At 70.1% G+C, this 55,375-nt stretch carries 51 protein-coding genes, 3 tRNA genes and 1 riboswitch; of the genes, 33 read left to right on the top strand and 21 right to left on the bottom strand.

Annotated features, from left to right (window positions below; translation table 11 throughout):
• The first annotated feature begins 102 nt into the window (after positions 1–102).
• From ACIBI9_RS43000 to ACIBI9_RS42985, 4 genes are read left to right on the top strand one after another with little or no spacing between them, the layout of a single operon-like run.
• Positions 103–1,149, top strand: a complete 1,047-nt coding sequence (locus tag ACIBI9_RS43000; protein ID WP_397231416.1) for an ABC transporter substrate-binding protein — start codon at positions 103–105, stop codon at positions 1,147–1,149.
• Positions 1,146–1,898 (top strand): ABC transporter ATP-binding protein, encoded by a 753-nt coding sequence (locus ACIBI9_RS42995; protein ID WP_397231414.1) that lies wholly within the window; start codon positions 1,146–1,148, stop codon positions 1,896–1,898. The genes ACIBI9_RS43000 and ACIBI9_RS42995 overlap by 4 nt, the downstream gene beginning before the upstream one ends.
• Positions 1,895–2,644 carry an ABC transporter permease gene (locus ACIBI9_RS42990; protein WP_397231412.1) on the top strand — a complete coding sequence of 250 codons (750 nt, stop codon included), beginning with the start codon at positions 1,895–1,897 and terminating at the stop codon, positions 2,642–2,644. The genes ACIBI9_RS42995 and ACIBI9_RS42990 overlap by 4 nt, the downstream gene beginning before the upstream one ends.
• Positions 2,641–3,414 carry an ABC transporter permease subunit gene (locus ACIBI9_RS42985; protein ID WP_318787075.1) on the top strand — a complete coding sequence of 258 codons (774 nt, stop codon included), beginning with the start codon at positions 2,641–2,643 and terminating at the stop codon, positions 3,412–3,414. Before ACIBI9_RS42990 ends, ACIBI9_RS42985 begins: the two co-directional genes overlap by 4 nt.
• Before the next feature lie 152 nt (positions 3,415–3,566).
• Here ACIBI9_RS42985 and ACIBI9_RS42980 read toward each other — a convergent pair whose 3' ends face one another.
• From ACIBI9_RS42980 to ACIBI9_RS42970, 3 genes are all read right to left on the bottom strand, one after another.
• Positions 3,567–4,340: a CAP domain-containing protein gene (locus ACIBI9_RS42980; RefSeq protein ID WP_397231410.1), complete on the bottom strand. Its 774-nt coding sequence runs from the start codon at positions 4,338–4,340 to the stop codon at positions 3,567–3,569.
• Positions 4,341–4,528: 188 nt separating this feature from the next.
• Positions 4,529–6,085: a D-alanyl-D-alanine carboxypeptidase/D-alanyl-D-alanine-endopeptidase gene (gene dacB, locus ACIBI9_RS42975; RefSeq protein WP_397231408.1), complete on the bottom strand. Its 1,557-nt coding sequence runs from the start codon at positions 6,083–6,085 to the stop codon at positions 4,529–4,531.
• 95 nt (positions 6,086–6,180) lie between these two features.
• Entirely contained in the window at positions 6,181–6,732 is a 552-nt protein-coding gene (locus ACIBI9_RS42970; protein ID WP_397231406.1) for an FHA domain-containing protein, read from the bottom strand.
• An 88-nt stretch (positions 6,733–6,820) separates the two neighbouring features.
• Here ACIBI9_RS42970 and ACIBI9_RS42965 point away from each other — a divergent pair, with 88 nt between their 5' ends.
• From ACIBI9_RS42965 to ACIBI9_RS42955, 3 genes are read left to right on the top strand one after another with little or no spacing between them, the layout of a single operon-like run.
• A complete protein-coding gene (locus ACIBI9_RS42965; protein WP_397231405.1) occupies positions 6,821–7,342 on the top strand; it encodes a PadR family transcriptional regulator in 522 nt (173 codons plus the stop codon).
• Positions 7,339–8,019, top strand: a complete 681-nt coding sequence (locus ACIBI9_RS42960; RefSeq protein ID WP_397231403.1) for an ABC transporter ATP-binding protein — start codon at positions 7,339–7,341, stop codon at positions 8,017–8,019. The genes ACIBI9_RS42965 and ACIBI9_RS42960 overlap by 4 nt, the downstream gene beginning before the upstream one ends.
• The gene (locus ACIBI9_RS42955) at positions 8,016–10,574 is read left to right on the top strand and encodes an FtsX-like permease family protein (protein ID WP_397231401.1); all 2,559 of its coding nucleotides are present in this window, start codon (positions 8,016–8,018) and stop codon (positions 10,572–10,574) included. The genes ACIBI9_RS42960 and ACIBI9_RS42955 overlap by 4 nt, the downstream gene beginning before the upstream one ends.
• Here ACIBI9_RS42955 and ACIBI9_RS42950 read toward each other — a convergent pair.
• Together ACIBI9_RS42950 and ACIBI9_RS42945 are read right to left on the bottom strand one after the other, a co-directional pair.
• On the bottom strand, positions 10,534–11,895 hold the full coding sequence (locus ACIBI9_RS42950) for an MFS transporter (protein WP_397231399.1): 1,362 nt from the start codon (positions 11,893–11,895) through the stop codon (positions 10,534–10,536). The two genes, ACIBI9_RS42955 and ACIBI9_RS42950, sit on opposite strands and share 41 nt — an antisense overlap.
• A 96-nt stretch (positions 11,896–11,991) precedes the next feature.
• Positions 11,992–12,846 carry a hypothetical protein gene (locus ACIBI9_RS42945; RefSeq protein ID WP_397231397.1) on the bottom strand — a complete coding sequence of 285 codons (855 nt, stop codon included), beginning with the start codon at positions 12,844–12,846 and terminating at the stop codon, positions 11,992–11,994.
• 241 nt (positions 12,847–13,087) lie between these two features.
• Between ACIBI9_RS42945 and serA the strand changes: the two genes are divergently transcribed.
• Complete coding sequence (gene serA, locus ACIBI9_RS42940; RefSeq protein WP_397231396.1) at positions 13,088–14,677, top strand: phosphoglycerate dehydrogenase; 1,590 nt, start codon at positions 13,088–13,090, stop codon at positions 14,675–14,677.
• Between the two features lie 489 nt (positions 14,678–15,166).
• On the opposite strand, the gene ACIBI9_RS42935 is transcribed toward serA, so the two are convergent.
• Genes ACIBI9_RS42935 through ACIBI9_RS42915 form a run of 5 tightly spaced genes read right to left on the bottom strand, consistent with a single transcriptional unit; the run spans position 15,167 to position 19,839 of the window.
• Positions 15,167–15,982 carry a class I SAM-dependent methyltransferase gene (locus ACIBI9_RS42935; protein ID WP_397231394.1) on the bottom strand — a complete coding sequence of 272 codons (816 nt, stop codon included), beginning with the start codon at positions 15,980–15,982 and terminating at the stop codon, positions 15,167–15,169.
• A gap of 4 nt (positions 15,983–15,986) precedes the next feature.
• A complete protein-coding gene (locus ACIBI9_RS42930; RefSeq protein ID WP_397231392.1) occupies positions 15,987–16,838 on the bottom strand; it encodes an ROK family protein in 852 nt (283 codons plus the stop codon).
• Positions 16,835–18,019 carry a sugar ABC transporter permease gene (locus ACIBI9_RS42925; RefSeq protein ID WP_397231390.1) on the bottom strand — a complete coding sequence of 395 codons (1,185 nt, stop codon included), beginning with the start codon at positions 18,017–18,019 and terminating at the stop codon, positions 16,835–16,837. The genes ACIBI9_RS42930 and ACIBI9_RS42925 overlap by 4 nt, the downstream gene beginning before the upstream one ends.
• Positions 18,016–18,735, bottom strand: coding sequence for an ATP-binding cassette domain-containing protein (locus tag ACIBI9_RS42920; protein WP_397231388.1), 720 nt, complete (start codon positions 18,733–18,735; stop codon positions 18,016–18,018). Before ACIBI9_RS42920 ends, ACIBI9_RS42925 begins: the two co-directional genes overlap by 4 nt.
• Entirely contained in the window at positions 18,736–19,839 is a 1,104-nt protein-coding gene (locus tag ACIBI9_RS42915; protein ID WP_397231386.1) for a sugar ABC transporter substrate-binding protein, read from the bottom strand.
• Between the two features lie 101 nt (positions 19,840–19,940).
• Between ACIBI9_RS42915 and ACIBI9_RS42910 the strand changes: the two genes are divergently transcribed.
• Positions 19,941–21,107 carry an ROK family protein gene (locus ACIBI9_RS42910; RefSeq protein WP_397231384.1) on the top strand — a complete coding sequence of 389 codons (1,167 nt, stop codon included), beginning with the start codon at positions 19,941–19,943 and terminating at the stop codon, positions 21,105–21,107.
• A 31-nt stretch (positions 21,108–21,138) separates the two neighbouring features.
• Here ACIBI9_RS42910 and ACIBI9_RS42905 read toward each other — a convergent pair whose 3' ends face one another.
• Positions 21,139–21,540, bottom strand: coding sequence for a C40 family peptidase (locus ACIBI9_RS42905; RefSeq protein WP_397231382.1), 402 nt, complete (start codon positions 21,538–21,540; stop codon positions 21,139–21,141).
• Between the two features lie 177 nt (positions 21,541–21,717).
• Positions 21,718–21,862, bottom strand: a riboswitch (cyclic di-AMP (ydaO/yuaA leader).
• Between the two features lie 100 nt (positions 21,863–21,962).
• Here ACIBI9_RS42905 and ACIBI9_RS42900 point away from each other — a divergent pair.
• Together ACIBI9_RS42900 and ACIBI9_RS42895 are read left to right on the top strand one after the other, a co-directional pair.
• On the top strand, positions 21,963–23,009 hold the full coding sequence (locus ACIBI9_RS42900; protein WP_397231380.1) for a 3-isopropylmalate dehydrogenase: 1,047 nt from the start codon (positions 21,963–21,965) through the stop codon (positions 23,007–23,009).
• Positions 23,010–23,224: 215 nt separating this feature from the next.
• Positions 23,225–24,322: a branched-chain amino acid aminotransferase gene (locus ACIBI9_RS42895; protein WP_397231378.1), complete on the top strand. Its 1,098-nt coding sequence runs from the start codon at positions 23,225–23,227 to the stop codon at positions 24,320–24,322.
• A 38-nt stretch (positions 24,323–24,360) separates the two neighbouring features.
• Here the strand turns inward: ACIBI9_RS42895 and ACIBI9_RS42890 are convergent, their stop codons facing one another.
• The gene (locus ACIBI9_RS42890; protein ID WP_397231376.1) at positions 24,361–25,005 is read right to left on the bottom strand and encodes an O-methyltransferase; all 645 of its coding nucleotides are present in this window, start codon (positions 25,003–25,005) and stop codon (positions 24,361–24,363) included.
• 59 nt (positions 25,006–25,064) lie between these two features.
• Here ACIBI9_RS42890 and ACIBI9_RS42885 point away from each other — a divergent pair, with 59 nt between their 5' ends.
• The 5 genes from ACIBI9_RS42885 to ACIBI9_RS42865 all read left to right on the top strand — a co-directional run bounded on the left by ACIBI9_RS42885 (position 25,065) and on the right by ACIBI9_RS42865 (position 30,202).
• Complete coding sequence (locus ACIBI9_RS42885) at positions 25,065–25,709, top strand: DsbA family protein (protein ID WP_397231374.1); 645 nt, start codon at positions 25,065–25,067, stop codon at positions 25,707–25,709.
• A gap of 193 nt (positions 25,710–25,902) precedes the next feature.
• Positions 25,903–27,480, top strand: a complete 1,578-nt coding sequence (gene cimA / locus ACIBI9_RS42880; RefSeq protein ID WP_397231372.1) for a citramalate synthase — start codon at positions 25,903–25,905, stop codon at positions 27,478–27,480.
• A 697-nt stretch (positions 27,481–28,177) separates the two neighbouring features.
• Positions 28,178–28,609 (top strand): IS200/IS605 family transposase, encoded by a 432-nt coding sequence (tnpA, locus tag ACIBI9_RS42875; protein ID WP_397231370.1) that lies wholly within the window; start codon positions 28,178–28,180, stop codon positions 28,607–28,609.
• Positions 28,602–29,822 (top strand): RNA-guided endonuclease InsQ/TnpB family protein, encoded by a 1,221-nt coding sequence (locus ACIBI9_RS42870; protein ID WP_397231368.1) that lies wholly within the window; start codon positions 28,602–28,604, stop codon positions 29,820–29,822. Before tnpA ends, ACIBI9_RS42870 begins: the two co-directional genes overlap by 8 nt.
• A gap of 62 nt (positions 29,823–29,884) precedes the next feature.
• Positions 29,885–30,202, top strand: a complete 318-nt coding sequence (locus ACIBI9_RS42865) for a hypothetical protein (protein WP_397231367.1) — start codon at positions 29,885–29,887, stop codon at positions 30,200–30,202.
• Between the two features lie 263 nt (positions 30,203–30,465).
• Here the strand turns inward: ACIBI9_RS42865 and ACIBI9_RS42860 are convergent, their stop codons facing one another.
• The gene (locus ACIBI9_RS42860) at positions 30,466–31,611 is read right to left on the bottom strand and encodes an acyltransferase family protein (RefSeq protein ID WP_397231365.1); all 1,146 of its coding nucleotides are present in this window, start codon (positions 31,609–31,611) and stop codon (positions 30,466–30,468) included.
• Between the two features lie 366 nt (positions 31,612–31,977).
• On the opposite strand from ACIBI9_RS42860, the gene ACIBI9_RS42855 reads away from it, so the two are divergent.
• The 4 genes from ACIBI9_RS42855 to ACIBI9_RS42840 are packed head-to-tail and all read left to right on the top strand — an operon-like array spanning position 31,978 to position 35,910.
• Positions 31,978–33,579, top strand: a complete 1,602-nt coding sequence (locus ACIBI9_RS42855; protein WP_397231363.1) for a DHA2 family efflux MFS transporter permease subunit — start codon at positions 31,978–31,980, stop codon at positions 33,577–33,579.
• Between the two features lie 49 nt (positions 33,580–33,628).
• A complete protein-coding gene (locus ACIBI9_RS42850) occupies positions 33,629–34,867 on the top strand; it encodes a sensor histidine kinase (protein WP_397231361.1) in 1,239 nt (412 codons plus the stop codon).
• Positions 34,864–35,559 (top strand): response regulator, encoded by a 696-nt coding sequence (locus tag ACIBI9_RS42845; RefSeq protein WP_397231359.1) that lies wholly within the window; start codon positions 34,864–34,866, stop codon positions 35,557–35,559. Before ACIBI9_RS42850 ends, ACIBI9_RS42845 begins: the two co-directional genes overlap by 4 nt.
• A 42-nt stretch (positions 35,560–35,601) precedes the next feature.
• Positions 35,602–35,910: a hypothetical protein gene (locus ACIBI9_RS42840; protein WP_397231357.1), complete on the top strand. Its 309-nt coding sequence runs from the start codon at positions 35,602–35,604 to the stop codon at positions 35,908–35,910.
• Here ACIBI9_RS42840 and ACIBI9_RS42835 read toward each other — a convergent pair.
• Positions 35,871–36,665, bottom strand: coding sequence for a helix-turn-helix domain-containing protein (locus ACIBI9_RS42835; protein WP_397231355.1), 795 nt, complete (start codon positions 36,663–36,665; stop codon positions 35,871–35,873). The two genes, ACIBI9_RS42840 and ACIBI9_RS42835, sit on opposite strands and share 40 nt — an antisense overlap.
• Before the next feature lie 89 nt (positions 36,666–36,754).
• Here ACIBI9_RS42835 and ACIBI9_RS42830 point away from each other — a divergent pair, with 89 nt between their 5' ends.
• Positions 36,755–37,579, top strand: a complete 825-nt coding sequence (locus tag ACIBI9_RS42830) for an SDR family oxidoreductase (RefSeq protein ID WP_397231353.1) — start codon at positions 36,755–36,757, stop codon at positions 37,577–37,579.
• Positions 37,580–37,611: 32 nt separating this feature from the next.
• Here the strand turns inward: ACIBI9_RS42830 and ACIBI9_RS42825 are convergent, their stop codons facing one another.
• Positions 37,612–38,442: a helix-turn-helix domain-containing protein gene (locus ACIBI9_RS42825; RefSeq protein ID WP_397231351.1), complete on the bottom strand. Its 831-nt coding sequence runs from the start codon at positions 38,440–38,442 to the stop codon at positions 37,612–37,614.
• 77 nt (positions 38,443–38,519) lie between these two features.
• Between ACIBI9_RS42825 and ACIBI9_RS42820 the strand changes: the two genes are divergently transcribed.
• Entirely contained in the window at positions 38,520–39,359 is an 840-nt protein-coding gene (locus tag ACIBI9_RS42820; protein WP_397231349.1) for an alpha/beta fold hydrolase, read from the top strand.
• Positions 39,360–39,420: 61 nt separating this feature from the next.
• Positions 39,421–39,801 carry a nuclear transport factor 2 family protein gene (locus ACIBI9_RS42815; protein WP_397231347.1) on the top strand — a complete coding sequence of 127 codons (381 nt, stop codon included), beginning with the start codon at positions 39,421–39,423 and terminating at the stop codon, positions 39,799–39,801.
• Positions 39,802–40,064: 263 nt separating this feature from the next.
• Here the strand turns inward: ACIBI9_RS42815 and ACIBI9_RS42810 are convergent, their stop codons facing one another.
• Positions 40,065–41,696 carry a heparinase II/III family protein gene (locus tag ACIBI9_RS42810; protein WP_397231345.1) on the bottom strand — a complete coding sequence of 544 codons (1,632 nt, stop codon included), beginning with the start codon at positions 41,694–41,696 and terminating at the stop codon, positions 40,065–40,067.
• Positions 41,697–41,847: 151 nt separating this feature from the next.
• Here ACIBI9_RS42810 and ACIBI9_RS42805 point away from each other — a divergent pair, with 151 nt between their 5' ends.
• The gene (locus ACIBI9_RS42805; RefSeq protein WP_397231343.1) at positions 41,848–42,444 is read left to right on the top strand and encodes an HD domain-containing protein; all 597 of its coding nucleotides are present in this window, start codon (positions 41,848–41,850) and stop codon (positions 42,442–42,444) included.
• A 44-nt stretch (positions 42,445–42,488) separates the two neighbouring features.
• Here ACIBI9_RS42805 and ACIBI9_RS42800 read toward each other — a convergent pair whose 3' ends face one another.
• A complete protein-coding gene (locus ACIBI9_RS42800) occupies positions 42,489–42,848 on the bottom strand; it encodes an antibiotic biosynthesis monooxygenase family protein (RefSeq protein WP_397231341.1) in 360 nt (119 codons plus the stop codon).
• A 139-nt stretch (positions 42,849–42,987) separates the two neighbouring features.
• Here ACIBI9_RS42800 and ACIBI9_RS42795 point away from each other — a divergent pair, with 139 nt between their 5' ends.
• Positions 42,988–43,764, top strand: coding sequence for a fumarylacetoacetate hydrolase family protein (locus tag ACIBI9_RS42795; protein ID WP_397231339.1), 777 nt, complete (start codon positions 42,988–42,990; stop codon positions 43,762–43,764).
• The gene (gltX, locus tag ACIBI9_RS42790; protein WP_397231337.1) at positions 43,757–45,130 is read left to right on the top strand and encodes a glutamate--tRNA ligase; all 1,374 of its coding nucleotides are present in this window, start codon (positions 43,757–43,759) and stop codon (positions 45,128–45,130) included. The genes ACIBI9_RS42795 and gltX overlap by 8 nt, the downstream gene beginning before the upstream one ends.
• Before the next feature lie 44 nt (positions 45,131–45,174).
• Here gltX and ACIBI9_RS42785 read toward each other — a convergent pair whose 3' ends face one another.
• Positions 45,175–47,142 carry a M3 family metallopeptidase gene (locus ACIBI9_RS42785; protein WP_397231335.1) on the bottom strand — a complete coding sequence of 656 codons (1,968 nt, stop codon included), beginning with the start codon at positions 47,140–47,142 and terminating at the stop codon, positions 45,175–45,177.
• 165 nt (positions 47,143–47,307) lie between these two features.
• Between ACIBI9_RS42785 and ACIBI9_RS42780 the strand changes: the two genes are divergently transcribed.
• Positions 47,308–47,379: transfer RNA gene (locus ACIBI9_RS42780), tRNA-Gln, on the top strand.
• Between the two features lie 5 nt (positions 47,380–47,384).
• On the opposite strand, the gene ACIBI9_RS42775 is transcribed toward ACIBI9_RS42780, so the two are convergent.
• Positions 47,385–48,311, bottom strand: coding sequence for an alpha/beta fold hydrolase (locus tag ACIBI9_RS42775; RefSeq protein WP_397231333.1), 927 nt, complete (start codon positions 48,309–48,311; stop codon positions 47,385–47,387).
• A 109-nt stretch (positions 48,312–48,420) separates the two neighbouring features.
• Between ACIBI9_RS42775 and ACIBI9_RS42770 the strand changes: the two genes are divergently transcribed.
• From ACIBI9_RS42770 to ACIBI9_RS42745, 6 genes are all read left to right on the top strand, one after another.
• Complete coding sequence (locus ACIBI9_RS42770; RefSeq protein WP_397231331.1) at positions 48,421–49,803, top strand: sensor histidine kinase; 1,383 nt, start codon at positions 48,421–48,423, stop codon at positions 49,801–49,803.
• Positions 49,804–49,998: 195 nt separating this feature from the next.
• Positions 49,999–50,487 (top strand): tetratricopeptide repeat protein, encoded by a 489-nt coding sequence (locus ACIBI9_RS42765; RefSeq protein WP_397231329.1) that lies wholly within the window; start codon positions 49,999–50,001, stop codon positions 50,485–50,487.
• 218 nt (positions 50,488–50,705) lie between these two features.
• Positions 50,706–51,320 carry a response regulator gene (locus ACIBI9_RS42760; RefSeq protein ID WP_397231327.1) on the top strand — a complete coding sequence of 205 codons (615 nt, stop codon included), beginning with the start codon at positions 50,706–50,708 and terminating at the stop codon, positions 51,318–51,320.
• A gap of 102 nt (positions 51,321–51,422) precedes the next feature.
• Positions 51,423–52,004 (top strand): hypothetical protein, encoded by a 582-nt coding sequence (locus ACIBI9_RS42755; RefSeq protein ID WP_397231325.1) that lies wholly within the window; start codon positions 51,423–51,425, stop codon positions 52,002–52,004.
• 80 nt (positions 52,005–52,084) lie between these two features.
• Positions 52,085–52,160 (top strand) — tRNA-Glu (locus ACIBI9_RS42750).
• A gap of 18 nt (positions 52,161–52,178) precedes the next feature.
• Positions 52,179–52,251, top strand: a tRNA-Glu gene (locus tag ACIBI9_RS42745).
• 368 nt (positions 52,252–52,619) lie between these two features.
• Here ACIBI9_RS42745 and ACIBI9_RS42740 read toward each other — a convergent pair.
• Positions 52,620–54,332: a hypothetical protein gene (locus ACIBI9_RS42740; protein ID WP_397231323.1), complete on the bottom strand. Its 1,713-nt coding sequence runs from the start codon at positions 54,330–54,332 to the stop codon at positions 52,620–52,622.
• A gap of 58 nt (positions 54,333–54,390) precedes the next feature.
• A complete protein-coding gene (locus tag ACIBI9_RS42735; protein WP_139632184.1) occupies positions 54,391–55,107 on the bottom strand; it encodes an IclR family transcriptional regulator in 717 nt (238 codons plus the stop codon).
• Positions 55,108–55,375 lie beyond the last annotated feature (268 nt).

Below are 55,375 nucleotides of genomic sequence, written 5' to 3'. Positions count from 1 at the left end.
ACGGCTTCCGGTGCGCGGGCGTCCAAAACCACCGTCACACGATGGTAATAATCAATGGATACCGTCCTGACCTGCACGTTCACCGCCGCTCAAGGATGAATTATGGCTATTTCCCTCGACCGCCGCGCGTTTCTGCGGACAACAGGTCTGGCCGGTCTGGCGCTCGGCCTGGCCGCCTGCGGCGAGACCCCGGCCGCCGGCGGCGGAGCGAGCGGGCTGGGCTCCGTCAAGCTCCAGCTCTCCTGGAAGAAGAACGTCGAGTTTGCCGGCGAGTACTTCGCGGACACCAAGGGCTACTTCAAGGCCGCCGGATTCTCGCAGGTCGAGCTGCTGTCGGGCGGCGGTTCCGGGACCTCGGTCGAGTCGGGCCTGGCCACGGGCCGCTGCTGGGCGGGCCTGTCCGCGCCCACGATCACCGCCCCGGCCGTCCTGCAGGGCGCCCAGCTGAAGATCGTCGGCGCGACCTTCCAGAAGAACCCGTTCGCGATCGTCTCGCTCAACAAGAACCCGATCAAGGAGGCCAAGGACCTCGCCGGCAAGAAGATCGGCGTCCAGGACTCCAACGAGCTGGTCTGGAACGCGCTGCTCAAGGCCAACAACCTCGACCCGTCGAGCGTGACCCGCGTGCCGTTCCAGTCGGACCCCTCGATGCTCACCTCCGGGCAGCTCGACGGCTACGTCGGCTACGTCACCAGCGGTCCCGTACGGCTGCGGATGCAGGGCCACGACCCCGCCTACCTGCTGTTCGCCGACGCCGGACTGCCGCTGGTCGCCGAGACGTTCACGGTGACGCAGGAGACCATCGACAAGGAGCGCGACAAGCTCAAGGCGTTCCTGACCGCCGAGATCAAGGGCTGGAAGGATGCCGTCGCCGACCCGGCCAAGTCCGCCGAGCTGGCCGCCACCGTCTACGGCAAGGACCAGAACCTCGACGTCAAGGAGCAGACCGAGGAGGCCAAGATGCAGAACGAGCTCGTGGTCACCCCCGACGTCAAGGCCAACGGCCTGTTCACGATGACGCCGGAGCTGATCGAGCAGAACATCGCCTCGCTCGCCAAGGCCGGCCTGAACATCAAGGCCGAGCAGCTCTTCGACCTGACGATCCTGGACGAGATCTACAAGGCCGACCCGAGCCTGAAGCTGTCATGACGGGGATCAGCATCGCGGGGCTGAGCAAGTCCTTCGGCAAGGGAGTGACCGCGCTCCAGGGAGTCGACATCCAGACGCCGAAGGGCTCGTTCCTGTCGCTGCTCGGCCCCTCCGGCTGCGGCAAGTCCACGGTGCTGCGCATCCTCGCCGGGCTGGAGGAGCCCACGTCGGGCGAGATCCGGGTCAACGGCGAGACCCCTGAGGAGCTGCGCAGGAGCCACCACCTCGGCATCGCCTTCCAGGACTCCGCGCTCCTGCCCTGGCGCAGCGTCGCGGCCAACATCCGGCTGCCGCTGGAGGTCGCCGGGCTCAAGCCGGAGCCCGGCGTGATCGAGGACCTGGTCAAGCTGGTCGGGCTGGAGGGCTTCGAGAAGGCCCGGCCCGCCGAGCTGTCCGGCGGCATGCGGCAGCGCGTGTCCATCGCCCGCGCGCTGGTGGTCAAGCCCAGCGTGCTGCTGCTCGACGAGCCGTTCGGCGCCCTGGACGACATGACCAGGCAGCGGCTCAACCTGGAGCTGCTGCGCATCTGGACCGAGAAGCCCGCCACGACGCTCATGGTCACCCACGGCATCGGCGAGGCCGTCTTCCTCTCGGACGTGGTCGCCGTCATGAGCCCGCGCCCGGGACGGGTCATCGAGATGGTGGAGATCGGCCTGCCCCGGCCCCGCACCCCCGAGATGATGCGTACGCCCGAGTTCCACGCGATCCACGACCACCTCAGCGACCTGCTGTTCGGGCACGGCGCATGAGGCGCGTCCAGGGGCTGCTCGGCGTCGTCGCGCTCGTCGCGCTGTGGTGGCTGCTCGCCGCGACCGTGTTCGCGGACGGCGGCGCGGTGCCCACCCCGTGGGCTGTGCTGGCCGCCATGGGCGCCGACGGCTGGGCCTTCTACGGCCCCAACGTCTCGGCCACGCTGGGCGCGGCGGTCCAGGGCTTTCTGTGGGGCAACGGGCTGGCCATCGGCGTGGCCCTGCTGGTGCTGCTCGTGCCCCCGCTGGAGGCCGTCGCCACCCAGCTCGCCGTCATCAGCTACTGCATCCCGCTGCTCGCCATCGGGCCCATCGTGCTGGTGGTCTTCGGCGGCGATGCCACCGCGGTCTTCCTCGCGGCCATCTCCGTCTTCTTCACCACGCTCATCGGCGCCCTGCTCGGGCTGCGCTCCGCCGACCGGGCGAGCCTGGACGTCGTCACCGTGTACGGCGGCGGCCGGCTGGCCAGGCTCCGCTACGTGCAGATCATCTCCGCCCTGCCCAGCACGTTCGCGGGCCTGAAGATCTCCGCGCCCTCCGCGCTGCTCGGCGCGATCATCGGCGAGTACCTCGGCAGCAACGACGCCGGGCTGGGCGTCTCCCTGATGATCTCCCAGCAGCAGTTCCAGGTGCCGCGCACGTGGGGGCTCGCGCTCGTGTCCGGGCTGATCGCCGGGCTCGGGTACGCGCTCGTCGCCCTCGTCGCCCGCGTGGTCACCCCCTGGTCGAGAGGCGAGTCACAGTGATCGGCCGCACCGTGCTGAGGATCGTCGGGCCGCTGGTTCCTTCGGTGGTCATCGTCGTGGCCGCGTGGTGGGTGGCCCTGGAGGCGTTCGGGATCAGCCCGCTCGTCGGCAAGCGCCCGCCGCAGGTCTGGGAGTACCTGACCTCGTCGGCCGCCCACCGCGAGGCCGTGTTCGGCGCGCTGGGCATCACGATCAGGGACGCGGCCATCGGGTTCGCCAGCGGGATGATCGCCGCCATGGTGGTGGCGGTCGCGTTCGTGCTGTTCAGGACCGTCGAGCAGACGTTCATGCCGGTCGCGATGCTGCTGCGGTCGGTGCCGCTCGTGGTGATGACGCCGCTGATCACCCTGATCTTCGGCCGTGACCTGCTGGGCGTGGCCGTGATCGGCGGCATCGTGGTCTTCTTCCCCGCGCTCGTGAACATCGCCTTCGGGCTGCGCTCCGCCTCGCCGCAGGCCACCGACCTGATCATGGCGTACGGCGGGACGCGCCTGACCGTGCTGCGCAAGGTGGCCGTGCCGACCGCGATGCCCTCCGTCTTCGCCTCGGCCCGGATCTCCGTGCCCGCCTCGATCATCGGGGCGCTCATCGCGGAGTGGCTGGCCACGGGGCGGGGGATCGGCGCCGAGATCCTGCGGGCGATCGGCGGCTTCCGCTACGACGAGGTGTGGGCGGACATCGTGGTGGTCACCGCCGTGTCGATCCTGGCGTACGCGGTCGTCGGCGTGGTCGAGTCGTTGGTCCTGGCCCGCTTCTCCGACCGCTCGTAAGCGGGGAGTGTGCGGGCCCGGCCGCGGTCCTGTGTGCGGGGGAGGCGCGGCCGGGCCCGCTCGGAAGGGAGCGCGTGGGCGTGCGGTGGGATACCGGCGGGTGTGGCCGGTGGAGGCCCGACGCTCCCTTGGCTCAGTGGGTTCGGCTCAGCTCATTGGGCGGCGAAGTCCTGCGTCCAGGAGGGTCCCTTGGCGTTGTGCCCGACACCGATGTGGGTGAAGGAGCAGTTGAGGATGTTCGCCCGGTGTCCTGAGCTCTTGAGCCAGTCCCTCATCACGGCCTCCGCGGTGGGCTGGCCCGTGGCGATGTTCTCGGCGGCTGAGCTGAAGGAGAAACCGGCGGCCTTGATGCGCTGGTCGAACGTGCGCCCGTTGCTCGAGTTGTGCGTGAAGCGGTCGTTGGCCCCCATGTCGGCCGAGTGGCGTTCGGCGGCGAGGTGCAGCCTGGGGTCGTGGATGAGGGGCCGGCAGCCCTTCTTCGCCCTGGCCTGGTTGGTGAGCTTGACGACCTCCGTCTCGATCGGGGACGCGAAGCCGCCGCCCGACGCGCACGACAGCCTCACCGGGCGCGAGCGGCTGCTGCGCCCCTTCGAGTCGACCGCGACCACGTAGTAGCCGCGTGGGGTGGGGGAGCACTGCACGGCTGCCGTGATCCGCCCGGTGCCGACCAGCTTCGAGCCGCTCTTGAGGACCCGGTCGGGGCCCGACGTGACGACCTGGATGCGTACCCTGAGCCGGGCCTGGTCGGTGCAGCCCGTCCTGGCGGCGGTGCCCCGAACCACGCCCCTGGTCACGACCGGCTTGGCCGCGACCACGCGGCACGCCGGCGCCGAGGCGGCCTGGGGGGCCGCCTGCGCGGCGGTCGCGGGGAAACTCAACGCCGCCAGACTCCCGAGGCAGATGAGTGCCTGGAGCTGTGCGCGCATTCTTTCCTCCGGTTCAGGGCTCGACATTGCGTCGAACCCGCATTCTGGCGCTCCCGGGTCGGCTATGTACGGAAATTTCAGACCTAACCTGGAGCTCCAAGTGGCTGAATCGTGATCCGGCCACCTCGATCCCGGTAAACCACAGCGGCCCCCTGGGCGTCAGGGGGCCGCGCGGTTTCAGGTGATGGCTAGCACTGAACGGGCTTCAGCCAGGAGCATTCGAGGTCGCCCGCCTCGCCCTGCTCCGTGGCGCGGAGCTGCGTGGCGTCGGCCGTCGCGGTGGCGCGCGTGAACTGGGCGAGCCGGATGGCGATCTTGTCCTCGATGTCCTTGGGGGAGCCGGACAGGTACTGGTTCAGCATGATCGAGAAGATCAGCGGCTCGCCCTCGGCGCTCTTGACGTACCCGGACAGCGAGGTCACCCCGGTCAGCGAGCCCGTCTTGGCGTGGACGTTGTTCGCGGCCGGCGTGTTCCGCATCCGGCTGCGCAGGGTGCCGCCCACGAAGCGATCGGCGTTGCCCGCGATGGGCAGGGACTCGTACCAGGTGTCGAACCAGGGCTTGCTCCGCACCGCCGTCAGCAGCTGCACGATCGAGCCCGGCGAGAAGCCGTCGCGGCGCGACAGCCCGGAGCCGTCCCGCATGTTGATGACCTGCACCCCGTTGGCCTTGGCGAAGTCGGTGCTGACCTTGAGCCCGGCCGACCACGTGCCCTGACCGGCGACCTTGCGGCCCATGGCCTTGGTGAGGATCTCGGCGTGGATGTTGTTGCTCAGCTTCATGAACGGGACCAGCAGCTCGCCCAGCGTCATCGACTCGTGCCTGGCCAGCTCCTTGGCCTCGGCCGGGGCGGCGCCCGCGGCGGTCGGCCCGAGCACCTTGACGCCGTGCTTGCTCAGCGACGAGCGGAACAGCGACGCGACGTACGCCGTGGGGTCGTCCACGGCCACCCACTCCTGGTACGGGTCCTTGACCGTGCCGGTGATCACGACGGTGCGGGTGCTGTGCTGGCGCTCGATGAGCACGTCGGTCGCCGAGCCGACCGTGGCCCTGTTGACGATCTTCAGGTAGCCGGTCTCCGGCGTGGTGGACACCTTGACCTTGTCACCGTCGGCCCCCGGCGACAGAGCGACGGAGACGATCACCGAGCCGGCGTCGTAGTCCCTGTCGGGGGAGGCGGTCAGCGCGGAGATGGGCGCGGCGTAGTAGGCGGTCTCGTCGTCCCACGACCAGTCGTTGCCGAGCCGCTGCGCGTCGAACCAGGTGTCGTCGGCCACCAGCTTGCCCGTCACGACCTTGACGCCCGCGGCGGCGACCTTGGCGGCCAGCGCGTCGTAGTCGTCGGCCAGCATGGTCGGGTCGCCGGTCCCGCGCAGCACCAGGTCGCCGGCCAGCACCGACCCGGCCTTGCGGCCCGAGGAGAGCACGGTGGTGGGGAAGCGGTAGTCGAGCCCGAGGGTCTCGGCGGCGGCGGCGGAGGTGAAGAGCTTGGTGTTGGAAGCGGGGGTCAGGAGCTTGCCCGCGTCCGTGGCGTACAGCTCCTCGCCGGTGGCGGCGCTCTTGACGACCACGCCCGCCCTGGCGATCGTGAGCCGGGAGTCGCTGAGGATCTGGTTGATGTCCTGGGTGAGGTCCGCCACGCCCGCGGAGGGCTCCAGGGCGACGGCCGGGGAGGAGGGGCTGGACGCCCACGCGAGGGCCGCGACGAGCGCGCCCGCGACGAGGGATGCTGAGGTACGCCGCATGGGGGGTCTCCAAATGACTGGGGAGTCGCCATGCCAGCATGGACCGCCGCGGACCATCTGCAATCCGCAAATATCCGTATATGTCGGGCGGGGCGTCAGAGGGACGGCTGGCCCGAGGTCACCATGAAACCGCAGTCGCCGAACGAGATCTCGTCACCCGACCGCACCCTCGCCGGCCCCACCAGCCGCCACCCGTTGAGCCGGGTGCCGTTGAGCGAGCCGAGGTCCACCAGCATCCACCCGCCGTCGCCCTCGCGGCGCAGCTCGGCGTGGACTCGGGAGACGGTTAAGTCCGACAGGACGAGGTCGCACGCCGACCCGCGCCCCACCACGTAACGCAGCCGGTCGTCGTCGGGCAGCGCCAGCTTGGGCAGCCGGGGACGCCGCCACGCGGACTGCATCCGGGTGGTGAACTCGGAGACCGACGAGACGGCGTCGGTCAGCCGCTGCCTGATCGTCGGCTTGCGCGGCAGGTCCGCGACCAGCTCGTCGAGCTCGTGCCGGCTCTGCGCGCGCAGCGCCTGGTCAACCCGGCCCACGAACGTGTCGTGGGAGATCCGGCCCTCCACGGCCTGGTCCCTGAGCTCGTCGATCGCGCGGTCGCGTTCCCCGTCTGATGCACGAAAAGGCGGCTGGGTCGAGCTCATGTAGCGAGTATCGGACTGAAGGGCGCTCGCTGTCCAGAAAACGCGGATCGCTTGCGATGGGCATACTCAGTATGCATACTCAGTATCCATGTCGATCAGACACGGACTGCTCGCGCTGCTGAGCAGCGGACCGCGTTACGGCTATCAGCTCAGGGTTGAGTTCGAGGCGTCCACGGGGGCGACCTGGCCGCTGAACATCGGCCAGGTCTACACGACGCTCTCCCGGCTTGAGCGCGATGGCCTGGTGGCGCCAGGGGGAGCCGACGAGCAGGGCCGCGCGGTCTACACGATCACCGAGGCCGGTCGGGAGGAGCTGGAGCGATGGTTCAGCACCCCCGTCGCCCAGGCCGACCGGCCTCGGGACGAGCTGGCCATCAAGATCGCGATGGCCGTGGCCGGTGACCTGGACGTGGCCGAGGTCATCCAGACCCAGCGCGTGGCCACCATGCGCGGGCTGCAGGAGCTGACCCGGGCCAAGAGGGCCGCGACAGGAGGGTTCGCACAGCGGCTGGTCCTCGACTCGCTGATTTTCAAGGCAGAGGCGGAGCAGCGCTGGCTGGACCACTGCGAGGCCGTTTCCAAGCAGATGTCCAAGGAGCAAGAACGATGACTGTGGTGAGTTTGCGGGACGTCACCCGCGAGCACGGCCAGGTGCAGGCCCTGAAGGGCGTGAGCCTGGAGGTGGCGGCGGGGGAGCTGGTCGCGGTCATGGGCCCGTCGGGCTCGGGCAAGTCGACGTTGCTCAACGTGGCGGGCGGTCTCGACCGGCCCACGTCGGGGACCGTGACGATCGAGGGCGAGGACCTGGCCAGGGTCAAGGACCTGGCCGCGCTCAGGCGCACCAGCGTCGGGTACGTCTTCCAGGACCTGAACCTGATCCCGTCCCTCACGGCCGCCGAGAACGTGATGCTGCCGAGGGAGCTCGACGGCGTGCGCTCCGGGGCAGCCCGCGAGGAGGCGCTGGCCGTGCTCGCCGAGGTGGGGGCCGGGGAGGTCGCCGGCCGTTTCCCCGAGGAGCTGTCCGGCGGGCAGCGCCAGCGCGTGGCCATCGCCAGGGCGCTGGCCGGCGAGCGGCGGCTGCTGCTGGCCGACGAGCCGACCGGCGCGCTCGACACCGCCACCGGGGACGAGATCCTGCAGCTGCTGCGCACCCGTTGCGACCAGGGCGCGGCAGTCCTGCTGGTCACCCACGAACCGCGGTACGCGGGCTGGGCCGACCGGGTGGTCTACCTGCGTGACGGCGCGATCGTGGAGTCGAGCGCGGTGCGGCTGGAGAGTGCCCGATGAGCGCCTTCCGCGCCGCCCTGCGCATCTCCCGCAGGGACGCCCTGCGCTTCAAGGGCCGCACCGCGTTGATCATGGTGATGATCGGCCTGCCCGTCCTGGTCATCACGGCGGCGCTCACCGCCGCTGCCACCACGAGCATCACCGCCCGCGACAAGCTGGACTCGGTGTTGGGGGCGGCCGACGCCCGCATCGCCACGAGTCCGTCCCGCGCCCCGGTCGAGCAGCGCGCGGACGGGGAGATCAGCAATGTGCGCGAGGCGCCGCGGTCCCAGCGGCCGTGGACGCCCGCCGAGATCGGCACGCTGCTCCAGGGCCGCCTGCTCCGCTACCAGGCGAACATCGTGCAGGCCCGCCTGGTGGACGGCTACAGCCGGGTCGACGTGTTCGAGGCCGACCTGCGCGACCCCTTGACCAGCGGGATGCGCCGCCTGGTCGAGGGCAGGTTCGCCGCCGCGCCCGGCGAGGTCGCCGTGTCCCCCGCGCTGATCGACGGCGGGGTCCGGATCGGCGACACGATCAAGACATGGCGGCCGGACCGCACCGTGCGGGTGGTCGGGGTCGCCGAGCATCCGAACCGGCCCGGCCTGCGCGAGATGCTGGCCCTGCCGGAAGGGCTGCTCCCGCACCAGAACGACGGCAACGACAGCGGCTGGCTCATCGACACCGCCGCCCCCGTCCAGTGGCCGGACGTGCGGAGGCTCAACAAGGTAGGTCTGGCCGTCAAGTCCCGGGTCTTGATCGAGCGCTCCGGCGCCGGCGACTCAGGCCCCCGGGATCTGCACGGGCTGGTCGAGCTGGGTGTCGCCGTCGTGCTCATCGTGACCGAGACCGTCCTGCTCGCGGGCCCCGCCTTCGCGGTCGGGCTGCGCCGCAGGCGCAGGGAGCTCGCCGTGATCGCCGCGCAGGGCGGCTCCGGGCGGCACCTCAAGACCATCGTGCTGGCCGACGGCCTGGTGCTCGGCGGTGCGGCGGCCCTGCTGGGCGCCGCCCTGGGCATCGGCGCTGGGCTGGTGGCGGAGTGGTTCGCGGCCCGCTGGCTGGACTGGACGCACGGCCCGGCGGACGTTCCGTGGGCGCAGGTGCTCGGCGTGGCCGTATTGGGCGTGGTGAGCGGACTGACCGCGGCGATCGTGCCCGCGATCCAGGCGAGCCGGCAGAGCCCCGTACACGTGCTGGCCGGGCGCGCCGCCGTGGACACACCCGGCCGCGCGGGCCGTCCCGTGCTCGGGACCGTGCTGGTGCTGCTCGGGCTGGCCGCGACAGGGTTCGCCCTGCACCGGGGCATGCTGTCGGTCGCGCTGGCCTCGACGCTGGTGGTGTTCGGGCTCGTGGCGCTGATGCCGTGGCTGGTCCAGGCGACAGGGCGGCTCGCCGGGCGGCTGCCGCTCCCGCTGCGCCTGTCCGTGCGCGACGCCGCCCGCCACCGCGTACGTACGGCCTCCGCCACCGCCGCGGTCATGGCGGCCACCATGGGGGCCGTCACGCTGGGCATCGGCCTCAACAGCGACTATGTCGACCAGGAGGCGCATCGGAACTCGAACGTCCCCGCGGGCACCACGGTGATCCGTGCCTGGAAGACCGACGATCAGGGGTGGGCACGGGTGCGGGCGCTCGTCCAGCAGAAGTTGCCAGGGGTGAGCCTGGTCAACGGGCTGGACGTGAAGGACGCACAGGGCGAGCCCCTCGATCTGAGAGTCGCCTGGCCGGAGGGCTGCACACCCTCCACATGCGACCCTGCCGACCATGACTACGGCTCCGTTGAGGTGGCCGACGAAGGGGTGCTCGCCTTCCTCCAGCAACGCAGGGATCCGCAGGCGGCGGCGGCACTGGCGGCGGGCAAGGCCGTGGCGCTGAGCCCGGGCGCGGTGCGCGACGGCCTGATCACGATCCAGGTCGAGGACTGGGACCAGAAGCCGGTCACGACCCTACGGGTTCCCGCCGTGGCGGCGGCACCGGCCGAGGCCGGTCAGACAGGCGTGCTGATCCCGCCGTCCGTGGTGACGCAGGCGGGGCTCAAGGTGCTGCAACGGACTTTCTACGCGGCGTACACAGATGTCGACGACCACCGTCTGACCACGGAGATCAAGGTCCTCATCGGCGAACAGGCCTACGCCATCGTGGAGCGGGGCAACGCCGAGAGCCGCTTCGTCACCCTGCTGATCCTGCTCGCGGCCGCGCTGGTCCTGGTGCTCGGCGGCACGTTCGCGGCCACCGGGCTGGCAGCCGCCGACATGCGCCCGGACCTCGACACCCTGTCCGCGGTTGGCGGGACGGCGCGGGTCCGCAGGCTCGTGGTGGCGGCCCAGGCCGCCTACATCTCCGGCCTCGGCGCCCTGGTGGGCCTGGTGGCGGGCACCGTCAGCGGCATCGCGCTGACCTGGCCGCTGACCCGGCGGGTTTACGGGACCATGGAGCTCTTCAACCCGGGAGCCACGACGATCGCCGTCCCCTGGCTCTTCCTGGTCGGGGTCGTAGTGGGGCTGCCCCTGCTGGCGGCGCTGACGGCGGCGTTGTTCACGCGGACGCGTCTGGTGCCGGCTCGCCGGGTGGCTTGAGCCGGTACTTCAGCGTCATCAGCACCGACAGGAAGATGATCAGCGCGGGGACCGCGGTCTGTCCGATCAGGACCGCGGTCACCGCGCTGTCCGGCTGCTCGACCGGCCTGCTCGGCTCGGACTCGATGAAGCCGCCGATCGACAGGATCACCCCGAAGATCAGCGCGCCGAACGCGCTGACGCCGCTCTCGATGGCCGTCCACAGCCCGGTCAGCACGCCCGCCCGCCGCTTGCCGGTCTCGGCGGCGTCCGCCGCGATCACGTCCGCCAGCATCGAGAACTGCAGCAGCTGCACCCCGGCGTAGCCGACGCCGACCACCAGGATCGTCACGTGCGCCCACACCAGGCCAAGGACCGGCGTGGCCATGGCCGCCGTCGTGCCGCCCGCGTACAGGAGCGCCGCCAGGATCATCGCGCCCCGCTTGTCGAAGCGCTTGGCCAGCCGCACCCACAGCGGCATCGTCAGCAGGATCGGGCCGACCAGTGCGGCGAAGAGCGTCTGCGTGGCCTTCGGCGAGCCGAGCGTGTACGCGGCGAAGTACGGCGCGGCGGCCAGCATCATGCTCACGGCGAGCATCTGCGTGCAGGCCAGCATGGTCAGCCACAGGAACGGCCGGTTGCCCTTGATCGCGGCGAACTGCTCGCGCCACCCTCCCCGGTCCGCCTCCGGCGCGCCGGTCATGGGCGCGCGGGCGGTGCCGAAGAAGGAGCCCAGCATGGCGAGGAGCAGGATGACCGCGATCACCGTGGCCATCAGCCGGTAGCTGTCCAGCGTGCCGTGCTCGCCCTGGCTCGTGACGATGGCCGGGGCGAGCACGCCGCTGATCGCGGTGGCCGCGCCGATGAAGACCATGCGCCACTGCAGCAGCGCGGTGCGCTCGTGATAGTCGTGGGTCATCTCGCCGGGCATCGCCTTGTACGGCACCTCGAACAGCGCGTACGCCGTCGCCGTCGCGAGGAAGCACACCCCCACGTAAAGGGCGGCGGGCACGCCCGTCAGCGGCGGCCCCGCGAACACCAGGAAGAACGCGATCGGCAGCGTGCAGGCGCCCGCCAGCAGCCAGGGGCGCCGGGGGCCCAGCCGCGACCGGGTCCGGTCCGACCAGCGGCCGATCAGCGGGTTGACGACCAGGTCCCAGACCTTGGGCGCGGTCACCACGACCCCGGCCAGCCAGGCGGGCACGGCCAGGAAATTGGTCATGTAGTACAGCAGGAGCAGGCCGGGCACGGCGGTGACCGTGGCCGTGCAGAAGGACCCCACGCCGTAGCCGAGGCGCACGCCCCTGGAGACCGTGGACGCGCTGACCGCCGGTGTGATCATTCCCTCATTGAAGCCGAGCGAGAGCTTGTTTGGGAGGGCCCACTTTTCCCATGCCGCGGGGCCCGGTCGCCCGGGCCCCGCGGCTCTTGGGTCGCGTCAGTCGATGACGTTGGCGCACACCACGTGCGCGCCGATCTCGATCATCCGTTGCTCGCTGCGCGCGTCCGCCACCCTCGCCATGAGGATCGGCGCCCCGGAGGCCGCGAACTGCGGCAGCCGGGCGCGTACCAGGCGGTGCAGGTCGCGTACGACGTCCTCGGCCGCGGACATGTGCACCTTCACGTGCAGCATGATCCCCGGAGCCCCGGACGCCGTGCGCGCCTCGGAGATCCAGACGTGGTGCACGAGCGGGAAGTCCATGAGCAGCAGCCCGATGGCCTGCCGCAGCGCGGGCAGGATCGGGTGGGCGCACCGGCGGTAGCCGGGGTCCACCTGCTGCATGGGCCCCGACAGGTGCGGCCGGGGCGCGGGCACCCACGGCAGCGTGGGCGCCTGCGGAGTCGGAGGTGCCACCTGGGCCAGCGCGGCACCGCGTGACACGGTCGCCATCGCCCCCGTCGCGTACGCGGCCGGCACCGCCCCCGAGAGGACGGGCGTCGGCCCCGTGCGCGTCGAGGACATGAAGCGCTGGAGGTCGTCGATGGGCACAGCCGCGGCGGCTGGTCCGGCCGCGTCGATCACGATCTCCCGCACGCCGGTGACGCGCTGGATGTCCAGGATGGTGTCGGCGTCGCACGCCGATAGGGAATGACTGCCGCGGTGCCTGGCATAGGTGGCAGCGCCGGTGTAACCGAGCAACACCCGGTCTCCGGCCTGGGTCGTCCCGAGGACGACCGAGCGGTCTGGCCGCACTGCCACCAGGACTCCACCGTCGGCGAGAGCGCCCAGCAGGCGATGCGGAGTGCCATGCTGAGCGAGCACGTCGGCAAGCGCAGGATTCCCGATGCTCATAAGACGAACCCTAGGTACTCGGCCACGGCTTATCAGGCTAATGGCGAATAAATCTCCCGATCAAGACAAAGATGTGAGCGGAGTGGATGAGTTTCTTCCCCAGGGGGTACGGCGGAGCTTGTCTCACATCGTGGGTGCCTCGTGAACGCGTTCACAAGCCCCAGATAGACTCTGTGGGACCGTCGGGGGATCCGTGGACGTGTCCCCTGAATGCCCGCCGTGCCGTTAAGGATCCACACCAGTGAACAAGCCCGTCGTTCTGGTCGCAGAGGAGCTGTCCGAGGCTGGCCTCGCCGTACTCGGCGCTGATTTCGAGGTCCGCCACACCGACGGCGCCGACCGTTCCCAGCTCCTGCCCGCTCTCGCCGAGGTGGACGCCCTGATCGTGCGCTCCGCCACGCAGGTCGACGCCGAGGCCATCGCCGCCGCGCCGAAGCTGCGCGTGGTCGCCCGCGCCGGCGTCGGCCTCGACAACGTCGACGTCGAAGCCGCCACCAAGGCCGGTGTCATGGTCGTCAACGCGCCGACCTCCAACATCACCAGCGCCGCCGAGCAGACCATCGCGCTCATCCTGGCCAGTGCGCGCAACACGGCCCAGGCCCACGCCGCGCTGAAGAACGGTGAGTGGAAGCGCTCCAAGTACACCGGTGTCGAGCTCGACGAGAAGGTCATCGGCATCCTCGGCCTGGGCAAGATCGGCCAGCTCGTGGCCCAGCGGCTGCAGCCGTTCGGTGTCGAGCTGATCGCCTACGACCCCTACCTGCCGCCGGCCCGCGCCGCGCAGATGGGCGTCAAGCTCCTCAGCCTCGAAGAGGTGCTCAAGCAGGCCGACTTCATCACCGTCCACCTGCCCAAGTCCAAGGAGACCGTCGGTCTCATCGGCGACAGGGAGCTGCACCAGGTCAAGCCGTCGGTGCGCATCATCAACGTCGCCCGCGGCGGCATCGTTGACGAGAGCGCCCTCTACTCGGCGGTCAAGGAGGGGCGCGTCGCGGGAGCGGGTCTCGACGTGTTCTCCAAGGAGCCGTGCACCGACAGCCCGCTGTTCGAGCTCGACCAGGTCGTCGTCACGCCGCACCTGGGCGCCTCCACGCACGAGGCCCAGGAGAAGGCCGGCACCCAGGTCGCGCGGAGCGTGAAGCTGGCGCTCGCGGGCGAGTTCGTGCCGGACGCGGTCAACGTCCAGGGCGGCGTGGTGGCCGAGGACGTCAAGCCGGGCCTGCCGCTGGCCGAGAAGCTCGGTCGGGTGTTCACCGCCCTGGCCGGCGAGGTGGCCACCAAGCTCGACATCGAGGTGCGCGGCGAGATCGCCTCCGAGGACGTGCGGGTGATCGAGCTGGCCGCCCTCAAGGGCGTGTTCACCGACGTGATCGAGGAGCAGGTCACCTACGTCAACGCGCCGCTGCTGGCCAAGGACCGCGGTCTCACCGTGGAGCTGGTGACCAGCTCGGAGAGCCCCGACTGGCGCAACGTGGTGACCGTGCGCGGCGTGCTCGCCGACGGACGCCAGGTCTCGGTGTCCGGCACGCTCTCCGGCCCGCGCCAGATCACGAAGATCGTCGAGGTCAACGGCTACGAGATGGAGATCGAGCCGACGGCCCACCTCGCGTTCTTCACCTACACCGACCGTCCCGGCATCGTCGGCGTGGTCGGCCGCCTCCTCGGCGAGCACAGCGTCAACATCGCCTCGATGCAGGTGGCCCGCTCCACCAAGGGCGGCAACGCGCTCATCGCGCTGACCGTCGACTCGGCGATCCCGGCCGACGTGATCGACCAGATCATGAGCGAGATCGGCGCCGAGAGCGGCCGCTCCGTGGACCTGGAGGGCTGAGCCTCCTTCCCGGCCTGAAGGCCGCCGCCCGGATTCCGGGTGGCGGCCTTTGCTGTCTCAGCATGCAAGATACTAGGACGTCCAATGAGATTGCTGGGGTACTGTTGCTGGTAATGCGCCAGGTGCTCGTACTTATTACCTGCCGCGGCGGGGCCTGTTAGGGCAGGTCGACGACTCGCCGCGGAGCGTCGTGGTGTGTCGGCCAATAAGTCCCATTCGTCCGGTCCGTGATCCGGACCCCACGAGAGACAGGCCCGGTCGGGTTCGAGCGCTGTGATGGATCCGCAGCGTAGCGAGGACATCCATCACAGTCCTCCGAGCGGGCTCGGCAATCAAACGCAGCTCCGGCCCCCCTTCTGGAACGCGCTCGCGAAATGAGATGAGTCACATGTACGAGATGTATGCCTGGAACCGTGCCGAGGAGCATGAGGACGAGGCCGTGCAGGCCCTGCAGACCGCCCTGGACCGCAGGGACAACGGCGGCGCCCCTCAGAATCCGAGCCGGTAGAACACCGCCGCCCGTCTCACCCCCGGCAGCAGCCCGGCGATCCGGGCCGCCACGCGGTGCGGCGTCGGCAGGCGGTCGAACCCCTCGATGTCGAACACGCTCACCGCGCTCAGGCAGCGCAGTTTCGGATGGATCGCCAGCAGCTCGCCTGGCCCGTCGATGCCCCAGACCAGGTGAGCGTCCGCCTTGCGCACCGGCCTGTTGAACTTCTGCGTCTTGAGCCCGAGCGGGCTCACCGCGTCGAAGACGAACCGGCCGGCGGGGAAGCGGTCGACGATCGCCCTGATGAGGGCCCGGCCCTCGCCGGGATCGAGATAGTAGAGCAGGCCCTCGGCCACGACCAGCACAGGGGCGCGGTCCGGGACCTGCTCCAGCCACCCCAGCTCGGTGACCGACGAGCCGATCAGGCGGTAGCCGGGCCGCTCGGGGAACAGGTGCCGCCGCAGCTCGATCACGTCGGGGTAGTCCACGTCGTACCAGCGGACGGTGGGCGGCGGGTCCAGCCGGTGGACGCGGGTGTCGAGGCCGCAGCCCAGATGGAGCACGGTGGCCTCAGGATGGGTGGCCAGGAACTCGGCCGCCCACCGGTCGATGAACCGCGCCCTGATCGCGACGGAGACGGCGAGGCCGGCGTTCATCCCGGTCGTGCTGAAGTCGTGGTCGATGCGTTCGACCACGTCGGCGGCCAGGTCGTCGCCGAGGATCGGATCCGGGGACCGCGCGTCCAGCGCCCGCCCGTACAGGGTGGCGAGCAGCGTGGCCTTCTCCCCGGTCAGTTGCACCTTTTCCGGCGCCATACCCCTACGCTACCGCCGCACGGGCCAGCGCAAGCGCGCCCAGCAGCGGCGCCTCGTCCGCGAACCGCGCCGGGCGCACCTCCGGCGGGAACGGCACCGCCCGGCCGAGCTCGGCCGTCAGCCTCGGCAGGATCAGCTCCGCCGCGCCCATCATGCCGCCGCCGACCACCAGGCGCTCGGGATCGAGGACCACGCACAGGTTCGCCACGCTCATGGCCAGCGTCCGCAGCGCCTCGTCCACCAGCTCCCGCGCGTGATCCCCGCCCAGGAGTTCGGCTGTCGTGACGGGGCGGCCCAGAAGCGCGGCGCCGCGGGCGGCCAGCGCGCCGCCCGAGACGCGCTCCTCCAGGGGCACCCGGCCGTCGGCGAAGGCGGGCTCGCCCGGCGTCACCTGGAGGTAGCCGATCTCCCCTGCCGCGCCGTGGGCTCCCGGCATCACCCGGCCGTCCACCACCAGGGCCGCCGCCAGGCCGGTGCCCAGGTTCAGGTAGACGCCCGTGGAGACCCCGCGCAGGGCGCCCCAGCGCAGCTCTGCGGCGGCGGCCGCGTTCACGTCGTTGTCGATGGCCACCGGAGTGGCGCCGTACGCCTCCTGGAGCAGCCTCGGCAGTTCGAGGCCCTCCCAGCCGGGGACGTTCGGGGCGAGCCGTACCACGCCATCGCGGATCACCCCGCACGTCGAGAAGCCCACCGCGGTGGGCGCGCCGTCCATGGCCCGGGCCGCCGCGAGCGCCCGCGCGAGCGTGTCAGGCCCGGTGTCCAGGCGGACGTGGGCGGACAGCGCGGGGCCGTCGGCCGCGGACATCCCGATGGCCACCTTCGTCCCGCCCACGTCGATGCCCAGGACCCGGGTCATCGGGCGGCGCCCCTGCGGGCGAGCGAGTCGATGGCCACGGCCAGCGCCAGCACCGCGGCGGTCACCATGAACCGCACCGAGGAGTCCACGCTGAGCAGGTACATGCCGTTGGAGATGGCCTGGATGACCAGGACGCCGAGCAGCGCGTCGTAGGCCCGGCCGCGCCCGCCGAACAGCGAGGTGCCGCCGATGACCGCGGTGGCGATCGCCATGAGGAGGATGTCGCTGCCGCCCGAACCCTGGTTGACGGCCGACAGGCGGCTGGCGGCGAGGATGCCCCCGGCAGCGGCCAGCGTGGAGGCCAGCATGAAAGCGAGGATCCTGATCCTGGTGACGTTGATGCCGGCGCGCCTGGCAGCCTCGGCGTTGCCGCCGACGGCGTACAGGTGCCGCCCGAACGTGGTGTGCCTCAGCATGAGGTCGAGCAGCACCACCAGCGTCCCGAAGATGATCAGCAGGAGCGGCACGCCGCGGTCCGCCGACATGACGAGCACCGCCGCGGCGAGCAGCACCGCCAGCCCGCCCGCCTTCGCCGGCGACCACCACAGCGGCGTCACCGGCAGCCCGGCCGCCAGCCGCAGCCTCCTGACCACGAGCGACGCGCCCGCCGACACGGCCACCAGGCCCGCCGCGACCGTCCACGCGAGCCAGCCCGGCAGCCAGGTGTCGCTCAGCTTCGAGATGAACCCGGTGAACGGCAGGTTGATCGTCCCGCCCTGCCGCAGCAGGTAGAGCAGCAGGCCGAGCCAGCCCATCAGCCCGGCCAGCGTCACGACGAACGACGGCATCCGCAGCTTGGTCAGCATCAGGCCGTGCAGGAACCCGATCGCCGCGCCGACGGCGAGCGCCAGGAGGATGGCGAGCAGCGGGTTCCAGCCCTGCTTGACGTGGACGATCGTCATGATCGTGGCGCACAGGCCGCTGACCGAGCCCGCCGACAGGTCGATCTCGCCGAGCAGCAGCACCATGATGATGCCGAGCGCGATCGTGCCGGTGGCGGCCATCTGGAGCACGAGGTTGGTGAGGTTCTCGGGGGACAGGAAACGGTCGTTGAGCGTGCTGAACACGATCGCGATCGCGATCAGCCCGCCGACCACCGGCCACGCGCCGACGTCCCCCTGGCGCAGCCGCTCGACGGCGACCTTCGGCGTGTACGGCCTGCGTACCAGCGTGTCGGTCATGACCCTGCCCCCGTGATCGCGGCCACGATCTCCTCCTGGGAGGCGGCGGCCGTAGTGAACTCACCGGCGTTGCGGCCCAGCCGCAGCACCACCACGCGGTCGCTCACCGCGCGCACGTCGGCGAGGTTGTGCGAGATGACCAGCACCGCGAGCCCGCGCTCGCGCAGCCGCCCGATCAGCGCCAGCACCTGCGCCGTCTGCTCGACCCCCAGGGCCGCCGTCGGCTCGTCGAGGATGACCAGCCGCGGCTCGCCGATGAGCGCCCTGGCGATCGCCACCGACTGCCGCTGGCCGCCCGACAGCATGGCCACCGGCACCCTGATGTCCCTGATGCGCACGTCGAGCTGGCCGAGGAGGTCGCGGGTCGCGCGTTCCATGGCGATGTGGCGCAGCAGCGAGCCGCGGCGGCGCTCGGTGCCCAGGAAGAGGTTGGCCACGACGTCGAGGTTCTCGCAGAGCGCGAGGTCCTGGTAGACGGTCGAGACGCCGAGGGCCTGCGCGTCGTGCGGGTTGGCGATCCTGACCGGCGAACCGTCCACGGTGATCGTGCCGGCGTCCGGCGTCACGACCCCCGAGATGGCCTTGACCAGCGTGGACTTGCCCGCGCCGTTGTCGCCCATGAGGGCCACGACCTCGCCGGGGCGCAGGTCCAGGCCGGCCCCGTCGAGCGCCTGGACCGCCCCGTACCGTTTGGAGATGCCCGTCGCCGCGAGCATCTACTTGATGCCCTGCTTCTCGCAGGCGGCCTTGACCTCGCCCGTGCAGAGCTGGGCGGCGGTGTAGAAGCCGTCCTTCACGATCGTGTCCTTGACCTTGTCGGCCGTGACGGGGATGGGGTCGAGGAGGAACGCCGGGATGTCGGCCGCGCCGTTGTTGACCTTGGCGGGGGCGGCGGGCTGCTCGCCCTTGGCGAGGGCGACGGCGAGCTCGGCGGACTTCTCCGCCTCCGCCCTGATGTCCAGATATATGGTCATGTACTGCTCGCCGGTGAGGATGCGCTGGACGGCGGCCAGCTCGGCGTCCTGGCCGGTGATCGGCGGGAGCTGCTGGTAGCCCGCGCGCTTCATGGCCGCGATCGCGCCGCCCGCCATGCCGTCGTTCGCGGACAGCACGCCCGTGATGGTGTCCTTGCCCAGCGCGGTGATGGCCTGTTCCATCTCCTGCTGCGCCTTGTCGGGGCTCCAGTCGGGCGTGTCGAACTCCCTGCCGACCTTCACCTTCCCGTCCAGCACGCTCTTGGCGCCCTTCTTGTAGTCGGCCGAGCTGGGGTCGGTGGGGGAGCCGTGGATCATCACGATCTGGCCCTTCGCCGCCGTGCCCCTGGCGGTCATGGCGTCGAGCAGGGCCTGGCCCTGCATCTCGCCCACCCGTACGTTGTTGAACGAGACGTAGTACGCGTAGTCGATGCCCGAGATCAGCCGGTCGTAGGCGATGACCGGGACCTTCTTCTGCTTGGCCTGGTTCACCAGGGGGGCCACGGCGTTGGCGTCCACGGCGTCGAGCACGAGCACGTCGGCCTGCTGGGTGAGCGCGGCCTCGACCTGTTGCTGCTGCTTGGGGGCGTCCTGCTCGGCGTTGCTGTAGAGGATCTTGCAGTCGGGGCAGAGCGACTTGACCTTCGCCTCGAACAGCGGGCGGTCGAACGCCTCGTACCGGGTGGTCTTGGACTCGGGCAGGAACAGCGCGATCGTCTTGCCGCCCTGGCTCTGCGTGGTCGTGGTGGTGGTGCTGGTGCCGTTTCCGGTGCTGTTCCCGGCGTTTCCACAGGCGGCGGCCAGGAGGACCGCCGCGACAGGGATTGATCGCCATGCTCGGTGCATCGCACTTCGTCCTTCCGGATGTGCCGCCCCTGTGCTTGGTAAGTAAGGTAATTTACTATCAGCCGAGTTGGCTAGGCTCTGCTTCCTCAAAGGAGGGTGAGATGCGGGGGGACCTGGGTAATCCGCGGCTGCTGCGAGTGCTGAACGAGCGCCGCCTGCTCGACCATCTTCAGGAGCACGGCCCCGCCTCGCGCGCCGACCTCGCCAAGATCACCGGCCTGTCGAAGCCCACGGTGTCCGCGGCGCTGGCCGGGCTGGAGGAGGACGGGCTCGTCCACGTCGTCGGCGAGGTCTCCGGCCGCCCGGGTCCGGTCACGTCCCTGTACGACCTCAACGCCGCCGCCACCCACGTCGCCGGCGTCGACATCGGGCGCGACTGGATCAGGGTCGGTGTCGCCGACCTGCGCGGCGCCTTCGCCGGCCGGAGAGACGGGCGCAACACCGCCCTCACCTCCGCCGAGCTGGCCGTGCTGGTCGGGCAGCTGTGCCGGGCCGCCGCCCGCGAGGCCGACGTCGACTGGCCCGCCATCGCCTGCGCCGTCGTCGGATCGCCCGGCGTGTACGACTCGGCGCTCGGACGCCTGGAGTTCGCCCCCAACCTGCCCGGCCCCGATCTGGCCGAGCGCCTGCGCGCCGCGCTGGAGGTCGACCTCGTCATCGAGAACGACATCAACCTGGCCGCCGTCGCCGAGCACGTGCATGGTGCGGGGCGCGGCAAGTCCAACTTCGCGCTGGTGTCCATCGGCACCGGCGTCGGCATGGGCATCGTGATCAACGGCGAGCTGTACGTGGGCGCCCGGGGGGCGGCGGGGGAGGTCTCGTACCTGCCCGCGGCCGAGGACCCCCCGCCGTCGGCCGGCGACGCCCTGGCCCACGGTGCCACGGAGGCGGTGGCCGCCGCGCCCGGGGTGGTCCGCGCGGCCCGCGCCGCCGGCCTGAGCCTGGAGACGGCCAAGAAGGTCTTCGCCGCGGCGGCCTCCGGCGACGGCGTCGCCCGCTCGGTGGTGGAGGCCGAGGGGCGCCGCATCGGCGGCCTGCTGGTGGCGGTGGCGGCCGTGCTGGATCCGGAGGTGATCGTGCTCAGCGGCGGCGTGGGCCGCAACCTGGATCTCCTGGGGGAGGCCATCGAGGGCCGCATCGCCGAGCTCGGCCCGCTGCGGCCGTCGGTGGTGGCCAGCACACTGGGAGACAGCGGCGTCCTGCTGGGCGCGGTGGCCCGCGCCAGGGCCCGCGCATGGGACCTCATCTTCGACGCCCGCCTCCCCTGACCGCACGCGGGGAGGCGGACGCGGAAGCCTCCTACAGGGTGGCCGTGAGAGTGGTGGGCGTTTCGTCGCGCTCCTTCTTGAGCTTGGTCCAGAGCCGTACGCCCTTGGGGTCAGGGCGGACGCCCCCCACGAAGGAGTCCCTGCGCCAGGAGGTCAGGCGCTCTTCCTTGACCACGTCTCCCGTGCGCGGGGAGTGGACCATGTAGCCGGGCCGGGAGATCATCCCGACATGCCCGAGGCCGTGGAAGAAGACCAGATCGCCGGGTTTGAGGTCCTTCCAGGCGATCTTTCTGCCGAACGCGCCGTACTGTTCGGCCGCGGTGCGGGGGAGTTCGATTCCGGCGTGCTCGTACGCCCTGAGCATGAGTCCGGAGCAGTCGTATCCGCTCGGGCTGGCGCCGCCCCACACGTACGGTGTGCCGCGCTTGCTCATGGCGTACTTGATGGCGATCTTCCAGGCGGGCTTCGGGGCCTGTTTCTCCTGGATGTCCTTGATCTGGTTGCCGGTCAGAGTGGTGGGGTCGTCGATCTTGGTCGAGGCATGGGCTGGGGAGGCCAGGATGAGCCCGGCGGCGCCCGCCGCCAGGACAATGGCGATTCGAGACAGGGGTCTGTCCTTCCATACGGCCGGCCGGGTTAGCTGACGGGCTCGGGCCTGGAAGTAGCCCTACGGCATGGGGGTGCCGACTCGCCCCAGGGGGAAGTTGGGTCCCCGACTCCACGCAGCGGCTGCGCGGATTAGGCTGGTCGGTGACTTTAACGAAACGGTCAAAGAACCGCAATACGGACAAAGAGGGCGTCCGAAAAATGAGATGAAGTGTTCGTCAGTCGAGACGACGCGGTAAGGTACGGCCCATGGAGTCGCGTAACATCCGTCTGGCCGTCATCCCCGGCGATGGGATCGGCACCGAGGTCGTGGCCGAAGGGCTCAAGGTCCTGGAGGCAGTCGGCACGAAGATCGAGCCCACTCACTACGACCTGGGAGCCGCACGCTATCACCGTACCGGTGAGACGCTGCCCGACGCCGTGCTCGAAGAGCTGCGCGGCTACGACGCGATCCTGCTCGGCGCCGTGGGCGACCCCAGTGTGCCGCCAGGCATCCTCGAGCGCGATCTGCTGCTCCGGCTCCGCTTCGAGTTCGACCACTACGTCAACCTGCGCCCGGTCAAGCTGTTCCCCGGCGTGGCGACCCCGCTGGCCGACACGCCGGCGGAGAACATCGACATGATCGTCGTCCGCGAGGGCACCGAGGGCCTCTACGCGGGCACCGGCGGCGCCATGCGGCGCGGCACCCCGCACGAGATCGCCACCCAGGAGTCGCTCAACACCGCCTACGGTGTCGAGCGCGTGGTGCGCTACGCGTTCGAGAAGGCCGTCACGCGGCCGCGCAAGAAGCTGACGCTCGTCCACAAGACCAACGTCCTCACCTACGCCGGTGACCTGTGGCAGCGCACGGTCAACCGCCTGGCGGCGGAATACCCCGACGTCACGACCGACTACTGCCACATCGACGCGGCCTCGATGTTCTTCGTGAGCCAGCCGGAGCGGTTCGACGTGGTCGTCACCGACAACCTGTTCGGTGACATCATCACCGACCTGGGCGCCGCCATCGCGGGCGGCATCGGCCTGGCCGCCAGCGGCAACATCAACCCCGAGCGGTCCGCGCCGAGCATGTTCGAGCCGGTGCACGGCAGCGCCCCCGACATCGCCGGCCAGGGCAAGGCCGACCCCACCGCGACCATCCTGTCCGTCGCCATGCTCCTCGACCACCTCGGCCTGCACGCCGAGGCGGCCAAGGTCGAGCAGGCGGTCGCCGACGACATCCTCGAACGGCTGGCCGGCTGGGCGGGTCGCACCACCCACGAGATCGGTGACGACATCACCGCGCGAGTATCCGGCTAGGACCGCCTAGCCTCCAACGCGCCTGGTGGTCCGAAGAGGGCCGCCAGGCGCTTTTTTGCGTCCAAAAGGGCTGATCGCCCCATTGGCCGCTTGCCATCCCATATAGCGAGACAATAGGAAGTACGGGGCTGCCTTCCGGGCAGCGCCCGCCCATCAGCGCCGATCCGCAGTTTTCTGTAGATTTGGGCAGATTCGCAGAGAGAAGGACCTCCGTCATGACCATCGCTCAGAAGCTCAGCTTCGACGTGCAGCTATCCGACCACGCTCGCACTGCGGCCGAGCGGGAGCAGGTACTGGCGAACCCCGGTTTCGGGCAGACCTTCACGGATCACATGATCTCGATCGACTACACCGAGGGGCAGGGCTGGCACGACGCGAAGCTCCTGCCGTACGGCCCGCTCTCGCTCGACCCGGCCACCTCGGTCTTCCACTACGCGCAGGAGCTGTTCGAGGGGCTCAAGGCCTACCGCCAGATCAACGGCTCGATCGTCGCGTTCCGCCCGTACGCGAACGCCGGCCGCTTCAACCGCTCCGCGCTCCGGATGGCCATGCCGGAGCTGCCGGAGGAGGCGTTCGTGGAGTCGCTCGAGCTCCTCGTCCAGACCGACAAGGAATGGGTGCCCACGACCGAGGGTCACAGCCTCTACCTGCGTCCCTTCATGATCGCCACCCAGGCGGGGCTCGGCGTCAACTACCCGTCGAAGTCGTACAAGTACATGGTCATCGCCTCCCCGGCGGCCTCGTACTTCACGGGTGGGCTCAAGCCCGTCTCCGTCTGGCTGTCCACCGAGTACACGCGCGCCGCCCCCGGCGGCACGGGCTTCGCGAAGTGCGGCGGGAACTACGCGGCCGCGTTCGTCGCGCAGCGGCAGGCCGTGGAGAACGGCTGCGACCAGGTGGTGTGGCTGGACTCCCACGAGCACAAGTACGTCGAGGAGATGGGCGGGATGAACCTGTTCTTCGTCCTCGGCAACAAGCTCGTCACCCCCGCGCTGACCGGCACCCTGCTGCCCGGCATCACCAGGGACTCGATCCTGGAGCTGGCCGGCGACCTGGGCCTGGAGACCGAGGAGCGCCTCATCTCGATCGACGAGTGGCAGGCTGGATGCGAGTCCGGGGAGCTCACCGAGGTGTTCGCGTGCGGGACGGCGGCCGTGGTCACGCCGGTGGGCACGGTGAAGGGCGCCGACCGCTCCTGGAGCGTCGCCGACGGCAACCCCGGCCCGGTGACGATGCGGGTGCGTGAGGAGCTGGTGGGCATCCAGTACGGCGCCCGCCCCGACACCCACAACTGGATCCACAAGATCGCCTAGTTGGGACGGCCGGGTCCGCGAGGGCCCGGCCGCCGCGCCTAGTTCTTCCTGATCAGGGTCATCCCGTCCGCGACCGGCAGCATGAGGACCGTCACCCGCGGATCCTCCATCACCAGGTCGTTGAACTGGCGGATCTCCACGGTGGTCTGCTCCTCGTGCGCCGGGTCCGCCACGTGGCCCCTGCGCAGCGTGTTGTCCGCCACGATCAGCCCGCCGGGCCGCAGGCGCTCCATGAGCAGCTCGTAGTAGCCCGGGTAGTTGCCCTTGTCGGCGTCGAGGAAGGCCAGGTCGATGGTTTGGTCGAAAGCGGCGAGCGTCTCCAGCGCTGGCCCGAGCGTGAGCGTCACGCGGTCCTCCACCCCGGCCTCGTGCCAGTAGCGGCGGGCGATGGAGGTCCACTCGTCGCTCACGTCGAAGCAGTGCAGCCGGCCGCCGGACAGGCCCCTGGCGATGCACACGGACGAGTAGCCGGTGAACGTCCCCACCTCGACGACGACCTGGGGCGCCACGAGTTGGGTGATCATGGTCAGGAAGGTGCCCTGGTCAGGGGCGATCTGCATGCCCGCGGCGTCTCCGGTGACGCGGAGCGTCTCCTTCGCCAGCTCGTCCAGCAGGGGGTCGGGCGGCGTGGTGTGGGCGAAGACGTACTGTGCTACAGCGGGATCGAGGAGGTATGCCTTCATATGTCCATTCTCCCGGCATCGGGTAGGGTCTGCGCGATCAATGAGGTGAGAGTGGGCTGATGATGAAGCGGTTGCTGGTGGTGGCGCTGGCGTGCGTGGCCATCGCCGTACTCGGGGTGCTGTCGTTCTCGGAGCCGGGCCGGTCGTCCGACGGGGTGCGGCTGACCCGGCAGGTGGACGGTTCGATGGTCCTGGCCGACCGGGGCGGGGACGCTCCCGTGCTGGACGTGTACGAGGACTTCGACTGCCCGATCTGCAAGGACATGCACGCCAAGGTAGACGGCGTCATCAGGAAACTCGCCATGGAGGGCAAGGTCAAGGTCGTCTTCCACCCGGTGACGATCTTCCAGGAAGAGCCCATGCGCTCCAACTCCATCCGCGCCGCCGCTGCCGCCCGCTGCGTCCCCGAGGAGAACTGGCTCACCTTCAGGGACGAGCTGTACGCCATGCAGCCCGCGCCGCACGGCGAGGCGTCCGGATTCGCCGTCGAGGACCTGGTCAAGGCCGCCAGGCAGGCGGGGGCGTCGGTGGACGAGTGCGTCAGGACGCAGTCGTACGCGCAGGCCCATCTGGCGGAGACCGCGAAGGTGCGGCTCCAGGGCACGCCCACGGTGCTGCTCGACGGGCGGCTGCTGGGCAACGAGGCGTTCGACCCGGCCGCGCTCGAGCGCGTCATCACAGGTGGTGACGGTGTCACCGTGTAAAGGCTTGTCCCAGAAGCTGAGATCGATGTGCCAGATGCTGAATGCGTATGGCAGACTGGGCGGCACCATGTTCTACGGTCTGCTCATTATCGGCAGGCGCGCTGGCTGACAAAGGACACCGCCAGCGCGCAGACCTCTCACGTCCGTGAGGGGTCTTTTTGCTTTCCAGAGGACTTCCAGAGAAGAGAGACTCATGGCCGACGACCGCTTCCACGTATACGACACGACGCTGCGTGACGGCGCTCAGCAGGAGGGGCTCAACCTCACCGTCGCCGACAAGCTCGCCGTCGCGCGCCACTTGGACGGTCTGGGCGTCGGTTTCATCGAGGGGGGCTGGCCGGGCGCCAACCCCAAGGACACAGAGTTCTTCAGGCGTGCTCAAACAGAGCTGGACCTGAAGCACGCGCAGCTCGCCGCGTTCGGTGCGACCCGCCGGGCCGGTGTGAAGGCAGCCGACGACCCATTGGTGGCCGCATTGCGCGAATCCGGCGCGCCGGTCGTGACCCTTGTCGCCAAGAGCCACGACCGGCACGTGGAGCTGGCCCTCCGCACGACTCTCCAGGAGAACCTCGCGATGATCCGCGACACGGTTTCTCACCTTCGTGCGGAGGGGCAGCGAGTCTTCCTCGACGCCGAGCACTTCTTCGACGGCTACAAGTCCAATCCAGCCTACGCGCTCGAAGTCCTCAGGACCGCCGCCGAAGCCGGGGCCGACGTCATCGCCCTGTGCGACACGAACGGCGGCATGCTCCCCGACGAGCTGGCCGAGATCGTCCACGAGGCCGTCCAGACCAGCGCCCGCGTCGGTATCCACTGCCACGACGACACCGGCTGCGCCGTCGCCAACACCCTGGCCGCCGTCAAGGCCGGGGCCACGCACGTACAGGGCTGCGCGAACGGCTACGGCGAGCGCTCCGGCAACGCCAACCTCTTCACGGTCGTGGCGAACCTCCAGCTCAAGCGCGGCTTCGACCTCGTCCCGACGGCCGCCCTCGCCGACATGACCCGCATCGCCCACGCGATCACCGAGGTCACCAACGTCACCCCCAACTCCCACGCCCCGTACGTCGGCACGTCCGCCTTCGCCCACAAGGCCGGCCTGCACGCCAGCGCCATCAAGGTCGACCCCAACCTCTACCAGCACATCGACCCCGCCGCCGTCGGCAACGACATGCGCATGCTCGTCTCCGACATGGCCGGCCGCGCCTCGGTCGAGCTCAAGGGCCGCGAACTCGGCTACGACCTCACCCCCGAACACACCAAGACCCTGGTCGAACGGGTCAAGGACCTGGAGTCGCGCGGATTCACCTTCGAGGCCGCGGACGCGTCGTTCGAGCTGCTGCTGCGCGACACCGTGGACGGGGAGCGCAAGCGCCACTTCGAGGTCGAGTCGTGGCGTGTGATCGTGGAGCGTACGAAGGGCGGCGAGCTGGTCAGCGAGGCCACCGTCAAGCTCCACGCCAAGGGCGAGCGCATCGTCGCCACGGGCGAGGGCAACGGCCCCGTCAACGCCCTGGACAAGGCCGTGCGGCTGGGGCTGGAGCAGCTGTACCCCGAGCTGGCCAAGCTGGAGCTGGTGGACTACAAGGTCCGCATACTCGAGGGCACCCACGGAACGGGCGCCATCACCCGCGTCCTCATCACCTCCAGCGACGACACGTCCGAGTGGGCGACGGTCGGGGTGGCGGAGAACATCATCGACGCGTCCTGGCAGGCTCTGGAGCAGGCAGTCACCTACGGCCTCCTCCGCGCCGGCCACAAAACCGCCTGAGCGGGAAACTGCACGGTCCTCCGCAATGGGGCGCTGCGCGCGAGGGGACTCCGGGCAGCGCCCCCAGGGGGCTCCCGCCCCCTTCGACCCCCGGAAGCATGGCCTTCCACGATGGGGCGCTTCGCGCCAGGGGGTTCCAGGCAGCGCCTCCCAGGGGGGCTCACGCCCCCCTTCGACCCCCCGAAACCCCCGCTCGCTTCGCTCGCCATCCCCGCCCGTTGTCTGGTTACGCGGTGGGCCTGCTGGAGCCCACCCCAAGCCCGCTCGTTGCCCTATTACCGAGTGGGCCTGCTGGACCCCACTCAAGACCAAGCTTCCGCAAGGAGGCGCTTGATCTTCGCATTTGCCCTGGCCGGCGCCGATGATGATCTATCGCGCATAGTCGAGGACCGGCGGCGGTATTCGGCATGGTCGGCACTCCGCATCCGGCCTTGATCGGTGCCGCCAGGACTAGCCTGATCGCCGTCTTGCCGAAAGGCGAGGTCGAGGCGATCGCATCACGCGGGAAGAGCCTCGACCATGACGAGCGGCTCGACCACGCCGCCATCAGGTCGAAGGCAGGGGACCGCTCCCTTTGGGGAGCGGGGGAATGCCGAGCGGGAGGGCGCTCTAGCGGCTGAGTGTGTCTTCAGTCGCGGGCCCGTGCGGGTTCCGGCGAACGGCGGTGTTATAAGAACACGCTGGTTATACTGATCGTGTGTCTCGTCAGGTGCGTACTTCCCCCGGTGCGGCCTACGACTTGGGCTACCACGTGGTGTGGTGCCCCAAGTATCGGCGGCCTGTCCTGGGCGGCCGGGTCAAGGCCCGGCTGGAGGAGTTGCTGCGCGCCAAGGCTGCTGAGCACGATTGGGAGATCATCACCTTGGAGGTGATGCCCGACCACGTGCATCTGTTCGTCAAGCCGCACCCGAAGAACTCCCCGTCGTACGTGGCCAACCAGTTCAAGGGCTACACCTCCCACCACCTGCGGGCCGAGTTCCCGCACCTGCGCTCGCGGCTGCCGACCCTGTGGTCGCGCTCGTACTTTGTGGCGAGTGTGGGCGCGGTCAGCGCGGCCACGCTCCAGCGGTACATCGAGACCCAGGACGAGCGTGCCGGCAAGGCCAAGAGCGGGGGCGAGGATGCGTAGGTCGTTCAAGTTCCTGCTACGGCCGACCCGCCACCAGGAGATCGCTCTGACGGCGATGCTGGGCGATCACCGGGCGTTGTACAACGCCGCGCTGGAGGAACGCCGGGAAGCGTGGCGGCGCTCCAAGGTCTCGATCCGGTACGGCGATCAGTCCGCCCAGTTGAAGGAGATCCGTGACGCTGACCCCGAGGGTCAGGGCCGCTGGTCGTTCACCAGCCAGCAGCAGACCCTGCGGCGGCTGAACAAGGCGTTCGAGGCGTTCTTCCGCCGCATCAGGGCCGGTGAGAGGCCTGGCTATCCTCGGTTCAAGGGCAGGGGCTGGTTCGACACCGTCACTCTGGTCGAGGGCGACGGCGCGAGATGGGACTCCCAGCCGCACCATCCGGCCGCGACCTACCTCCGCGTGCAGGGCGTCGGGCACCTGCGGGTGCACCAGCACCGGCCGATCGCCGGGCGCATCAAGCAGATCGAGATCAAACGGGAGGGCTTGCGCTGGTATGTGATCTGCTCGTGCGACGATGTGCCTGCCGTGCCGTTGCCTGCGACCGGCCGGGAGGTTGGGGTGGATATGGGCGTCGCGCACTTCGCGACCGTGAGCGAGCCGATCGACGGCGTCACCGACGAGGGCGGGCATATCGCCAATCCCCGCTATCTCAAGACCGTGCAGGAGGAGTTGGCCGCCGCGCAGCGGGCCTACGCCCGCACCAGACGCGGCAGCACCCGCAGGAAGAGGGTTACCAAGAAGATCGGGCAGATCCACCGCAAGGTGGCCCGGCAGCGCACCGACCACGCGCACAAGACCGCGCTTGGCCTGGTCCGCACGGCCGACGTGATCGCGGTCGAGGGCCTGCGCATCGCGAACATGACCAAGAGCCCCACTGCCAAGCCTGACCCGGAGCAGGCGGGTGGATTCCTGCACAACGGGTCAGCGGCGAAGGCTGGGCTGAACAAGAGCATCCTGGACGCGGGTTGGGGGGTGTTCCTCGCGATCCTGACTAACAAGGCTGAAAGCGCCGGTCGGGACGTGATCGCGGTGGATCCCCGCAACACCTCCCGCACCTGCCCCGAATGCGGGCACGTGTCAGGGGAGAATCGCACCACCCAGGCCGACTTCGTCTGCGTCACGTGCGGGTACGCCGCCAACGCGGACGTGGTCGGGGCGAGTAACATCAAGAGGGCCGGGCTGGTCCTCCGCGACGCCCGCGCGGCATAGCGAGAAGCCACCTCGTTTACGGGGTGGAGGAGTCACGGAGTTTGGGACCGACTGACGAAACGATGAGCGCGGAAGAGGATTTCAAGCAGGTCGGCGCCGAGCTGGCCGACCTGGGTGTACGGATCTCCAGGATGATGGGGAGTCCCGCGCTCAAAGATCAGGCGGGGAAGGTGTTCGCGAGCTTGCAGCGCGACGGCGCGATGGTGTTCCGGCTGGTCAGGGACACCCCCGAACACACAGCCGCGCTCCAGTTGGCCGGGGCGTCCCTGTTCGACCCCTCGGGGCAGGGCAGGGCGATGAAGGATTGGGTGGTCGTGCCCCACTCCTCGGCCGAGAAATGGACGGATCTGGCCGAGGTCGCCCTCAGCCGCCCGCGTTGATCAGTAAGCCACGTCGAGGCCGGGTGCCCGAGTCGGGCAGCACGCGGAGCGCCCGCGCCTGGGACCGGCTTCACCCTCGCCCAACGCACCGCGCGGCCGATGCGTCTCGCTCGACGACTGACCGAGGGCCTGCGCCATCGACGAAGCAGACGAGGGCGTCGGCGAGCAGCCCTTTGAGGGCTAACTGAGAAGTGTCTCTTCAGCAACGATTCTCAGTTGCCCTCAGACGTCGTAGTGGGCAGGTCCGATTCAGTCGCCGGATCTCAGAGCACGCGGCGGACGCCCGGAAGCCGGCGGATCGGGCCGGCGAGTGCGAAGCAGGCCGGGAGCACCACGACGGCCGCGATCGCGAACTTAGCCGACGTCGGCAGGGCCGGCACGCTGAGGGCATAACCGGCCGCCGTCACCACGAACGCGTGGATCACGTACACGGTGAACGCGTGACCGGACAGGTACCGGCGCAGCGGCCCTTGGGCGTTCAGCCTGCGGCGGAAGAAGGTGAGCAACGCGAGAACGACGCCGACCGCGAAGGTGGAGTCCCACAGCGCGTAGAACAGCGAGCTCAGGGTGCCGTGCCCCGTCCACGCGTCGGCTCCGCCGGCCAGCGCGAGCGGGAGGAACACCACGGTGGCGCCGACGGCCATGCCGAGCCCGGCCCAGCCCGTCCGAGCGGTGATGGCGTGGAACCAGCCGCGCCGGTACGCCACCGTCCCCAGGACGAAGAAGCTGACGTACTGCGGCAGGTAGGCGCTGGTCGGGAAGTCGATGACCGGCACCCAGAAGCCCTGCGGGATCACGATCCGCAGCGCGTACGTCGCCAGGGCCAGCACCAGCACGAACCCGATCACCGCTGGGAAGGCAGGCGACCGGGGCTTCAGATTGCGAGGCGGGCGCTTGGCCAGGCGCCAGGCGGCGTAGGTCCCGTCGAGGACGAGGAGCGCGAGCACGAACCACAGCGGCCCGCTTCCGATGGTGTTCAGGTAGGTGTCGAGCGGCGAGCCGCCCCGGTAGGAGGCGAGGCACAGGATCGGGTTGAGCACGAAGTAGAACACCGCCAGCGGGATCCCCAATCGGATCAGCCGGTCGCGGAGGAAGGCGCGCGGGCCCTTGCGGTCGTACGACCCGGGCGTGAAGTAGCCGGAGAGCAGGAAGAACGCCCCCATGAACCATGCCTGGTCGACCAGCAGGAAGACTGACAGGCCGAGGCCCACGGCTGCGCTGGTCGGCTTCTCGGTGTAGTACCAGAGCGGGAGGCCGCTGTAGACGATCGCGGTGTGGTGCAGGACCACCAGCGAGGTCAGCAGGATCCGCAGATTGTCCACGAACCACAGCCGCGGCGGTGACGCGCCGCTCTGGTCGGTCGACAAGCCAGATGGCGCGGCCGGGGTCGGGTGATCGGTGGTTGCCATGTCTGGCTCTCCTCCACGTCGTCGGTCGTGGTGTCGACGTTAGGAAGCGGGCGAAGGGCGCGGTATGGAGCAGGATGTAAAGAGGGGTGGAGCTAGCCCCACTTCCCTCCTCCGGAGTTGAGCGCCGCCACCGGGAACTCGCTGTGCTAATGTGCCACTCGGCTTCTCACCGTTGGGCTTTCCGCCTCGCCAACCAGCTTCACCCGGGTCCCGATGACGCGGGGAAGGTGGAAGTCACTCAACACATCCTGGGAAAAGGGTGCTCTGTTGTGGTGGCGAAGCGTGTTCTCTCCGAGCCCTGAGGATCTGCGGGCTGATCCGCGTCATTGCGCAGCGGACCCGGTTTCCCTCAGGGAGGTCTCCGGAGTGCCGGAAGTCAAATCCACCGAACAACTGGTCACGCGGCGTCCGTGGCCGGTCCTCGCGATCATGTGCATCGGCTTCTTCATGTCGTTGCTCGACGGATCCATCGTCAACGTCGCCGTCCCCACGCTGATTCACGGCATCGGCGCCTCGTACGACCAGGTGCTGTGGGTCATCGACGGCTACATGCTCGTCTTCTCGGTGCTGCTGATCACCACCGGGCGGCTGGGGGACATCTTCGGATACCGCCGGCTGTACGTGATCGGCATCATCGTCTTCACCTTCGCCTCGGCGCTGTGCGGGCTGGCCACCTCGCCGGGATGGCTGCTGGCCGCCCGGGCGCTGCAGGGATTGGGCGGGGCGCTGCTGTTCCCGCAGGTCATCTCGTCGATCCTGACGATCTTCCCGCCGCGGCTGCGTGGCCGGGCGTTCGGCCTGTTCGGCGCGATCGTGGGCTTCGCCCCGGTCCTCGGCCCGGTCGTCGGAGGGTTCCTGCTCGCCCATCTCAGCTGGCGCTGGATCTTCTTCATCAACATCCCGATCGGGATCGTCACCGCCGTGCTGGCGCTGGCGTTCGTACCGCCGATGCGCTCGGGCCGTACCCACCGGCTCGACCTGGTCGGCGTCGCGCTGGCCACCGCCGGGCTGAGCGGCATCGTGTTCGGCCTGATCGAGGGAGAACGCTACGACTGGGGTACGATCACCGGCCCGATCAACATCATTTCCGTCATCGTCGCGGGCGTCGCGCTGCTGGTGGTGTTCGTCCTTTGGCAGCACCGGCAGCGGCACGAGCCCCTGATGCCGCCGGCCCTGTTCAGCTCGCGCAACTTCGCGGTCGGCAGCTGGGTCGGGTTCGTCTTCCAGCTCGGCATGATCGGCATCATGTTCGTGGTCGTGCTGTACCTGCAGATGGCGCGCGGGTACTCGGCGCTGGAGACCGGCCTGGTGGTGCTGCCGAACGCCGTGCTCACCGCGGTCGGCTCGGCGTACGCCGGACGGCTGTCGGACAGGTTCGGCGGCAAGCGCGTCCTGATGATCGGGCTGATGTCGCTGGCAGCCGGCCTGCTGGTGCTCGTGGCCATGGCCGGCCCCGCCGGCAGCGCGTGGAACCTGCTGCCCGGTTTGACCATCATCGGGATCGCCAGCGGTGCCACGTTCGCACCACTGCAGCAGGCCACCATGCACGGCGTCGACCCGCGGCTGGCCGGGGCGGCCTCCGGCGTCTCCAGCACCACCCGGCAGATCGGCGGCGTCCTCGGCACCGCCGTGCTGGGCGCCCTGCTGTCGGCCCGCCTGTCCTCGACCCTGCGGACCGAGGCCGAGAAACGCGCCGGTCAGCTGCCGGAGAGTCTGCGCAGCCAGTTCATCGACAGCAGCGCCGCCGCCGCGCGACACTACAGCCCGCCCACGCCGCCCGACGGCCTGGACCTCGCCACGACCGCCCTGTACGAGCGCGTCACCACCGACACGTTCGCCGTCGGCTTCGTCGACGCCATGCACACCACCCTCGTGGCGTGCGCCATGGTCCTGGTGGCCGCCGCCCTGTTCTGCTTCCTGTTCAGCCCGCACAGGAAGCCGACGAGCGAGCCCGCACCGCAGGACTGACCAGCCATGGCCCCGGCTCCGCTCGGCGACACCCCATAAGGTGGGATTCATGGGGGTGCTTCGGGACGCATGGTACGTCCGAGTGCCCCCGTCGCCGGGCGCGAGCCGGCCCATGCTCCGCCGCCTGCCGTTCGCCGTGCTGACCGGGGCGCTCCTGATCTTCAGCGTGCTGTTCTACGTCGTGACCGCCGGGTTCGGGGTGCTCGCCGTCCCGGCCGCCGTCCTGCTCGCCGGTCCCGTGCTCATGGCGTGGTACCGGCCGCTGCCCGCCTGGGCGGCCATGGTGGTGGCCATGCCTCTGATCACCGGCCTCGGGCTGGCGCTGCACAGCCCGATCGTGCCGCAGCCGTGGCTGCTCGATCAGACGCTGGCCCAGCTCCCCGTCATGTACGTGCTGGCGCTGTCGTCGGCCCGGCGCGTGACGGCCGTCGCCGTCGCCGTCACGCTCGCGGTCGGGATCGCCATCACCGTGCCGCAGGACCTGGCGCCGGACCGCGTATCCAGAGGGCTGCTGGCCTGGACACTGGCCCTGCTGCTGGCCGTGGTCCTCGGCCACGCGAGGCGCATGAGGCGGCTGGCCACCTTACGCGTCGCCGACGAGCTCGGGCAGCGCCGGATCCTCGAGGAACGGGCGCGGATCGCCAGGGAACTGCACGACGTGGTGGCCCACCACATGTCGGTGATCGCCGTACAGGCAGCCAGCGCGCCCTACCGGATCGCCGGAGGGGTGAGCGAGGAGGCCGCAGAGGAGTTCGCGGCCATCAACGCGGCCGCCCGCGAGTCCCTGCGCGACATGCGGCACCTGCTCGGCGCGCTGCGGGGCTCGGACGACGAACCGGGGACCGCACCGCAGCCAGGGCTGGAGGATCTCGGCGCGCTCGCCGAATCGGTGCGCCGGGCGGGCGTGCCCGTGCAGCTGACGGTCTGCGCCCCCGCACCGTCGCTTTCTCCCGTGGAGTCCGTCACCGTCTACCGGATCGTTCAGGAGGCGCTGAGCAACGTCGTACGGCACGCGCCGGGAGCCAGGACCACCGTGTCCGTGGGCGCCGGGGCGGACGCGGTGTCGCTCGCCGTGGACAACGAGCCGCCTCCGCGCGCGTCCGGCACGGTGCAGCCGGGCTCGCGACTCGGGCTGATCGGGATGCGCGAGCGCGTGGCGGTGCTCGGCGGCGACCTCACGGCAGCGGCGACGGACGAGGGCGGCTTCGTCGTCCGGGCGCGGCTGCCGCGGCGGGCGGCCGAGCGATCCACGAGATCGCCACAGGGAGGAGAAGGAGGAGCTGGATGATCAGGGTGCTGGTCGCCGACGACCAGGCGATGATCAGGGCCGGGTTCGCGGCCCTGCTCGCCGCGCAGCCCGACCTGCAGGTGGTGGGAGAGGCCGCGGACGGCCTGGAGGCGGTGGCGGCGGCGCGCGATCTGCGACCGGACGTCGTGCTCATGGACGTGCGCATGCCCAATCTCGACGGCCTGGAGGCCACCCGGCGCATCACCGCAGCGGGCGGCGACTCGAAGGTGCTCATCCTCACCACCTTCGACATCGACGACTACGTCTACGCGGCCCTGCGCGGCGGGGCCAGCGGCTTCCTGCTCAAGGACGCGCCGCCGGCCGACCTCATCACCGCCGTACGCGTGATAGCCGCCGGCGAGGCGCTGCTCGCGCCCTCCGTCACGCGCAGGCTCATCGAGGAGTTCGCGACCCGGCAGCCCATCGATCAGCGGGAGGCGCTGCGACTGAACGCGCTGACCCCGCGTGAGCTGGACGTGCTCAGGCTGGTGGCCTCCGGGCTGGCCAACGCCGAGATCGCCGGAGAGCTGACGATCGCGGAGGAGACCGTGAAGTCGCACGTCGGCCGGATCTTCACCAAACTGGGCCTGCGCGATCGGGCGCAGGCAGTGGTGCTCGCCTACGAGAGCGGCCTGGTCGTCCCCGGCAGTCCCTCTCCAGCGGCACGCCGGGGCTCGCGACTGCGCTCCTGAGAGGGATCCGCCGCTTCCCGTACTGTCCTTACCGTCACCGGCATGATGAGAGTGGAGGCCGTGGCCGCGATGCTACCGGTGCCGTACCGGCTCGGCCTGCCCATCCACGGTTGGGCACACCTGGAGGAGGGGCTGAAGGGCGCGGAGTGGACGATCGAGCAGCACCGGCCCGCGCTGCTGCTGGAGATCGAGGACCGTCACCTGGGCAAGTACGGCAGGGACTCCGCCGAGGTGGCGGGCTCGCTGATCGCGCGCGGCTACCGCATGCACGTCTGGCACCGGGCGGACCGGGTGAGCACGCGCAGGCGCAACTACCTGTTCGTCGCTGCTTCCTGCGAGCGCCGCAGGTAGGCGGTGGTCGTGGCGTCGGCGGGGAAGAAGGTTTCGATGGCGATCTCTTCGAGGGTGATGTCGAAGGCCGCGCCGAACGTCGTGATCGTGCTGAAGAAGCTTAATTCGACCCCGTCATACCGGAGCCGGATGGGCATGGCGATGTCGGCGGGCCCGGCGGTGGGCGGGGCGTCCTCGGTGCCGTAGGACCGGAGTTCCTCGTACAGCGCGCTCAGTTCGGGGTCGCCCGTGCGGGCGGCCTGGCGGGCGAGCCGAGGCAGCAGGTACGCCCGTACCTGCCCCAGATTCTGCAGCCGGGGCGCGAACCCGCGCGGGTCCAGGCCCAGCCGCATCATGTTGACCGGCGATTTCAGGAGCTCCGGGTCGACGCCGTCCAGGAAGATCTCCATGGCCGGGTTGCTGAGCAGCACGTTCCAGTGGTGGTCAACGGCGACGGCGGGGAACGGCTCGTGCCCGCGCAGCACGCCCTGGATGGCCTCGTACGCCTGCGCCAGCTCCGGGTCCTCCAGCGGGCGCCGCTCGTAGGCGGGGGCGTACCCGGCGGCGACCAGGAGCCGGTTGCGTTCGCGCAGGGGGACGTCCAGGTGCTGGGCCAGGTGCAGGAGCATCCGGCGGCTGGGGATCGTACGCCCCGTCTCGACGAAGCTGATGTGCCGGCTGGACACGTCCGCCTGTACGGCCAGGTCGAGCTGGCTCAGGCGGCGCCGCCGGCGCCACTCCCGCAGCAGCTCGCCGACAGTGCGATCGCGATGCATTCCCCAGTTCTATCGGGTCGCCGTGGTGAGCCGGGCGGGACCGACCGCTACCGGCGGTCAGAAAGGACAGTCCATTACGGTCACATCTCATGAGATTCCTCATCGTGGGCGGCAGCGGCTTTCTCGGCGCCGAACTCGTGCGGCAGTCCGTGACGGCCGGCGAGGTCGTGGCCGCGACCTGCCTGACGCGACCGGGTACGGCGACAGGGGCCGACTGGCTGCCGCTCGATGTGCGCGACCGTACGGCTACGGTCGACCTGATCGGCGCGTTCGGCCCTGACGTCGTCATCAACGCCGCCTACCGCCAATCGGACTGGGCGACGACGGCCATGGGCCCCGCTCACCTGGCCGTCGCGGCCTCCGGGAACGGCGCACGCCTGGTGCACGTGTCCAGCGATGCCGTCTTTTCCGGCAAGGCGATCACCTATGCCGAGGATTGTGTCCCCGATCCGGTCAATCCGTACGGAGCGGCGAAGGCGGCCGCAGAGGTGGCCGTGCAGGCGATCGATCCTACGGCGGTGGTCGTACGGACGTCTCTGATCATCGGTGACGGCGGCTCTCCACATGAAGACTTCGTGCACGCGCTGGCCACGGGCGGCAGGCGCGGGGTGTTGTTCACCGACGACGTGCGCTGCCCGGTACATGTCCGTGACCTGGCAGCAGCCCTCCTGGAGCTCGCGGACTCCGATCGCGCCGGTATCCACCACTTGGCCGGGGCGGATGCGGTGAGCCGATATGAGCTCGGATGCCTCATCGCCCAGCGCGATGGACTGGATCCGGCTCGGCTGCCGTCCGGCCGGCGGGCCGACACAGACCTGCCCGGGCCGATCGATGTGCGGCTGGACTGCGCCCTGACCCAGCGGCAGCTGCGGACCAGGCTGCGCGGTGCGCGGGAGTTCGTGACCGCCCGGTAGCGGTGGCCGCCTCACGTTCGCGCGGCGGGGGTTTACTGGTTGGGCCACGCGAGGTCGTCGACCGCCAGGAACGGCTCGCCGGCCACGGTCGCGGGGGTCGCCCCGGTGAACGCCACGACGTCCCGGTGCAGGTGGGACTGGTCGGCGTAGCCGGCGTCGGCCGCGACCCGGGCCGCGCCCTCGCCCGCGACCAGGCGGTGGGCGGCATGATCGAAGCGAACCAGCTTCACGGCGCGCTTGGGCGGCAGGCCGATCTGCGAGCGGAACCGGGACCACAGGCGCTTACGGCTCCATCCGACCTCGGCCGCCAGCCCGTCGACCCGGACCAGGCCGCGGCCGGCGACGATCCGCCGCCAGGCCCAGGCCACCTCCGGGTCCACCGGCGGCCCCGCCTCATGCCGGCGGGCGAGCAGCGCGTCCATGAAAGCGAAGCGATCCTGCCACGACGAGACCTCGCTCAGCCGCTCGCGGATCCGTGACGCCTCCCGGCCCCACAGGTCGTCGAGGGCCACCACCGCGCCGCCGAGCTCGGCGGGGGAGACGCCCAGCACCGCGCGTGCGATCGCCGGGGACAGGCGCACCTGCACGCACTCGACGTTCTCACCCCGCGCCAGGACCGCGCCTCCGGATCCGAGCCCGGGCCCGGCGACGATGCTTCCCCGCTGCTGCCGCCCGGCGGCATAGTCCAGGACGGGCGAACCGGTGCCGAACTCCACGAGCAGCGTCACGGCCGGGTGCGGGACCATCCGGAGCGTGTCCAGGTCACGGACCCGGAACCCGGCCATGGTGACACCGGCCACCCGGCTGCGCCGCCGCGGGCACGCCACACCCCACACAGCCGCGCCGTGCACGAATGTCCGCACCGCCCCATGCTACGCGGGCCGGCTGGGGGGAACATTTGTCCAATCCACCGGCGCGTACCGGCGGCGACAGTGGCCTCATGACCATTTCTGACAGCGAACCGCACATGAACGGCGAGGCCACCGAGAGCTCGACCCTGTCCCTGGACGACGGCGATATCCACGTTCGCCAGGACGGCCCCCGCGACGCCCCCGCACTCCTGCTCATCCACGGGACGGCCTCCTCGGCCCGGTCGTGGGACTCGCTGGTTCCGTTGCTGACCGGATCCCATCGCGTCATCCGGATCGACCTGCTCGGGCACGGCCGGTCGGGCCAACCGGCAGACGGCAGCTACGCGACCCCGGACCAGGCAACGCGGGTCGGCGCGGCTCTGGACCGGCTCGGCGTCGAGCACGCCGTGGTCGCCGGCCACTCCAGCGGCGGTACGGTCGCCACCGCCCTCGCCGAACAACGCCCCGACCTGGTGACCGCGCTCGCGCTCATCAACACCGGGCCCAGCATGGACGCCTTCATCGCACAGGAGTCCGCCGCGATCGGACCCTCGCAGTGGCCGCCGACCGACGAGCAGATCCGCCAGTTCGCGAGCACCGGTTTCAGCCGCCCGGACTACCCGGTCCCGCAAGAGCTCGTGGACGATCTACGCGGTATGAGCTTCCAATCGTTCGTCGCGATCATGCAGGCGCCCCGCGAATACCTTGAGGAGCAGGCGCTCCCGGACCGGCTGAAGGTCCTCGGCAAGCCGCTGCTGGTGATCTTCGGCGAGGAGGACCGGAGGTGGCGGTCCTCCTCCGCGGCCGGCTACCGCGTCGTTCCGGGCGCGAAAGTCGAGCTGCTGCCCGGTGCCGGGCACTCGCCCATTCTGGAAGATCCGCAGCGGACCGCCGACATTCTCCTGGCCTTCACCGCACGGGCGGACTGAACGCCGTCAATTACATGGGATGTAATCGACGGGCCGATCCGGGGTGCCGCATGGTGGGCGCATGAGTGAGAACGACATCGCCGAACGCAACAAGGAAATCGCCCTGCGGGGCTTCGCGGAGTTCGCGGCGGGGAACGTGGAGATACTTCGCGGCCTGCTCCGGGAGGACTTCGTCGAGCACAGCCCCGGAAATCCCTCAGGCAGGGACGCGTTCATCGAGTTCATCGCGAGCTCCCCGGTCGCCAAGGCGAAGCTCGACCTCAAGAGGGTCATCGCCGAGAACGACCATGTGGTGATGCACTATCACATGGTCCCGCCAGGGGAAGAGCGCGGCATCGCGGTCGTGGACATATGGCGGATGGCGGACGGGCAGATCGTCGAGCACTGGGACGTGGTGCAGCCGGTGCCCGACGCCGGCGAGATCCCGAACGGGATGTTCTGACGGCGGAGGCGCCGCGGCTCACGACGAGGCGCCGACCATCAGGGGCCAGACCGCCACCGAGAGCTCCTCGGGGGGCACCAGGGCACCCCCGCCGCGGACAGCAGTCCCCCGCGATGAACGCCGCCGGAACGTCATGAGGATGTCCGAAGGGTCATCGGCGCGGGCGGAAGCGTGGGAGGAGCCGCCGTCTTCCTGGCCGGGCCGGACGCCTCATTCGTCACCGGCTGCTCGATCATGGGTGGACGGTGCCCGTCCACCCATGGCTAGAACGCCTTGGAGGAGAACGAGGTGCCGTCCACCGTGATCTTCCCGCCTGAGCAGGACACCTTGGGAGAGTCCGTCCCGGGCACGATCACCGTCAGCAGCGACTTCGCCGCCGGTGACGCCACCACATTCGTCGGCAGCTTCGACAGGTACGTGGGCGAGACCCAGCCCACCTTCCCCCCGCGCTCCACCTTCTGCCCGCCGACCCGGTCGCACGACGACGAGAACTGCAGCAAGGTGACCTTGAACTTGCCGTCCCCGAGCACGACCTTGCCTCCGCCGTTGGACAGCAGCTTGAGCGACGGGTCGAACCGCCAGAGGTTGCTGATCTTCTTGCCGCCCGAGGCCGTGTCCAGCACCGCCATCAGGTCCTCGCCGTGGTTCACCAGGACCGACCTGGTGCGGCTCACCCCGTACGCCTTGTCGGTCAGCTTGAACGACTGCCGGTCCTTGCCGTACTTCGACGCCACGAGCTTCGAGGACGTCCGCGGCCTGAAGCGGGCCCCGACCACCGTCGGCACGTTGTGGGCCTCGGGGGAGAGCGTCCAGTAGCGGTAGGCGCTCTTCTCGTAGGAGTGGAAGCCGCCGTCCACCAGGAGGTTGCGGCCCTGGGCGTAGTACGTGACGCCCAGGTGGTCCTCGTGGCCGTGGAACTTCATCCCGGGCCCGAACCTGATCGAGTAGTATGCCGAGTCCGGCTTGCCCCAGGCCGTGCGGCCGAAGACGTAGCCCGCCCGGTACGCCTTGACCTCCTGCTTCGGCGTCCCCGTCTCCATCTTCGGCTCGGTCTCGGCGGTGCCGTCGCCGATGGGGACCATGTAGCCGGTCGGCATGGTGGCGTGGGCGATGAAGTCCTTCATCGCCTCGGCCCGCTTGGCGATCTCGCCGGGCACCTTCCTGTCGCACGCCTTCATGTTGGTCATCGCGACCTGCAGCCGGCTGTAGACGTACACCGCATAGCGCGGGGCCTGCTCCATGAGCGCGCCCTGCGAGTCGACGTCGAGCTTCACCGTGCCGGTCAGCCGGCGGGAGGCCAGGTCCGACCAGTCCTTGCGGCCGTACCTGCAGCCGATGCCCATGAGCGCGATGTCCTGGTCGATGCCGTGGTTGTGGCCCTTCTTGTAGAGCCGCGAGTTCGACAGGAGCCTGGCGTGGTCGGCGAGGCTGTCCTTCAGCCAGCTCTCCTTGACGTGCATGCTCAGGCAGAGCAGCGGCTGCGTGCGCAGCGAGACCGGGTGGTCCTTCCAGGTGTACGGCATGGTGCCGCGCGCCCCTGGCTTGTTGTTCGCGACCCAGTCCTTGGTGATCTCGGTGGCACGATCCAGGTAGCCGCGGTCACCGCTGTTCTCGTACGCGACGACCAGCGTGCCCATCCAGCGCAGCGACTGGAACACGAACTCCCACGAACGGTTCCGGTACGGGCTCGCGCTCCAGTTGATCTTCTTGCCGAGCTTGTACGCGGGCAGCCCGACCAGCGAGATCTCGCCCTTCATGACGTCGTCGGCCGTGGGCGTGCCGGGCAGCCAGTCGCCCTGGCACTCCGCTGTCCGGGTCACCTTGTCGGCATGCGCGGGGCTGCCTAACCCGCCGAGCGCCAGCAAAAGGGCAAGAGGTATCGCGAGCCGGCGCACGCCAGTTCCTTTCGGGACAAAAAAGTGAAGGTGGAACATGCTTTCCGAATCGCGATCAATGGGTCAAGTTGAGTGGCGGATTCGTTAGATGCTCGATGCGCCCCCGGTGTCCCGGATGGCGTTGCCGTACCTGGCGCGACATGCTGGTGCGGTGACATTCGACGACCTCGTGATCCCGGACACACCCGCCTGCCGCGGGGCGCTGGAGGTGGCCACCCGCTACCACACGCCCTCGCTGCTCAACCACTCGATCCGGGCCTACCTGTGGGCGGCCGCGTACGCGCGCGAGCACGGCATCGCGTTCGACGCGGAGCTGCTCTACGTGGCGGCCATGCTGCACGACCTCGGGCTGGTGGCCGAGTTCGACAGCCACTCGGTGGCGTTCGAGGAGGCGGGCGGCGACGTGGCCTGGGTCTTCTGCGCCGGCGCCGGCTGGTCGCCCGAGCGGAGGGTACGCGCCCGCGAGGTGATCATCCGGCACATGTGGGACGAGGTGCCGCTGGAGGAGGACCCGGAGGGCCACCTGCTGGAGCTCTCGACCGGCATGGACATCTCGGGCCGCCGTACGGAGGAGATCCCCGAGGTGGTCAGGCGGGAGGTCCTGGAGCGCCACCCGAGACTGGAGATCGCCAAGGAGTTCGGGGCGTGCATCTCGGAGCAGGGCGCGCGCAAGCCGTCCAGCATCGCCGGCCAGTTCGTCCGCGCCGGCATCGTGGAGCGCATCGCCCGCAACCCGCTGGACGCCTGACCCCGGAAAGGGCCCGGGCAGCCGGGCCCTGGAGGCCGGATCCGCTACGACTTGGGGCCGGTGCTCTCGGCGACCTCGAAGGTCCACACCTCGGAGCCGGTCGCCGCGGGCCCCTGCCCGTGGCCGTGCCCCTGCCCCTGGGCGGCCTGTCCCTGGGCGGCCTGCGCCGCCTGGGCGTGCCCGCGCCGGAAGGCCTCACCCTGCTGCCAGTTCTGGAAGTCCTCCTCGCTGCGCCAGCGGGTGTAGACGAGGTACCGATCCGTGCCCTCCACCGGCCTGAGCAGCTCGAACCACTCGAACCCGTCGGCCGACTCCACCATCCCCGCGCGGTTGGCGAAGCGCCGTTCGAGCTCCTCGCGCATGTCGGCGGGCACGTTCAGGACGTTGATCTTCACGACGGACAACGGGGCCCCTCTCGTCGGCGACACCACCTGGTGAGAGGTCCAGGCTAACGCGGGCGGCCTCAGGGTCCCGCTCCTGGTCCGGCGCGGCACGAGGCGCGCGTTGGGCGGAGCCTGGCGGTGGCGGCGATAGCCTTGTCAGGTGCGTATAGCGAGGTTCTCCACAGGCGAAGGCGTGTCGTTCGGCGTGGTCGAGGGCGGCCCGGGCGAGGAGGTCGTCTCCACGGTCGCCGGTCACCCGTTCGGCCAGGTGCAGTTCACCGGGGAGCGGCACCCGCTGTCCCAGGTGAAGCTGCTGGCCCCGATGCTGCCGAGCAAAGTGGTCGCCATCGGCAGAAACTACGCCGAGCACGCGGCCGAGCTGGGCAACGAGGTGCCCGAGGAGCCGCTGATCTTCATGAAGCCGTCCACGTCGGTGATCGGCCACGGCGAGAACATCGCGTACCCCACGACGTTGTCCGACCGCGTCGACTACGAGGGGGAGCTGGCCGTGGTGATCGGCAGGCTGTGCCGCGAGGTGCCGGTCGAGCGGGTCAAGGACGTGATCTTCGGCTACACCTGCGCCAACGACGTCACCGCCCGCGATCTCCAGAAGAAGGACGTGCAGTTCACCCGGGCCAAGGGGTTCGACACGTTCTGCCCGCTGGGGCCGTGGATCCAGACCGATCTCGACGCGAGCGACCTGGCGCTGACGACCACGGTCAACGGCGAGATCCGGCAGAGCGGCCGCACCAGCCAGCTCATCAACGACATCCCAGCGCTGGTGGCCTACGTCAGCGCGGTCATGACCCTGATCCCCGGCGACGTCATCCTGACCGGCACGCCCGCGGGCGTCGGCCCGCTCGAGATCGGCGACGAGGTCAGCGTCGGCATCGAAGGCATCGGCACACTCACGAACAAGGTGGTCTCCCGTGACTGAAGTACGGGTGCGGTTCGCCCCGTCCCCAACCGGCATGTTCCATGTGGGCGGCGCCCGCACGGCGCTGTTCAACTGGGCGCTGGCCGAGCAGTCCGGCGGCCACTTCGTGCTGCGCATCGAAGACACCGACGCGTCGCGAAACCGTCCGGAGTGGACGGAGGGCATCATCTCCGCCCTCGACTGGATCGGCATCAACGGCGGAAACCCGGCGTTCGAGGGCCCCTACTTCCAGTCGGCGTACGAGGCCCAGCACCGCGAGGCGGTGGCGAAGCTGCTGGCCGACGGCAAGGCCTACTACTGCGACTGCACGCGTGAGGCGCTGGTCGCCCGCACCGGCTCCGAGCACCGGGGCTATGACGGGCACTGCCGCGAGCGCGGCCTGACCGAGGGGGCGGTCCGCTTCCGCACCCCCGACGACGGCGTCACGGTCGTCGAGGACCTCATCCGGGGCAACGTGGAGTTCCCCAACGAGGCGCAGGAGGACTTCGTCATCGCCCGCACCGACGGCTCGCCGCTCTACGTGCTGGCCAACGCGGTCGACGACATCACCCAGAACATCACCCACGTCGTCCGCGGCGAGGAGCACCTGGGCAACGCGGCCAAGCAGATGCTGCTGTGGCCGGCGCTGGGCGCCACGCCGCCGGTCTGGGCGCACCTGCCGGTGATCGTCAACGAGCAGCGCAAGAAGCTGTCCAAGCGCCGCGACAAGGTGGCCCTGGAGGACTACCGCGCGGAGGGCTACCTCGCGGAGGCCACGGTCAACTACCTGATGCTGCTGGGCTGGGGGCCGGGAGAGGACCGCGAGATCATGCCGTGGTCCGAGATGGTGCCGCTGTTCAAGCTGGAGGACGTCAACTCCGCCAGCGCGTTCTTCGACGAGAAGAAGCTGCGCGCGTTCAACGGCGAGTACATCCGGGCGCTGCCGCTGGAGACGTTCGAGGAGCGCTGCACGCCCTACCTCGACCTGTCCTGGGACCGCGAGCTGTTCAGCAAGGTCGCGGCGCTGGCCCAGACCCGCATCGCGGTGCTGTCGGAGATCCGGCACAACGTCGATTTCCTCTTCCTCGACGAGCCGGTCTTCGACCAGGCGTCCTGGGACAAGGCGATGAAGAACTCCCCGGTGGAGATCCTCACCGACTACCTGTCGCGGCTGGAGACGGTCAGCTGGGACCCCGAGTCGCTCAAGGAGGCGCTGGAGGAGGTCGGGACCGCGTACGGGCTCAAGCTCGGCAAGGCCCAGGCGCCGGTCCGCGTGGCGATCACCGGCCGGACCGTGGGCCTGCCGCTGTTCGAGTCGATCGAGGTGCTCGGCCGCGCGCGGGCGCAGGAGCGCCTGCGCGCCGCGCTGGCCCGCCTGCGCGGCTGATCTGACGCCCGGCGGCCCGCACGCGGGCCGCCGGGGCTTCAGGCTCAGTCGAGGCCGCGGCGGACGAGCAGCGGCTGGATGCTGGGCTCGCGCCCGCGGAAATTGCGGAACGCGGCCAGCGGGTCGAGGCTGCCGCCACGGGAGAGCAGCTCGCGGCGGAAGTGGTCGCCGTTGGCCCTGGTGAGCCCGCCGTTCTCCTTGAACCACTCCACGCTCTCCGCGTCGAGCACCTCGCTCCAGATGTAGGAGTAGTAGCCGGCGCTGTAGCCGCCGGAGAAGATGTGGGCGAAGTAGTTGGTCCTGTAACGCGGCCGGACCTGTGCCAGGGCGATCTGGGCGGCCTCCAGGGCCGCGGCCTCGAACGCCTCGGGGTCGGCCACCGTCTCCCCGGACGCCAGCTTGTGCCAGGCCCAGTCGAGCAGGGTCGCGGCGAGATATTCGACGGTCTTGAAGCCCTGGTTGAACTTCTCGGCCGCCTGCAGCTTCTCCACCAGCTCGGCCGGCATCGGCTCGCCCGTCTCGTAGTGCCTGGCGTAGTTGGCCAGCACCTCGGGCCAGGTCACCCACATCTCGTTGACCTGTGACGGGTACTCGACGAAGTCACGCGGCACGTGGGTGCCCGACACGCGCGGGAAGCGCACCTGGGAGAACAGCCCGTGCAGCGCGTGCCCGAACTCGTGGAAGGCCGTGTTGACCTCGTCGTACGTCAGCAGCGTCGGCCCCGAGGCCGGCTTGGTGACGTTGAGGTTGTTCATGACCACCGGCAGCTGCCCGAACAGGAACGACTGGTCGACCAGGTTGTTCATCCACGCGCCGCCGCGCTTGGTCTCCCTCGCGTACGGGTCGAGCACGAACAGCCCGAGGCGGCTCCCGTCCTCGTTGAACACCTCGTACACCGTCACGTCGGGGTGGTATCCGCCCAGGTCGGGCCGCTCGGTGAAGGTGAGGCCGTAGAGCTTCCCGGCCGCGAAGAAGATGCCGTCACGGTAGACGCGGTCGAGCTCGAAGTACGGCCGCATCTCGGCGGCGTCGAAGTCGTAGCGGGCCTGGCGCACCTTCTCGGAGTAGTACGACCAGTCCCACGGCTCGATCTCGAACCCGGCCTGCTCCGACAGCGCCTCGGCCTCCTTCCGCGCGTTGCGCACGGCGGGGGCGACGAGCTGGCCGAGCATCTCCTCGACCGCCTCGACGGTCTTGGCCGTCTGGTCGGCCACCACGTACGCCGCGTGGTTGGGGAACCCCAGCAGCGCCGCCCGCTCGGCCCGCAGCGCCGCCATCCTGGCCGCCAGCTCGAAGTTGCCCGGAGCCCGCCCGACGCTCAGCTCGTACAGCCTGCGGCGCACGTCGCGGTCGGTGAGCTGGGCCAGGCCCGGCTGGGCGGTGAAGTTGAGCAGCGGCAGGACGTACTTGCCGTCCTTGAGCAGCGACTCGATCTTGGCCCGGTCGAAGCCGTCGAGCTCCTTGGGGTCCTCGACCACCAGCGCCGACTCCGTCGAGGCCTTCAGCAGCGTCTGCGCGAACTCCGTCGAGAGCTTCGACAGCTCCTCGTTGAGCTGCCGGAGCCGGTCCTGGTCCGGCTCCGACAGGTCCGCCCCGGCCCTGATGAAGTCCTCCCGGTACTTCTCCAGCAGCCAGGCCTCCTCGGCATCCTCCGTGGAAACCTGCTTGATGCGCGCCCACAGCGCCCGGTTGAGCCGGATCGCGTCGCCGTGCCTGGTCAGCTGGGGAGAGATCTCCTTCTCGATCTCCATGACGCCGTCGGTGGTGTTGGAGGCGGCGATGCTGAAGAAGACCGTGGCCGTGCGGTCGAGAATCCGTCCCGACCGCTCGAGCGCGGCGATCGTGTTGTCGAACGTCGGCGCCTCGGTGCTGCTTGCGATCGCGTCGACCTCCGCCAGCTGCTCCGCCATGCCGCGCTCGAACGCGGGCAGGTAGTGCTCCTCGCGGATGTCGGCGAAGGGGGGCAGCTCGTACGGCAGGTCGCTAGAGGTGAAGAACGGGTTACCGGCCAACGGTTGGGCTCCTCCACGTGGTGTTTTGTCCCCTTCAGCTTGGCACGTGAGGGCCTGTGCTGTGGGCGATGGAGGGTTCGTTGGCTATTCGTTTTGGTCTTACCCCCAGAGCTGGGCTATTCTTTCGGACGTCGCCGAGCGCGCCTCACAGAGGTTCGCGAGCGGTGGGGTATGGTGTAATTGGCAGCACGACTGATTCTGGTTCAGTTAGTCTAGGTTCGAGTCCTGGTACCCCAGCATTATCATTTCGCCACTTTGTGCAGGATGTCGGTAATCAGCCGGTATGTTCTCGCCGTCGGCGCATGCGAAGCCTCCACCGAGTAAATCTTGAACTTGTTGCCTGGCGTGGCCGCATCCGCTTCCTTGATCATCCGGTCCTGCAGTGCGAGCGGGATCATCTTGTCCCGCGTGTGCCTGATGTAGACGCGCGGCACCCGTCCCCACGCCTCCTTGCGCCCCCGAGCATCGGCGCTCCCCACCAGGAGACTCTCATCCGGCAGCAACGTGTTCAGCATGGCCAGGAGCTCGCCCTCGCTCGCCTCCGCCATGAACGCCGCCTTGACCGCGTCCAGAAACTTCCTGTCGTTCGTGCGCCAGTTCACGCGGATCGCGCCGATCACCCTCGGGTCGGCGATGATGCCCGCCGTCACGCCGGCCGCCAGGCTCTCCTTGCCCTCCGGCGTCGCCAGATAGTCGTTGGGCGAGCGCAGCTTCGTGCAGCAGAAGGCGGTGTCGTAGACGAGCAGGTCGATCAGGTCGGGCACCGCGTCGGCGGCCTTCGTGATGGTCGCGCCGCCCAGGCTGCCGCCCACCAGGATCACCGGGCCGTAGCCGGAGACCCGGCGCACGGTGTCCACCGTGGCCTCGACATAGTCGTCCAGCGTGACCTTCGCCACCGGCGACGGCAGCGTGGCCAGCTTCGCCAGGTCCTGCGGGCTCTGGTAGGCGAGGTGAAACTGCTCCTCGGGGCCGTGCCCCGGCAGGTTCACGCCCACGGTGCGGTGGCCGCGCAGCGCCAGCTCGGAGTCGCCGGCGGCCACACCGTTCGCGCCGGTCACGAAGACGTACGTGGTCACCTCCCGCCTCGGCCTGGCGGTCTGGGCGCCCACGGCGCCCGCGCCCGCGACGGCGGCGTACTGAAACATGTCCCTACGGGTCGGAAAGCTCATGACTCGATGTTCGCCCAGCTCAGGGCGGGTGCGCATCGCCTGCCCGGCTCGTCGTGCGGTGGACGTCCGGCATCCACCGATCGGTTGACGCCATGCCAGGCTTGACCTCATGAGCTGGCTCGACGGGCGCGAGCGCGGGGCCTTTCTGTGCCTCGCCTACGGACTGCTCGGCATCTCCTCGGCCGCGGCCGCCCTCGCGGACGCCCCGTCCGCCGGCGCGCCCTGGCCCCTCCTCCACTGGCTGGCGGGCCCCCTGCCGGCCTGGCTCGCCGAGACGGCGGGTCCGGGGTGGGCGGCGACCGGCGGCGGCCCCGTGGCGGTGTGGACGGCGACGGACGGCGGCCCTGCGGCGTGGACGGCGACGGCCGGGTCGTGGTCCGGCGGGCCGGCCGCGGACTTCGGTCCCGGCCCGGCGTCGTTCGCGCCGTGGTGGCCGGCGGTCGCGCTGGCCGCCGCGGTGTGGGTGGCGCCGATCGGATGGCTCCACCCCCGCCGCGACACGCGCCGCGCGCTCGTCGTGGGCCACTTCCTCGTGCTGATCGCGCTCGCCGCCGCGCTGACGGCCGCGAGCCCCGCCTTCATCATCTTCGCCTCGATCGGCTACCCGCTGGCCAGCGCCCTGCTCCCGGCCCGGCTGACCATGGCGGGGGTGACGCTCACCGCCATCGTCATCGTGACGGCCCAGGCGGGGCCGGGCGCCCGCGGCACCCTGCTCACCGTGATCGCGGGCGTGGCGCTGCCGCTGGTCCTGGCCGGCTGGTACGTCTCCGGCGAGCACGACAGACGACGCCGCCTGGTCGAGCGCCTGCGCGCCGCCATGGCCGAGAACGCCTCCCTCAACGCCCGGCTGCTCGACCAGGCCAGGCGGGCGGGCGTGCTCGACGAGCGGCACCGGGTGGCGGGCGAGATCCACGACACGGTCGCCCAGGACCTCGTCGCCCTGATCGGCCAGCTCAACGCCGCCGACCGCACCTCCCGGGCCGAGTCCCGCCGCCGCCACCTCGACCAGGCCGCCGAGCTCGCCCGCCGCAGCCTTTCCGAGGCCCGCCGGTCCGTACGCGCCCTGCGGCCGGAGCCGCTGGAGACCTCGAGGCTCCCGGAGGCGATCATCGATCTGGCCGAGTCGTGGGCGCGGTCGGCCGGCGTCGACCTGACCCTCGAGATCACCGGCACCCCGGTCGCCCTGGCCGCCCCCATCGAGGACACCCTGTTCCGCGTGGCCCAGGAGGCTCTGGCCAACGTCGCCAAGCACGCCAGAGCCACCAGGACGGGCCTGACTCTGTCGTACACGGACGAAACCGTCCTCCTCGACATTCGCGACGACGGCTCCGGATTCGCCCCGCAGAAGCCCGCTGACGGCTTCGGCCTCGACGGAATGCGTCAACGCGTCCGCGCCGTCGGCGGCACTCTCCACCTCGAGTCCACCCCCGGCCAGGGCACCGCCGTGGCCGCCGCCATCCCTGCCATCCCCGCGGAGGACGACCATCCATGATCCGCGACAGCCACGGCAATCATCCGGAAGACGCCGCCGCGCCCTCCGCCCCTTCTCCTGAGGCCACTGTCAGGTGACGCGCGAACCGGCCGCGTGCCAACCGAGGTGGCCAAGGAGTTGGCCTGTGTGCGGTCGCCGTGGCGACGATACTGGCACCGTTGTGAAGGCGAGCAGGCACCGGTGAAGGAGCTGCCGATGATCACCGACCCAACGATGACCCGGATCGGCCAGGGGGTGGAGCTGCACCACCACCAGGGCCGGCGTGAAGCCGCTCGCGACTTGTTCGCGCAGATCTGGGACGACATCGACGGAGAGCAAGGCGACCCGCTGCACGTTTGTGTCCTTGCCCACTCGATGGCCGACGTGCAGGACGACGTGCACCAGGAGCTGATGTGGGACCTGCGAGCGCTCGCCGCCGCCGATCTGATCACCGATGAGCGGGTGGCCCAAGCCGGGGTGACGCTTTCAGTGGCCGGCTTGTACCCGTCGTTGCACCTCAACTTGAGCGAGTGCTATCGCAAGCTGGGCGATCTCGACCGCGCCCGTGAGCACCTCCAGCAGGCGCAGGCCACGATCGGCGCGCTCGGCGACGACGGGTATGCGCAGCTCATCAAGAGCGGCCTGGAGCGGATAGCCGAACAGCTGAGATGCGACCCTCCACCGGAAAACGGCCAGACCGAATGACCCGGCCCTCTCGTCGTCCGTGCCAGGAGAATTGGCCAACCAATGGCCAGATCGGATGCCGCCCGACAGCCACCCACGGGCCGTCCCCGGGAGGGAGTCGTGTGCACGCCTGAGGCGCCTCGCCGTGTCCCTGCTCGGCGGACGCGTGGTCGATCGACCCCTGGAGGGGTGATGGATGAGACCCTGACGAGGGACGGGTGCCGGCCGGAAGGGGAGAGATGCGGCTGAGGCTGCTGATAGCGGACGATCATCCCATCGTGCGCGACGGCCTGCGTGCGGCAATCGATGGCGAACCCGACCTTGAGATCGTCGGCGAGGCGGCCGACGGCGCGGAGGCCGTACGCCTGGCCGCCGAGCTCGAGCCCGACATCGTCCTCATGGACCTGCGCATGCCGGGGATGGACGGCGTCACCGCCATCCGCCGCATCAGCGGCACGGGCCCGCGGGTGCTGGTCCTGACCACGTTCGACACCGACGTCCTGCCCGCGCTCGAAGCGGGCGCCACCGGCTACCTGCTGAAGGACGCCCCGCCGGAGGAGCTGGTACGCGCCGTCCGCGCCACCCACCGGGGCGAGACCGTCCTCGCCCCCGCCGTGGCCGGCCGGCTCGCAGCGGCCCTGCGCAAGCCCACCAGGGGGAGGCTCAGCAAACGGGAGCTGGAGGTGCTGCGCCTGGTGGCGGGGGGAGCGACGAACAAGGTGGCGGCGGCGAGCCTGTTCATCAGCGAGGCCAGCGTCAAGACTCACCTCCTGCACATCTACGCCAAGCTCGACGCCCGCGACCGCGCCTCCGCCGTCGCGGAGGCCTACCGTCAAGGCCTCCTCACCGACTGACAGTGAAGATCTGGCGGGGAGGCGCCGACTGACACCGGAGGGGCATGGGATGGCGATGGGGGTGGAGCAACGGCAGCGGTTTGGGTAGAGTCCGCCCGGCTTATGGATGAGTTTCGTATTCGCGCGGGCAACTTCCCGCGCTTCGTCGCCCCGTTCGTCGCCCCGTTCGCCCTCTTCTTCGCCGTCTGCCTCCTCCTCGGCGCCATCTTCACCGGCAGCACCCCGTTGGGCGCCGCCATCGGGGCGCTGGCCACCGCGGCCCTCCTGGCCGTGCTCGTGGCCAAGCACCGCCGCCTGACCACCGGCACCGTCGTCCGCTTCTCCGCCGACGGCGTGGAGCTGGCGGACTCGTACGGCTTCCGCGTCCGCCTCCGCTGGCCCGACATCACCAGGATCGACGTCGTGGACACCCAGCTGGCCGGTCCCAGGCGCTTCGGCCGTCCGGGCGGTGTGCGGGTACGGGTGGAGCCGCTGCGTTCGGTGGGGCTCGTCGGGTGGGGCGAGCGCACGGTGCCGCCTCGCGTGCCGGGCTGGATGCGCGAGCGGCTGACCCGCGCTCCCATGGACCCGGTCACCGGTCGGCCGGAGGTGGCGATCCCGCTCGGGGAGTTCGACCCGCTGTGGGAAGGAGGGGCGATGGGGGACTGGGTACGCCGCCACAGGCCCGACCTGATGGGCCGTTAAGCGGTTTGGTGTGGTCTCCGGGGTGCGGTAGAGTTACCTGCGTTGCCGGGGAGATCCCGGCACCAGCAGCTTGTGGACAGGGTCCCGTCGTCTAGTGGCCCAGGACGCCGCCCTCTCAAGGCGGTAGCGCCGGTTCGAATCCGGTCGGGACTACCACTGTCACAAGCCCGCGAAGGTCCCGTCGTCTAGTGGCCCAGGACGCCGCCCTCTCAAGGCGGTAGCGCCGGTTCGAATCCGGTCGGGACTACGTCTACCACACTCGCTCCGGCGCCCACAGGCCCGGAGCGTTTCTGTTTTCCGGCCTCGCACACCGCGCAAACGGCAGCCGAATCCGCACACCACACGACCGTCCCCCTGGACAGACCCCAGCCACGTGCGGCGGGTCGCCCGCCCAAGGCGTCCGGCCCCGTACGGCGGTGCTCGCTATGGGCGTGCAGGGCCCACGGAGCCCGGCCGCGTGCGGTGGGTGCTCGTTGTGGGTGTGCCTGGGCCAAGGGATCCGGCCGCGTGTGGTGGGTTGTTTGCCTGCGGCGTGGGAGGTCCCAGGAGGCCGTATCGGGTGCTTGAAGTAGAAAGGCCCCCGCCGGGTGGCGAGGGCCTTCTAAGGAGCGGCGATCACACGGAGCGGGCCTTGAAGAGGGCCCGGCGAGCCGCCTTGGCGATCTGCTTGTCCGGGTGGACCTGGGAGATCAGGTCCAGCAGCTCCTCCACGTGCGCGTGCGGAATCCGCCAGATCACCTCGAGCAGGTCGTTGACCATCTCCGGCCCGATGTCCCGCAGGCTGCTCACGAACTCGGAACGCCCCAGCCCGGCCGAGATCGTCCACATGTCCAGGATCAGCCAGTGGGTGTCGTCCTGGGTGGGCTCGGGTGCCCCCTCGATCTCCAGCTGGCTCAGGTGCGTGGCCGCGTAGGGCCGCAGCGAGGGCTGTTTGAGTGCCGCCTGCCAGGCCGGGATGGCGGCCTCGCCCAGGGTGCCGACCACGCTGGCCGCCTGCACCCTGATCAGCGCGTCGCTCTCGTCCTCGGCCGCCGCCTCCAGCAGCTCCTCGGCCGCCTTGCCCGGCTCCCGGAGCCGCATCCAGGCCGCGAACTCCGCGTCGGCCTCGTCCTCGGGCAGCTCGGCGCTGAGCGCCAGCAGCTCGTGGGCGCTCATGGACTCGATCGCGGGCCGCGCGTCCACTTCGATGTCGGCGTCGTCCACCAGGTGGACGACCCCCTCGGTGCCGAGCGGCGTGAGGCGGAGGGTGCTGCCGTCGACCTCGACCATGCCGTACCCGACGAGCCAGTCGATCGCGGGGGCCAGCGGGTCGCCTACCGCCTCCCACGCGTCCGAGCCCAGCTCGTCGAGGTCGGCGGCCGACTCGGCCAGGTCCTGCGCCAGCTCGTCGAGGTCGCGCGAGCCGCCCGCCAGCAGCAGCCTGACCAGCAGGCCCCGGGTCAGGCCCGCCAGCGCCATCGTGAGGTCTTCGTCGCTCAGCTCCGGGTCGCCGTAGTCGACGGAGTGGAGCCCGAGCATCCAGGCGTCGAGGACGTCCTCGTCGTCGTCGAACGGCCACTCCGAGGTGTCGTCCTGCACCGCGACCGTGTTGCCCTCGCCGGGCTGGAGGAACTCCAGATCCACGGCCAGGTTCCAGATGTTCCAGAGCTGCGGGACGGCCTCGGCGATCGGGCCGTCGGCCTCGGGTTTGGGCAGCCCGACGGCCGCCAGCGCCTCCTCCACCTCGGCGTCGGTGAGCAGGGTGTCCTCGCCCACCCGGCGACCGGATCCCACCCAGAGGGCGAGGTCGCGGGCCTTGGCCACCAGCGGCGCCTGCCGGGCCGCCGCGGCCAGCTCCGAGTCGGGCCGCAGCCTGATCGTGTCGAGTTCGGCGAGGTCGTCCGCGAACGGCTCGAAATCGCCCAGGTCGCCGACCTCGTCCTCCTCGTCGTCATCGCCCTCGGCGTCGTCGAGCATCTCCTCCATGAGATCGACGAACTCGTCCTCGACGTCGTCGAGCTCAGCCTGCAGATCGGCGAGGGAGTCCGAGCCCTTGGCCAGCCTGCCGGTCTGGGAGAGGAACGTCAGGTACGCGTCCACGGCCGGGAGCATCCCGTCGGCGGCGGCGTCGGGATCCTCCACGACCTTGGGCATGCGGTCGAGCAGCAGGTTGCGCAGGTCGGCGCGCTTCCACGTGCCGAGGTCCTGCGAGAAGGCGAGACGGTGCCACAGTGCGGCGGGCCCCACGAGCTCGGGGTCGCTTCCGGGCGCGTTCGCACGCGCCCACATGATGAACTCTTCGAGCAGGGGTCGCAGCTCAGTGGCGGCTACCTCGATGCGATCTGTCACGCACTCAGGCTAGTGCGCCCACGAGGCACTCGGCTCCCCAAATACCTGCTTTCGCCGATCATGACGTGCGGCGCATTGCCTCTGTTATACGTTCGGCGGCCGCCATAACGGGCACCGCGTGGAGTCGTCCCGGTGCCCTCGTGAGCCGTTCGATGGGGCCGGAGACCGACACGGCCGCGATCACCTTGCCGCCGCTGCCCCTTATGGGCGCCGACACGCTGGCCACCCCCTGCTCGCGCTCGCCGACGCTGTGGGCCCAGCCACGGCGCCGTACGGAGGCGAGGGTGGCGGCGCTGAACTTGGCGCCGCGCAGGCCACGGTGAAGCCGGTCCGGCTCCTCCCACGCCAGCAGTATCTGTGCGGCCGAGCCCGCCGTCATGGGCAGCGCGGAGCCCACCGGTACGGTGTCCCGCAGGCCGCTCGCGCGCTCGGCGGCCGCGACGCAGACGCGCTCGTCGCCCTGGCGGCGGTAGAGTTGCGCGCTCTCCCCGGTGAGATCCCTCAGCTGCATCAGTACGGGGGCGGCCACCGCCAGCAGTCGGTCCTCGCCGGCCGCGGTGGACAACTCGGAAAGCCGGGGACCCAGTACGAACCTGCCCTGTGTGTCACGACTCACAATGCGGTGGTGCTCAAGTGCGACGGCCAGCCGATGGGCCGTGGGGCGGGCCAGACCGGTGGCCTGGACGAGCTGCGCCAGTGAAGCGGGTCCCGCTTCGAGGGCATTGAGTACAAGAACTGCCTTGTCGAGTACTCCGACTCCGCTAGAGTTGTCCATAAACCGATACTGCCGTCTCGACATATGAGAAGGCAAGTCGGAGGCAAACTCCCCCGCGAGGGAGCGCCGGTCTCTGGACTGAGGAACGAAGGGAGCGTAGCGACCGGAGTGACGAAGGAAGAGACCGGACCCGAGCGACCGAGCCGCGATGCGAAGCATCGCAGTAAGCAGGGGAGGGAGCGCCGGTCTCTGGACTGAGGAACGAAGGGAGCGTAGCGACCGGAGTGACGAAGGAAGAGACCGGACCCGAGCGACCGAGCCGCGATGC

The organism is Nonomuraea sp. NPDC050451, from assembly GCF_044458585.1.
This window is presented reverse-complemented; position numbering and strand designations above follow the sequence as displayed.

Coding starts and splice junctions, on each gene's coding strand:
- ACIBI9_RS42920 (WP_397231388.1), bottom strand. CDS start 18,735: ATGCTCGCGGCGACGGGCATCTCCAAACGGTACGGGGCGGTCCAGGCG.
- ACIBI9_RS42860 (WP_397231365.1), bottom strand. CDS start 31,611: ATGGCAACCACCGATCACCCGACCCCGGCCGCGCCATCTGGCTTGTCG.
- ACIBI9_RS42930 (WP_397231392.1), bottom strand. CDS start 16,838: ATGACCCGGGTCCTGGGCATCGACGTGGGCGGGACGAAGGTGGCCATC.
- ACIBI9_RS42965 (WP_397231405.1), top strand. CDS start 6,821: ATGTCGATCAGACACGGACTGCTCGCGCTGCTGAGCAGCGGACCGCGT.
- ACIBI9_RS42925 (WP_397231390.1), bottom strand. CDS start 18,019: ATGACCGACACGCTGGTACGCAGGCCGTACACGCCGAAGGTCGCCGTC.
- ACIBI9_RS42935 (WP_397231394.1), bottom strand. CDS start 15,982: ATGGCGCCGGAAAAGGTGCAACTGACCGGGGAGAAGGCCACGCTGCTC.
- ACIBI9_RS42815 (WP_397231347.1), top strand. CDS start 39,421: ATGAGTGAGAACGACATCGCCGAACGCAACAAGGAAATCGCCCTGCGG.
- ACIBI9_RS42830 (WP_397231353.1), top strand. CDS start 36,755: ATGAGATTCCTCATCGTGGGCGGCAGCGGCTTTCTCGGCGCCGAACTC.
- ACIBI9_RS42960 (WP_397231403.1), top strand. CDS start 7,339: ATGACTGTGGTGAGTTTGCGGGACGTCACCCGCGAGCACGGCCAGGTG.
- ACIBI9_RS42870 (WP_397231368.1), top strand. CDS start 28,602: ATGCGTAGGTCGTTCAAGTTCCTGCTACGGCCGACCCGCCACCAGGAG.
- ACIBI9_RS42850 (WP_397231361.1), top strand. CDS start 33,629: ATGGGGGTGCTTCGGGACGCATGGTACGTCCGAGTGCCCCCGTCGCCG.
- ACIBI9_RS42945 (WP_397231397.1), bottom strand. CDS start 12,846: ATGAGCATCGGGAATCCTGCGCTTGCCGACGTGCTCGCTCAGCATGGC.
- ACIBI9_RS43000 (WP_397231416.1), top strand. CDS start 103: ATGGCTATTTCCCTCGACCGCCGCGCGTTTCTGCGGACAACAGGTCTG.
- ACIBI9_RS42990 (WP_397231412.1), top strand. CDS start 1,895: ATGAGGCGCGTCCAGGGGCTGCTCGGCGTCGTCGCGCTCGTCGCGCTG.
- ACIBI9_RS42835 (WP_397231355.1), bottom strand. CDS start 36,665: ATGCATCGCGATCGCACTGTCGGCGAGCTGCTGCGGGAGTGGCGCCGG.
- ACIBI9_RS42915 (WP_397231386.1), bottom strand. CDS start 19,839: ATGCACCGAGCATGGCGATCAATCCCTGTCGCGGCGGTCCTCCTGGCC.
- ACIBI9_RS42910 (WP_397231384.1), top strand. CDS start 19,941: ATGCGGGGGGACCTGGGTAATCCGCGGCTGCTGCGAGTGCTGAACGAG.
- ACIBI9_RS42890 (WP_397231376.1), bottom strand. CDS start 25,005: ATGAAGGCATACCTCCTCGATCCCGCTGTAGCACAGTACGTCTTCGCC.
- ACIBI9_RS42735 (WP_139632184.1), bottom strand. CDS start 55,107: ATGGACAACTCTAGCGGAGTCGGAGTACTCGACAAGGCAGTTCTTGTA.
- ACIBI9_RS42840 (WP_397231357.1), top strand. CDS start 35,602: ATGATGAGAGTGGAGGCCGTGGCCGCGATGCTACCGGTGCCGTACCGG.
- ACIBI9_RS42950 (WP_397231399.1), bottom strand. CDS start 11,895: ATGATCACACCGGCGGTCAGCGCGTCCACGGTCTCCAGGGGCGTGCGC.
- cimA (WP_397231372.1), top strand. CDS start 25,903: ATGGCCGACGACCGCTTCCACGTATACGACACGACGCTGCGTGACGGC.
- ACIBI9_RS42820 (WP_397231349.1), top strand. CDS start 38,520: ATGACCATTTCTGACAGCGAACCGCACATGAACGGCGAGGCCACCGAG.
- ACIBI9_RS42955 (WP_397231401.1), top strand. CDS start 8,016: ATGAGCGCCTTCCGCGCCGCCCTGCGCATCTCCCGCAGGGACGCCCTG.
- ACIBI9_RS42905 (WP_397231382.1), bottom strand. CDS start 21,540: ATGAGCAAGCGCGGCACACCGTACGTGTGGGGCGGCGCCAGCCCGAGC.
- ACIBI9_RS42775 (WP_397231333.1), bottom strand. CDS start 48,311: ATGAGCTTTCCGACCCGTAGGGACATGTTTCAGTACGCCGCCGTCGCG.
- ACIBI9_RS42900 (WP_397231380.1), top strand. CDS start 21,963: ATGGAGTCGCGTAACATCCGTCTGGCCGTCATCCCCGGCGATGGGATC.
- ACIBI9_RS42765 (WP_397231329.1), top strand. CDS start 49,999: ATGATCACCGACCCAACGATGACCCGGATCGGCCAGGGGGTGGAGCTG.
- ACIBI9_RS42895 (WP_397231378.1), top strand. CDS start 23,225: ATGACCATCGCTCAGAAGCTCAGCTTCGACGTGCAGCTATCCGACCAC.
- ACIBI9_RS42845 (WP_397231359.1), top strand. CDS start 34,864: ATGATCAGGGTGCTGGTCGCCGACGACCAGGCGATGATCAGGGCCGGG.
- ACIBI9_RS42885 (WP_397231374.1), top strand. CDS start 25,065: ATGATGAAGCGGTTGCTGGTGGTGGCGCTGGCGTGCGTGGCCATCGCC.
- ACIBI9_RS42755 (WP_397231325.1), top strand. CDS start 51,423: ATGGATGAGTTTCGTATTCGCGCGGGCAACTTCCCGCGCTTCGTCGCC.
- ACIBI9_RS42995 (WP_397231414.1), top strand. CDS start 1,146: ATGACGGGGATCAGCATCGCGGGGCTGAGCAAGTCCTTCGGCAAGGGA.
- ACIBI9_RS42980 (WP_397231410.1), bottom strand. CDS start 4,340: ATGCGCGCACAGCTCCAGGCACTCATCTGCCTCGGGAGTCTGGCGGCG.
- ACIBI9_RS42770 (WP_397231331.1), top strand. CDS start 48,421: ATGAGCTGGCTCGACGGGCGCGAGCGCGGGGCCTTTCTGTGCCTCGCC.
- ACIBI9_RS42970 (WP_397231406.1), bottom strand. CDS start 6,732: ATGAGCTCGACCCAGCCGCCTTTTCGTGCATCAGACGGGGAACGCGAC.
- ACIBI9_RS42865 (WP_397231367.1), top strand. CDS start 29,885: ATGAGCGCGGAAGAGGATTTCAAGCAGGTCGGCGCCGAGCTGGCCGAC.
- ACIBI9_RS42760 (WP_397231327.1), top strand. CDS start 50,706: ATGCGGCTGAGGCTGCTGATAGCGGACGATCATCCCATCGTGCGCGAC.
- dacB (WP_397231408.1), bottom strand. CDS start 6,085: ATGCGGCGTACCTCAGCATCCCTCGTCGCGGGCGCGCTCGTCGCGGCC.